This window comes from Bacillus sp. DE0042 (assembly GCF_007680225.1).
GTDB classification, from domain to species: domain Bacteria; phylum Bacillota; class Bacilli; order Bacillales; family Bacillaceae_G; genus Bacillus_A; species Bacillus_A wiedmannii.
Genome location: NZ_VEJP01000005.1, coordinates 94,886 through 152,556, shown reverse-complemented (window position 1 = coordinate 152,556; position 57,671 = coordinate 94,886). Strand labels below are relative to the sequence as shown.

Genomic DNA, 57,671 nt, shown 5'->3' with positions numbered 1-57,671 from the left:
GTCCAATTTTATGTGCTAAGCTGTGATTAATACCTAAGAAAGCATTTGCAAATGCCATCCCAGCGATTGCAGAAGCGTTATGCATTTTTTCTCGCGCTTCTTCGTCATTTCCATCTTTAAATGCTCTTGGTAAATATTTAAATACGAGATCAATGGCCTTTAATGCTAATCCATCTGTATAGTCATTTGCTAGAACAGACACATACGCCTCGATTGCATGCGTTAATACGTCCATCCCAGTGTCTGCTGTTACATGTGGTGGTACTGTCATTACAAACTGTGGATCAACAATTGCTACATCTGGTGTTAATTCATAATCCGCGAGCGGATACTTTATATTATTTTTCTTATCTGTAATAACCGCAAATGGTGTCACTTCTGATCCTGTTCCTGATGTTGTTGGAATGGCAACAAACTGCGCCTTACTTCCTAATTCCGGATATTTACATGTACGTTTTCTTATATCTAAAAACTTCTGTTTAATTCCATAGAATGTTGTTTCTGGGTGCTCATAGAAAAGCCACATCCCTTTCGCTGCATCCATAGCTGAACCACCACCAAGTGCGATAATTACATCTGGCTTAAAACTTCTCATCATTTCCGCACCTTTAAACACAGTTTCATCTGATGGATCTGGCTCGACCTCAAAGAAAACTTCGACTTTTACATCATTTGCATGTTTACGTAAATAATGCGTAACCGTATCTACATATCCGTGCTCAACCATTCCTGGATCCGTTACAATAAATGCACGTGAAATGTTAGGCATATTTGCTAAATATGCTGTCGCATGTTTTTCAAAATAAATTTTTGGTGGTAATTTGAACCACTGCATATTCTTTTTTCTATTTGCCAACCTTTTTATATTTAATAAATGCGTCGCTGTTACGTTTTGAGAAACTGAGTTTTTCCCATACGAGCCGCAACCAAGCGTAAGTGATGGAATAAATCCATTATATATGTCACCGATTCCACCTTGTGATGAAGGGGCGTTTACAATAAGACGGCAAGCTTTCATACGTAATCCAAATTGTTTTTGTACTTCTTTATTTGTAGAATGAATGACTGCTGAATGTCCTAAACCACCAAGGTTTAACATTTCTTCGCAATATGTAAATCCTTCTTCTAATGAATTTGCTTTTACACACGCTAATACTGGACTCAGTTTCTCACGAGATAGTGGATATGCTGCTCCGATACCTTGTATTTCAGCTACAAGCATTTTTGTATTTTCAGGCACAGTAATTCCAACTAATGCGGCAATGTACTGCGCTGATTTCCCTACAATATCACTATTTACTGCACATGTATTTTCATTAATAACTAGCTTTTCTAATTTTCTTCTCTCTTTTTCTGCTACAAAGTAACAATTGTTTGCAATCATTTCTGTTTTCACATCATCATAAATTTCCTTGTCTATAATGATTGCTTGTTCTGATGCACAAATCATACCGTTATCAAATGTTTTTGATAAAATTAAATCATTAACAGCTCGTTTTATATGCGCTGATTTCTCTATATAGCATGGTACATTACCAGGACCTACACCTAGCGCTGGTTTTCCAGTAGAATAAGCTGATTTCACCATACCTGCTCCTCCAGTTGCCAAAACAAGCGCAACACCTTCATGGTTCATTAATTGTTTTGTTGCTTCGACAGAAGGTTTTTCAATCCACTGAATACAATGTTTTGGTGCCCCCGCCTTCACCGCTGCATCATATACTGTTTTCGCCGCTGCAATGGAACAGTTTTGTGCTGAAGGATGAAATGCGAAAATAATTGGATTTCTCGTTTTTATCGCGATTAATGCTTTAAACATTGTTGTCGACGTTGGATTCGTTACTGGCGTTACCCCAGCTACTACACCGACAGGTTCTGCAATTTCTATTATTTCTTCATGAGGATCTTCGTGAATAATCCCTACTGTTTTATCTTTTTTTATGCTATGCCAAATATATTCAGTAGCAAAAATATTTTTAATACATTTATCTTCATATACACCACGACCCGTTTCTTCAACAGCCAACTTCGCAAGCGGCATATGTTGATCCACACCTGCTAATGCCATTTCGTGAACAATGTTGTCAATTTGCTCTTGTGTAAAACCTTCTAATGCTTGTAAAGCCTTTCGACCGTTATTCACTAACGTATCAATCATCTCTTTTACTTCCTGCATTTCATTTACAACTTTCTCTTTGACTACCATGTAAATTCCTCCTATTCTGCTATCGTGGACTAAATGAGACCCTATAGGTCATAATAAGTCCCGATTAGCGTAAAAAAAATAGAGTTGCTTTCCTACATGAACCTCATTGTTTGTGAAACATTTCACAAGATTGTTCGTGAGTAACATTTCATGAACTTAATATACATGAAATAATTTCATTTGTGTATGTCTTTTTTGTGAAATATTTCACAAAATGATGTGATAAAAATGCACTGCCTTATATTAGCAGTGCATTTTTATTATGCTAACGCTTGTGCTAGATCTTCAATTAAATCTTCACCGTCTTCAATACCGACAGAAATACGAATTAATGTATCTGTAATTCCTAATTCTTTGCGGCGATCTGCTGGGATTGATGCATGTGTCATTTGAGATGGGATAGAAATTAAACTTTCTACTGCCCCTAAACTTTCAGCAAGTGTAAAGTATTGTAATTTCTCAAGTACTTTATTTAATGTTTCTTCGCTATCTACATCAAATGAGATAATAGCACCAAATCCATTTGCTTGTTCTGTTGCAAGTTCATGGTTTTGATGTGACTCAAGACCTGGGTAATATACTTTATTTACTTTTGGATGATTATTTAAAAACTCGGCAATTGCGCGTGAATTCGTTTCATGCTCTTCCATTCGAATTCCTAATGTTTTTAAGCCACGAAGTAGTAAGAAGCTATCTTGTGGGCCAAGAATGCCTCCTGTTGAGTTTTGTACAAAGTGAAGGTCTTCTGCTAATTGCGGGCTATTTACAACTACTAGGCCTGCAACTACGTCACTATGACCTCCTAAATATTTCGTTGCACTATGAAGTACAATGTCTGCTCCTAAAGTAATCGGCGACTGCCAATATGGCGTCATGAATGTGTTATCGATAATTGTTAATAAATCTTTCTCTTTAGCAAGAGTAGATATTTTCTTAATATCAGTAATTTTCAATAATGGGTTCGTTGGTGTTTCCACATAAATCGCTTTCGTGTTTGGACGAATTGCTTCTACAACTTCCTCTAAGTTGGTTGTATCTACAAAGGTATGCTCAATACCGAAGCGATTTAATACTTTCGTGATAACGCGGTACGTTCCACCATACACATCATCTGTTAAAATAACGTGGTCACCTTTTGAGAACAACATAATTGTAGCTGTAATAGCTGCCATTCCTGAACCAAATGCAAAACCAGCATGACCGTTTTCTAATACTGCAATCATTTCTTCTAAAGCTGCACGTGTTGGGTTGCCTGTACGTGAATATTCATATCCTTGATGCTTACCAACTGCTTCTTGTTTGTACGTACTTGTTTGATAAATCGGTACATTTACAGATCCAGTTGAAGGTTCTCCTATGCGAATACCATGAATTAACTTTGTCTTTGCTCTCATTTTTTATTCCCATCCTTTGTATATGTCTTTACTTAAATAACGCTCACTACTATCAGGAAAAATCGTTACAATATTTGTACCTGGCGCCGCTTGCTCTGCTTCAAGTAAACTTGCATGAAATGCCGCTCCTGAAGAGCTCCCAACAAGCAGTCCTTCTTTTCGCGCTAATTCCTTTACTCGTAAAAATGCATTTCGATCAGAAATTGTATGAATTTCATCAAAATAAGATGTTTTCAAAAATGGCGGGATGAATTCAAGGCCGATCCCTTCTGTTTCATGCGAACCAGCTTTACCACCATTTAAAATGGATCCTTCTGGTTCCACAATAACCGTTTTTATATCTACATTTTTTTCTTTCAAATAAGATGCAGTCCCCATGAATGTACCACCAGTTCCTGCTCCTGCAACAAATATGTTAATCTCTCCGTTCAGTGCATCCCAAAGTTCAGGACCTAGTGTTTTGAAATAAGCACGCGGGTTTGCTTCATTCGCAAACTGACTTGGAGAGTATGAATTCGGTATTTCATTTACTAATTCTTTTGCTTTTGCAATTGCACCGGTCATTCCTTGCTCAGTTGGTGTATGCACGACCGTTGCGCCTAGCGCTTTCATTAATTCTTGTTTTTCAATACTAAATTTCTCTGGTACACAAACAATAACGCGTAAATCATGTTGTAACGCTGCAAGTGCCAGTCCAATACCAGTATTTCCAGCGGTCGGTTCAATAATTGTTCCACCCTGGGTAACAAGCCCTTTTTCTAGCGCATCTTCGATTAATTCTCTTCCTAAACGGTCCTTAACGCTTCCACCTGGGTTATAAAATTCAAGCTTTGCAAATAAACGGACCCCTTCTGGAAGTGAAAAACGAGTAATTTCTACAACTGGCGTATGACCAATCAACTCATGAACTCCACGATATACATTCATCGTGTTCTCCCCCTTATTTGCCAATAAAGAAAAGGCAACTGTATGTATTTTCTTTATATGAGACAGTTGCCTTTTTGTTACATTACTTTAACTCTTCTAGTACTTTTACGATAAAGTTTGTAGAATGAAGAGCTGCTTGATCTAAAAATTGATCAAATGAAACATTTGATTCTTTACCAGCAATATCAGAAAGTGCACGAATAATAACAAACGGAACTTCATATTGGTGGCATACTTGTGCAACAGCTGCTGCTTCCATTTCTACTGCATAAAGGTCTTCAAATTTATCACGAATTGCTGCAACGCGGTTCGGATCACTCATAAATGAATCACCTGTTGCAATCATACCTTTTACAACTTGAATATTTTCTTCTGCCTGCATACATTTCTCAGCTAATGCAACTAATGCTTCATCAGCCTTGAATCCAGGAGGCATTCCTGGTACTTGACCATACTCATAGTTAAATGCTGTTACATCTACGTCATGATGACGAACTTCTGTTGAAATAACTACATCTCCAACGTTTAGAGAATGATGGAAGCCACCAGCTGAACCAGTATTAATTACTTTTTCAGGCTTATATCTTTCTAATAAAATTGTCGTTGACATCGCTGCATTTACTTTACCAATACCAGACTTTAACAAGATTACTTCATGTCCTGCTAATTGTCCTTTCGTAAATTCACAACCCGCAACCGTTTCTGTTTCTGCTTGTTCTAATTTGTCACGTAAAATACGTACTTCTTCTTCCATTGCTCCAATTACAGCAATTCTCAATCTAATCCCTCTTTCTATTGCTTAGTTGCCTCCATTACCCAAACGAAATGATTTAATCTCGTAAACGTTACATGGAAGCCATTGTTTTCAAAAATAGACTGCATGATTGGAATACGTGTATAATATTCCGTTTGCAAATCGTTCGCTAACTGATGGAAACCTCTTTGTTTTGCTGTTTCAACAGTTTTATCATATGCATCTTGATCTGCAAATATCGTATCAGCAAACACTATTTTACCACCTTTGTTTAGCAATTGACTATAGTTCGCAATCGCTACATTTTTTTCATCATCTGTTAAATGATGAAATGCATAGGTGCTTACAATGGTATCAATTGAATTTGGAACTTCAAACGAAAGAAAATCACCTTCTGTAATCGAAAACTCTTGCGGCAATTTCTCTTTTGCAATCATGCGCATTTCACGTGACGGTTCTATACCGTAAACTGTGTGGCCAGCAAGTAATAATTTATTTGTTAAATTTCCAGTACCAACACCAAATTCTAATACATTACCAAATGACTTGTTAACTACATCCTCTAGAATATCCTCATAACGAGCGAAAACTTCTTTATATTGTATATCTTCGCCTTGTACGAATGAGTCGTACGTATGAGCCCACTCATCAAATAAACCATTAAATTCTGTCCCCATAAAAATTCCCCTTTTTCTTATCGGTTTTATCAGTATGATATGCCCTCTTGCTAAAAATGTCAATTGAAATGTACATGGTATTTCATTCTTTTCTTTGTTACACTATAGTTGATTACATAGGAGAGGGGTCGTCTTCGTGTCATTTACCTTTGAAATGTTAGAAGATAAAGTAGAGTTTTTCGAAGCAGGAGACTTAGCTTCTTTGGAACGAAAAATTAGCGAACAAATCGATAATAATAAAGCACTTATGCTTGAAGTTCATCACATCTCGCATCAAATGGTTATGGATCCCGAAAGCAAAAGACCATATTATAGCGCGGTTGTTCATTTTAAATTAAAGAAATTACGCTAACTAAAAAAGAGAAGCTCCTAAGGAGCTTCTCTTTTTTAGTTTAGAGTTTGAACAAGTACTGGTTTCCAGCCCTCATTTTCTACCCAATCAATATTCACATAATATTTTTTACCTGATTGTTTATCTTGTACGTTACCGTAAGCTTTATTCTTACCGTTATTTCCAATTCTATGGATAACTAATTGATTTACTGGAACGTCAATTGCAGCTGAAATCGCTTGATTCATCTCATTCCAATCTGCTGTACCTTTTTTAAACGTCATCGCAGGTGTTGCACCTTGCTCTGTACCTACTGGCTTCCAAGAAGATTTCGTATAAGCATCTGTTGCCTGTGACTGTGTTTTTTCAGCTGGTGCTTTCTCGTTAGCTTTCGCTTCTTCTTCAGCTTTTTTCTGTTCTTCCTCAGCCTTTTGCTTCTCTTCTTCTTCCTGCTTCTTAGCCTCTGTCTTATCTTGCTCGTTCTTCTTCGTCTCTTCTTTGCCTTTAGCTTTCTCAGCTTTATTCTCTTTCGTTGTTTGCTGAGCTACTTTTTTATCACTAGAAGACGCTTGCTCTTTTCTTTCAGGAACAAACAATTGATATGATACAATAGCTACTAATATTAATACAATTGCAATTGCAATATTTAAAACACCGTTTTGACGACGTTTTTGTTGTTTCTGTTGGAATCTAGATCCTCCTGCCATTCTTCAAACCTCCATGCAGTTTTTCATACTTGCTATTGTAACATTAAATCTAGAAAGGTTGAACATTTACAATAATATTTTCACGAAATGAAAACATTTCAATATGAATTGCAAGATTACTTTTCATTCTCTAATCGATAGATTGATTCTACGATAGCTTTGAAAATAGGTGTAACTTCATTTACATTACTATTCGTTTCTATATCCACGACAACTAAAGCATATCTTGGATTTTCATATGGAAAATAACCTGCAAACCAACGATTCACTTTCGTCCCTTTTCCTGTTTGCGCTGTCCCAGATTTTCCGGCGACACTTAGTGGTAACGACCTGAATGCTGCTCCTGTTCCTTTCTCCGTTGTTACAACGCCCCTTAATAACTCTTGTAATGTTTTCACTGTTTCATACGAAAGCTGTTTCCCGCCTATTGTATGGTCTTCAAATGTATAAAAGTCCGTTCCATTTTTATACATTATCTTTTCAACAGCTTTCACTTCCATCTTTTCTCCATCCCTAGCAATCGTCGCCATTATATTTGCAATCGCTAGAGGTGACATGCGGACATCTTTCTGTCCAATTGCTGTTTGCGCTACCGCCTTTTTATTATTCTTATTTCCTTCACTTTCCCAAATCGTAACACTCTTCTCCTCTGGCATTTGCTCAAAATGAGTTGTATGAAATACAGAACCTTTCCATCCAACCTTACCAGCGCCTCCTAAAGCTGCTACGTAAGTTTCTAATACCATCTTATCCTTTTGTATTAGCTCATTACCTAACTCTGAAAATGTCCTGTTACAGCTTCTAGCAAAGCTCTCTTTAAAACTAAGTGTACCCATCATAACTTGTGGGTGTTCTTCACCATATAAATCTTGATTACAATTAAATATACGATTAAACACATTTTCATTTTGATCAATCACTGCCGCTGCAACTATTGTTTTAAAAACAGAACCGGGAAAATGTGGTGTTAACATTTGATTTTCAAGTGTAGTTGTATATAAACGCTTATCCTTCACCTGTACAGATGGTTTACTGACCATCGCTAAAATTTCATTTTTCTTTACATCAAGTAATACTAATCCCCCCTTCTTTATTCCGCTTGCTTCAACCACTTCTTCTACTTTTTGCTGTATCCCATTATGTAAAGTAGTTTGAATCGTCACTGGATAAAACGGATTGCCAGGCGCAGTATATTTCGCTTGTTTTCCAAAAATCGGTTCTCCTTGTCGGTCCACTTGATACAATACTTTTGCCTCTCCATCGGTCAAAAGAAATTCATCAAATGATTGCTGCAATCCTGAAATGCCAATTGGCGTTTGCCTTGAAATTTTTCTTACTTCTCCGTATCGTTTTTGAAATTCTCGTTCATTCTCCCCCACATCGCCAATTAAATGATTCATCGCGCCAGTTTGCCGTAAACGAACTTCAGCTGCTACAATACCTAATACATTTAATTGATTTACCTTCTCCATCTGCTCTCGTGCCAAGCGAAATGGACCATTTCCCCTTTGCATGATAAATGCACTTTTCTTGTCTTTCATTTGACTTTCAATCTCTTGTCTCGACACACCAATGATATGCGCAATTTTCTCTAACATGTCATTTTTTATTTGTAGAAATGGAAAAACAATTAAAACAGGATACTTTTTCTCACCTATTCCATTACCGTTCCGATCTATAAAATGGCCTCGCCCATCATCTACCGTAATGGACTGCGTCCGTTGTGTAACACTTTTTTCAATTAAATTTATCTTACGATCTGTAAATGATTCTGTATCTATAATTTGTATTTGAATTAAACGACAAAGTAAAATAAACATAATACATATAAAACAAATTAAAATAATTGTAATTCTCCGTTTTATTTTCATAAAAAAACACCTCGTCTATTATAGTTTGGACGGAGTGTTTCATCTTTTATACAAATAAAAAATCACTCGCTTTTACACGAGTGATTTTTTATTATTTTACAGAGATAATCTCTACTTGCATTTCTCCACCTGGAGTTTGGATTGCTACCTTCTCACCAATTTGCTTACCTAATAAGCTTTTTGCAATTGGAGAATCGTTAGAAATTCTTCCTTCAAATGGATCTGCTTCTGCGCTACCTACGATTGTGTAAGATTCTTCATCTCCACCTGGTAACTCTTTAAATGTTACTGTTTTACCTAATGTAACAACTGTAGATTCTTCGCCGTTATCTGTGATGATAACTGCGTTACGAATCATGTTTTCTAATTGTGTAATACGTCCTTCTACGAACGCTTGCTCATCTTTTGCTGCATCGTACTCAGAGTTCTCAGAAAGATCTCCGAAGCTACGTGCAATCTTAATTCGCTCTACAACCTCTTTACGTTTTACCGTTTTTAAATCTTCAAGTTCGTTCTCTAGCTTTTGCTTACCCTCTTGCGTCATAGGGTATGTTTTTTCTGTTGCCATATTTTCCACTCCTTTTATATACCAATCCCCCGAAAAAAAAGAGGAGTTCCATATGAAAACTCCCCCACTTATATGTATAGCGGAGGTTTCTAGCACGCCTGTACTAGCGGAGTTGTCACATACAACCCCGTATTCCCAATTCTTCTTTATATAAAGAAGATATGTATGGAAAGTTGATATAAATATGCCCTCACCTATATATAGATGAGGTTGCATGTTTCATTGTATTCGATAGGAAGGGAAAAAATCCCTTCCTATCGTATATCTTTTACTATGCTATTACAAATTTACTTTTTGTTCAAGAATTGTTGCAATTTTTGTCACCATAATATCAATTGCAACATGATTTTGTCCACCTTCAGGGATAATAATATCCGCAAATTTCTTAGAAGGCTCAATAAATTGATTGTGCATTGGACGTACAACACTTACGTATTGATCAACTACTGAATCCATCGTACGACCGCGCTCTTTAATATCACGCTGCATGCGGCGTAAAATACGAAGATCTGCATCTGTATCAACGAATAGCTTAATGTCCATTAACTCACAAAGACGTGGGTCTTCTAAAATAAGAATTCCTTCTAAAATGATTACATCTTTCGGCTCAACTGGAATAACTTCTTCTGAACGCGTATGCAATGTATAGTCATATACAGGCTTATCAATTTGCTCATATGCAAGCAACTGCTGCAAATGTTCAATTAACAGATCATTATCAAACGCAAGCGGATGATCATAATTTGTTTTTAAACGCTCTTCCATTGGTAAATGGCTTTGATCTTTGTAATAATAATCTTGCTCTAAGATTAAAATAGAATGACCTTTAAAATGGTCAAAAATCGCTTTCGTTACACTCGTTTTACCTGATCCCGAACCACCAGCAATTCCAATTACAACAGGCTTATTCGTCCCCATTCGACTATCACTCTTTCTTATTGAAGTATGCTTTTGCGCATCATATTATTCACATACACTGGTTGATCCACTTTGAATTTCACGATTTGCAACGGATGTCTCGCTGCATCTAATTCGTTTCCATCCTCATCCCAAATTTTCTCCACCGTCTGCGTAAAGTTTTCTATTTCTGGTCCAAAGAACTCGACTTCATGTCCTGGTTTGAAATGATTACGTTGCTCAATCGTTACAATGCCCGTTTCTTCATTATAATCTAACACTAAACCAGCGAAATCATACGTTGTTTTCTTACTATGATTTCCAAACATTTGCTCTTGATGTCCTGGAACCCCTTCAAAGAATGCGGGAGCTGTATCACGATTTGCACATTTATCAAGCTCATCTAACCATTCTTGTTTAAACTCAAAATTATCCGGATCCGCACAATACGCATCAATTACTTTACGGTATACCGTTGCTACAGTCGCTACGTAATGAATTGATTTCATACGTCCTTCAACTTTTAAGCTATCAATTCCAATTTCAATCATTTTCGGAATTGATAAAATTAAATTTAAGTCTTTTGGACTCATTGCAAAGTGAGCATCTTCTTCTTGGAATAGAGGAAGCTCTTTTGCATCTTTATGTTGTGATACTGTTTGAACTAAATCATAGTCCCAACGGCAAGATTGACAACAACCACCACGGTTAGAGTCACGTGCTGTCATATGGTTACTTAACGTACATCTGCCTGAATATGCGATACACATTGCACCATGGACGAATGCTTCAATTTCAATATCCACTTTTTCTTTAATTTCTTTCATTTCTTCATAGCTTGCTTCACGAGCTAATACAAGACGATGTAAACCTTCTTCTTTCCAATACTGTGCTGCTTTCCAGTTGGATAGTGATTGTTGTGTACTTAAATGCACTTCAACAGAAGGCGCTACACGTTTACAAGTCTCAATAATAAGCGGATCAGCAACGATAATTCCCGTTACGCCAGCTTTTTCAATCCCTTTTAAATATTCCTCTAGCCCGTCCATATTTTCATTATGTGCAAAGATATTTGTTGTTACATATATTTTTGCTCCATATTTCTTTGCAAATTCAACACCTTCTGCCATTTCTTCCAGTGTAAAGTTACCTGCATTCGAACGAAGACCAAATTCTTGTCCACCTAAATATACAGCATCTGCCCCATAATGGATAGCTACTTTTAATTTTTCTAAGTTACCCGCAGGGATTAACAGTTCAGGTTTCTTCACAATAACGCGTTTGCCATCGATTACTCGTGAAATTTCTTGTACAGTCATTTCCTACACCCTCCTCGTTTAGTAAACCGTCTCTTTAAAGAAGAATCCTGTATCTAACGGACGATTTACTGGTTGCATTTCTTCTATCTCTTTATATAAATCGTCTTTCACGTCATAATACGCATCACGATCTTCTACACATAAATCAATTGCTTTACGATATTTCTTCGTTACCTCAATAATGTATGCAGAGCTTTTTAGTACACCATCAACTTTTAAGCTAGCGACTTCAGCGTCAATTAGTTCTTCTAACTCATCGATGAAACAAATATCGTTTGGACTCATAATGTGAGTACCATTTTCATCTTCATAAATTGGATATTTATTGTTACGCTCTGGGTCATATAAGAACATATTCTCTTCATATTTTTTCTTTTCAATGTCAAGATTACGTCCTTGATACTCAAAGTAGTTTCCTACTAAGGAACGCTTCGATTGGAACATACAAGTCATACCGTGAATTTGTACTTCAAGTTCCACTTCAGCATTTTCTTTTAATTCAACAATTTCATCTAAGCTAAGCTCACGAGCTAATACAGCTCGTTTTGCTCCTCTTTGTCCCCAGTAGTTACAAGTAAACCAGTTTGTTGCTGTTGTTTCTGTATTCCAGTGCAATTGCATATTTGGCGCTACTTCTCGGACCGCCATTAATACTGCTGGGTCTCCGAAAACAATTGCATCTACACTTACTTCGTTTAAAAATGCAACATAATCTGTTAATTCGTCTACTTTATCATTGTGGAACATAGCATTCATTGCTACGTATACTTTTACACCATTTTCATGTGCAATCTTCACAGCTTGTTTCACATCTTCACGTGAAAATTCCCCTGCTAAACGTAAACCGAACTTTTGCTCACCGATCATTACCGCATCTGCTCCTGCTTTCGCAAGAGGTTCGATATCCACTACTGCTTTTGGCGTTACTAACAATTCAGGTTTCTTCATACCTTGGTCACCCTCTCTTTTTACTAACAGCTACTCCATCACCAATTGGGAAAATCGTTGTATCATATCCTTCATGGTTCATAAGCCATTCATTGTACGTCTTAATACGACGAATTAAACCACGTGTACGTCTGTTTTCAATTTTCTCTTTTGTCGTTACAAGGCCATGGTACATAACATTATCTGAAATAATTACACCACCAGGGTTTAATAACGGTTCATACAAGTCAAAAAAGCGACGATATTGTCCTTTTGCTGCATCAATAAAAATAACGTCAAACGTTCCATGTTTTTCTACTTGCTCGCCTGTTTCTAACGCATCACCGTAAATAACGGAAATACGCTCTTTAACTGGTGAACATTCTATATATTCAAGTGCTTTTTCATATCGCTCGCGATTGCGTTCAACTGTCACAATGTGAGAATTTGGAATAGCTTGCATCATACGAATACTAGAATAACCAATTGCTGTACCAAGCTCTAAAATGCTTTTTGGTCCAATTAAACGTAAAAATTGCAACATAAATTCCATTCCAAGTCGATCCATAATCGGCACATGATTTTCTTTCGCATAATCTTCCATTTCAAGAATTAATTTATCTTTTGGATCAATAAATGATAATAGGTACTCGTTAACTGCATCCTCCATAATGGTCCTCCTTATTTACATGGAGAAGTGCCTCTATGACGTCTTTTCACACATAGAATGCAATAAAAATACAAGCCAGTTTCACCCTTAGCTTGTACGTCCCGTTTTGATATTAAAAACGATTCTTCTGCCAGTTTTTAACCCGATATATTTTACCACAAAAAAGAGGGATGTGCGACCTTTTTCGCTATCCCTCCCCATTTCACTGTTTTTTCGTAATATATTTTTGCTTTAATGCATTATGCTCTTCCAATGTTTTCGCATAGTACACTTCACCAGTTGGTGCAGCTAAGAAATAATAATAATCTGTTTGCGCAGGCTCTAACGCCGCTTCCACTGAATGTTTACCAGAGTTTGCAATCGGACCAACCGGCAATCCTTTCACAACATACGTATTGTACGGTGAGTTTATCTTTAAATCTTCGTATAATACACGTTGTTTATGCTTTCCAAGTGCATATAATACCGTTGGATCAGTTTGCAGGGGCATACCTTTTTCCAAACGATTATAAAAGACACTAGAGATTTTTTGACGATCTGTAAAGCCTGTTGCCTCTTCTTCAATAAGTGAAGACAATGTTAAAAGCTGATGAACATCCCAGTTTTTCGCTTTCATTTTTGCCTCGTTTTGAACAATGATTGCATTCGTTTTCTCAAGCATTGGAATTACAATTTCTTCTAACGTCGTATCTTTTTTATAGAAAGAGTACGTCGCAGGATATAAATAACCTTCTAATGGGTATTTAATATTGCTATCAAAGATTTTATCCGTTAACAACTTCGGATACTTTTGCTGCATTTTTTGAATAAATGCTTTATCGTTTAATTGACGTACGACATCATCTTTATTCCACTTTAATTCGTTTGCAACCGTTTCTGCAATTTCAGTTACTTGTGCACCTTCTTTTATCGTCACTTTATAAAGAGCTGGACGATGTACATTACCAGATGACATTTGTTCAATAACATCTGAGGCACTCATTGAAGGATTTAATAAATATGTACCCGCTTGTAAATTTTTCGATTTAGCCTTTGTATAAAAACTAAAAACTGTACCGTTTTTCACAGCACCTTTTTCTTCTAAAATCTCACCAATTTTACTAGTAGATGATCCTTTTGGAATTTCTACTTCAATCTCTTTTTTATTCCCGCTATCAACTGGCCCTAATGCGGATGAAATATACGCATAGACTGAACCACAAACTAAAAGCAGTGCAATAATTGAAAATAAAAAAAGACGTCTACGCTTTTTTTTCACTTGATTCTCTATCAACACTCTTCCTCCTTAATTAAATTGTAGACCGTATGTATATCTTTCTATACAACACGATATAAAAACACAATAAATTTATTTATCTTTTTTAGATAGACACTTTATTTTTCTACAATCCGTCTCATTATACTACAAAGGTTTACACAGTTTCGACAAAAAATCTTTCATTTTACATATAAAAAAAGATGGACTATATGTCGTCCATCTTTTCAGTACTTATTATTCAGCTTCTTGCTCATCAGCTAGAGTGTTGAACATTTCTTGTACCATTTCCCACTCTTCTTCAGATTCGATTGGAAGTAAACTTCCGCCCTCTTCTTCATTTTGCTCATAAGCCATTGCATCATAAATTGGGTCTCCATCTTCGTCTACTTCACCGATTGGAGAGAAGACTACGTATGATTTTTTGCCAAATTTTTCAGCATCAAAAGTGAAAATAATTTCACATAAATGTTCGTTACCTTTTTCGTCTACAATTGTAATTTGATTTTCTTCCATTTTGGTCACCTCTTATTTACTATCTAAAAATCCTTGTAAGATTACGACTGCAGCCATCTTATCGATTACCTGTTTTCGCTTCTTACGGCTTACATCAGCTGAAATGAGCAGACGTTCCGCTGCCATCGTTGACAAACGCTCGTCCCACATTACAACTTCTAATTGTAACAGATTTCGCAGGTTTTCTGCAAATTGCTGGCACGCTTCACCACGTGGGCCAATTGTACCATTCATATTTTTAGGTAAACCTACTACTATTTTGTCCACATTGTACTGCTTTACTAACTCAGAAATACGGTCAAAACCAAAGTAGCCTCGTTCTTCGTTAATCCTGATTGTTTCCAGCCCTTGCGCTGTCCAACCCATTTCGTCGCTCATTGCAACTCCGACTGTTTTTGTACCTACATCTAAACCTAATATCCGCATAAACTACTCCTCACGATGATGTTTCAAGTACGACTTCACAAGCTCTTCAATTAACTCATCACGTTCAAGCTTGCGAATGATGCTTCGTGCATCTTTATGGCGAGGTATGTATGCTGGGTCTCCACTTAATAAATAACCGACGATTTGGTTAATCGGATTATAGCCTTTTTCTTGAAGTGCATCATACACAGTTAAAAGTACATCATTTACATGGACACTCTGTTTTTCATCTTGAATGCTAAACTTCATTGTTTTATCAAAACCGTCCATTTCAAGCACCTCACTTATATAGTAAGTATAGGGAGAAGAACTTCTCCTCTCCCTACCATTGTACACTACTATCTCTTTATTTTGAAACAGATTTAACGTACTCTTGTACAAATGCTAAAGCTTCCTCAACTTGCGCTGGGTTTTTACCACCTGCTTGAGCCATGTCAGGACGGCCACCACCGCCGCCGCCACAACGAGAAGCTACTTCTTTCACAAGTTTACCAGCATGGTAACCTTGGCTAATTAAATCTTTCGTTACGCCAGCTAAGATGTTTACTTTATCATCATTTACAGACGCTAATACGACAACTGCAGACTCTAATTTATTTTTCAGGTCATCCATCATCGTACGTAAGTTGTTCATATCTGCAACGTTTACTTTCGCTGCTAATACGTTTACGCCATCAACTGTCATTACTGAATCAGTTAAGTTTCCAGCTTCAATATTGCTTAATTTTGCAGCAAGAGATTCGTTTTCTTTTTGAAGTTGTTTTACTTCAGCAAATAAACCATCCACTCTTGTTAAAATATCTTTCGGATTTGTTTTCATTTTTCCTGCTGCTTCTTTTAATAAACCTACTTGATCGTTCATTAATTCGTATGCAGATTTACCAGTTACTGCTTCAATACGACGCGTTCCTGCACCGATACCAGACTCAGCAACGATTTTGAAAATACCAATTGAAGCTGTGTTATCAACGTGACAACCACCGCAAAGCTCTAAGCTATAATCGCCTACTTGTACAACGCGTACAACATCACCGTATTTTTCACCGAATAATGCCATTGCGCCCATTTCTTTCGCTTCTTCAATTGCTTTTTGAGAAATCTCAACATCAATACTTTCCCAAATTTTCTCGTTTACCATACGCTCAATTTTTTCTAATTCGTCAGCTTGTACTTGACCGAAGTGAGAGAAATCAAAGCGTAAACGTTCAGAAGTTACAAGAGAACCTGCTTGGTTAACATGCGTTCCAAGTACGTCTTTTAATGCTTGGTGTAGTAAGTGAGTTGCTGTATGGTTTTTCACAACGCTACTACGGTTTTTCGTGTCGATAATAGCTTTCACAGCCGCATCTTTCGTTAATGTACCTTCTTCAACAACAACTTTGTGTAAGTTTTGACCATTTGGTGCTTTTTGTACGTCTTTTACAAGCACTTTCACGCCGTCAGCAAGAAGGTAACCACGGTCTGCAATTTGTCCACCGCTCTCAGCATAGAATGGTGTTACATCAAGCATTAATTGCCCTTCTTCACCAGCTTGTAAGCTATCTGTGTATTCGCCGTTTTTCACAAGTGCAACAACGTTACTTTCTGTTGCAACTGTACCGTAACCAACGAACTCGCTCGCTACTTTCACTTCTCCAAGGACACCGCCTTGAACTTGCATAGAATCAACGTCTTGACGAGCAGCACGTGCGCGCTCACGTTGTTTTTCCATTTCACTTTCAAAGCCTTCCTGATCAACTGTCATACCAGCTTCTTCTGCATATTCTTCTGTTAATTCAATCGGGAAACCATATGTGTCATATAGACGGAACGCATCTACTCCAGAAATAACAGTTGTTTTTTCTTCTTTTGCTTTTGTGATAACTTCAGCTAAAATTGCTTCCCCATCATGAAGTGTTTCATGGAAACGCTCTTCTTCGTTTTTCACAACTTTTGCTATGAAATCTTTCTTTTCAAGTACTTCTGGGTAGAAGTCTTTCATTACTTCTCCAACAACCGGCACTAATTCAAACATGAATGGACGGTTGATGTTTAATTTCTTCGAATAACGAACCGCGCGGCGTAATAAACGACGTAATACATAACCACGGCCTTCGTTAGATGGAAGAGCACCGTCACCTACAGCAAATGTTACTGTACGGATATGGTCAGCAATTACTTTAAACGCCATATCTTTTTCTAAGTCACCATTACGATACTTCTCACCAGAAATTGATTCTGTTGCACCAATCATCGGCATGAATAAGTCTGTGTCAAAGTTTGTAGGTACATCTTGAACGATAGATGTCATACGCTCTAGACCCATCCCTGTATCGATGTTTTTCTTAGGAAGCGGTGTATATGAACCGTCTGGATTATGGTTAAATTGAGAGAATACAAGGTTCCATACTTCTAAGTAACGCTCGTTTTCTCCGCCTGGATATAATTCTGGGTCACTAAAGTCATTACCATAAGCTTCTCCGCGGTCATAGAAAATCTCTGTATTCGGTCCGCTTGGTCCTTCACCGATATCCCAGAAGTTTTCTTCTAAACGGATGATGCGCTCTTTTGGAACACCCATTTTTTCATTCCAAATTGTGAATGCTTCTTCATCTTCCGGATGGATTGTAACTGATAGTAATTCTTTATCGAATCCGATCCATTTGTCGCTCGTTAAGAATTCCCAAGCCCAAGTAATTGCTTCTTCTTTAAAGTAATCACCGATTGAGAAGTTTCCTAACATTTCAAAGAATGTATGGTGACGAGCTGTTTTCCCTACGTTTTCAATATCGTTTGTACGAATTGATTTTTGAGCATTTGTAATACGTGGATTTTGCGGGATTACACGTCCATCAAAATATTTTTTTAATGTCGCTACACCACTGTTAATCCATAACAGAGATGGATCTTCATTCGGAACTAGTGATGCACTAGGTTCTACTGCATGTCCTTTTTCTTGGAAAAAGTCTAAAAACATTTGACGAATTTGTGCGCCTGTTAGTTGTTTCATTGTATTTTCCTCCTTAAATATAAAAAACTCCCGCCCCTATAAAAGGGACGAGAGTTAACTCGCGATACCACCCTAATTATGAATTGATTATTATAACAATCAATTCATCACCTCATGGTGCCTTAACGTGGCAAGACGGCAGTGATTAGCTGCTCTCAGGATTAGCTTTCTGTTACCCTTCATTTAAAGCTTCTTTCAGCCATATGGAAGCTTCTCTCTATAAATGGACTGTAACGTACTTTTTCCGTCATTGATTTAATGTATTATATGACTAAATATAATAGAATTCTCTTAAGTTTGTCAATGTAGATAATCATTTATATTGCATTAACCATAGTTATTCTACTATTCATTCTTAACAGCCTTTCAATATATTATGCATTTATTAATAAATTGTACTATCTCTATATTTTTCAGAATATTATATTTTTGTTATGATTAAATTATCAATAATAAAGGGGCGATTACAATGACAACCTTATTAAGCAAAGCTAAAAACATATTAATGACTGACGAAACAATATTGTTTTATGTAGCATGTTCATTAAATATATTTATTTATCGTTCCGTTACAAGACCAGGACTGTTAATTTTAACAAACAAACGGCTCTTCTTTTATGGACCAGATGTAAGTAAGAACCTAATATTTGAAGAGTACTCTTTTGTAAACATTTCTAATCTAAAAGAGCAAAAGCGTCTTTTCAGCAATCAAATTATATTTATGTACGATAATGAATGGAAAAAAATAAAACATATTCAAACAAATGATGTAAGCTCTCTCGTTCAACAAATACACGAGCAACTCTCTAAATAATGATAGCCCTCTACTTTTATAAGTAGAGGGCTATCATATTACACATCTTCTTTTTTCCAAAGAGGCCTTACATGAACGATCACCGTACGAATGACCGCTAAAACAGGAACTGATATTAATAACCCTACAATTCCTGCCACTTCTCCCCCAACTAGTAATGCGAGCATAATAATAACAGGATGCATACGAAGTGACTTACCAACGATGTAAGGTGATAAAATGTTACTTTCCAAAAATTGCAAAATAGCAATCGTAATTCCCGCCTTAATGAGTAAACTCGTTGATACCGTTGCCGCAATCATCAATGTCGGAATCGCCCCTAAAATAGGACCGAAGTACGGGATTATATCCGTTACCCCAATAATAATGCCGAGTAATAATGGATATTTCATACCGATAAACCAAAAAGAAAGAACAGATACGCCCCCTAATACTAAGCAAACAAATAACTGTCCTCGAATATAACTTCCGAGTGACTTATCAATTTCTTTCGCCAGCATTTGCCCTGTACTACGCCACTTACTCGGGACTAGTTTCCAAAAGATATGATAAAACTCACCGTAATCTTTTAATATGTAAAATACAATGAACGGTATTAAGAAAATAATAAGCAACGAGTCCAATACGCCACGGGCTGTGCTCATCACTTTATTTAAAAGTGATTGTATCTTCGTTTCTACTCCACCAAAAATTTGTTTCACCTTTTCATGAATAAAGGACGGGAAGTTCGCTGTTTGTTCCGTAACGCCATCCATCCAAGAATCATACATTTTTGTAAACTGCGGAAATTGCTCATTAATCTCTTGTAATTGCTTAATAACAATTGGCGTTCCTTTATAAATCCCATAACCAATTCCGCCAAAGAAAAGGATGTAAATGAGCAAAATAGCAAGTGTACGTGGCATCCCTTCTTTATGAATTTTTTCAATTAAAGGATGCAATAAATACGCAATAAAACACGCAATAAGAAACGGTGTAATTGCCACTTTAAATACAAAAATAATCGGTGCCCATAGCGGCTTAATTTTTAAAAAGACGAGCAAACAAAGAAATACAAGTAACAATAACCCTAAACGATATATCCAAATGATTTTAAGATTCTTCACATGAAAAACCTCCTCCACCTTTATTTTGAAAATAAATAGGGTAGGTTATGTGCGAAAGTTTTAAAATCTTTTCGTGCAGACCATACTGTTTTGTAAAGACGTACATATACATAACATAATAAGGACAACCACCCCTGAGAATGCAGCATGAAACAATATAATCAGGAGGGCTCATAATGATTTTATTTATGCTCGTATTATCAGCACTTTTTATGATTCTTGAATGGGTTTGTATCGGGTTTGGTATTTGGAAAGGTTTCTTTATTCGTTCCTCACGAAAAGAAAGAGCGAAGCAATTATTTCATTACGGAATGCTTGGCGTTGGATGTTACGGCCTATCGTATCTCTTCTCTGAAATTGGACTTTTATATTTACATACAAGTACATAAAAAAACTCCCTTGATGAAGGGAGTTTTTTGCGCTTATAAATAAGATTTAATCATCTTACGTGCTTTTTTCATATTGCGTTTTGAAAATACATCTTGCTTGCGAGCATATTGATATGCTGCCGCTCCAACACCTAATGCGATTAATGAATTGCGTAGATTCAAAGTAAATCCCCCTTTTCGTTATCCGATCGTTCTTTCGTTCTCATCAAATAAATCATCAAGAGAGCTTAATGAACCATCTTCCTCTACTTGATGCGTATGGATTTTCCCCTTTGAAACCGATAATTCGATATAACAATTCCAGCAATAAAATTGGTTGACACCTATTTTTCCAATGTCTTTCCCTTTGCAATTTGGACAAATGAACATATGGCTTTCATCTCCTTACAGTCTCCCAGATTCTATTCGCCATTATGTCCAAACCGCATTCATTTATACATTGCTGGAGCCTTTCAACGTTATACGTTTGAAAGTTTCATTATATAATTTCACCTTGTTACATGAAATCATACGGTGAAATGTTTTCCACGTCCATTTCTTCGCCATTAACTGTTACCATCTGTACTTCTCCTTGTGATTCTTGCAATCGACTCGCTAAAGTCGTTTGACGCATTGCATCATCAAGGCGATTTACACCAGACTGGAAAGCGGCTTCCTCTCCGCAAATAATAAGGAACTTCTTACTTCTTGTAATACCAGTATAAATTAAATTACGACGTAACATCCGATTGTAACTTTTTACTATCGGCATAATTACGATTGGGAACTCACTACCTTGCGACTTATGAATCGAACAGCAATAGGCATGTGTAATTTGATTTAAGTCTGGCTTTGTATACGTTACTTCAATTCCATCAAATGAAACGATAATCATATCTTGTTGTTCAACATTTTCTTTCGCATAAAACACCGAAACAATTTCTCCGATATCACCATTAAACACTTGGCTCTCCGGCTGATTAACGAGTTGTAGTACTTTATCGCCTCGTCGGTATACAACATCACCGTAAACAATTTCTTTACTCTTTTCCCTTTTTGGGTTAAACACTTCTTGCAACGCTTCGTTTAGCACATTAATACCGGCAGGTCCGCGGTACATCGGGGCCAGTACTTGTACATCCCTTGCGCTAAACCCTTTTGTCTTAGCATTTTCACAAACCTTCTTAACAACCTCAACAATTTGAGCTCCTGTACAGCCGATAAATGAACGATCTTTTTGATTTTGCGCTAAATCTGGTGGGAGCGTTCCATTTTTTATAGCATGGGCGAGTTGAATAACAGATGAGCCTTCCGCTTGACGATAAATTTCAGTAAGCTTTACTGTTGGAACTGCACCTGCATTCAATAAATCTTTCAACACTTGCCCAGGTCCTACAGATGGTAATTGATCTTCATCGCCTACAACGATAACTTGAATGTTAGTCGGCAATGACTTAAACAGCTGATTTGCAAGCCAAATATCAACCATTGAAAACTCATCAATAATGAGCAATTTTCCTTGTACTGGATCCGTTTCATTACGCTGGAAAGACCCTTCTGGCGTCCAGCCAAGTAAACGGTGAATTGTACAAGCTGGAAGCCCTGTTGATTCACTCATTCGCTTCGCTGCTCTTCCTGTTGGGGCCGTTAATAATATCGGAAATGGATTATCATCACTGTATTCATTCGGATTTAACGATAATCCGTGCAGTGATGCATACATTTCAACAATTCCTTTAATAACTGTTGTCTTCCCTGTTCCTGGTCCACCTGTCAATAACATCATCGGCTTATGAAGTGCCGTTTGAACTGCTTCTTGCTGAAGCGGTGCATACTGTACCTTTAGCTGTTCTTCAATTTCCCCTAACGTTTTTAACACTTCTGCTTCAGGGAATGCAGGGGTTTCTTCTTGGTTCATAAGACGACGAATTGACTTTACAACGCCTTTTTCAGAGTAGAATAACGAAGCTAAATACACTCGCTCTTCTTCTATGATAACTTTCCCTTCACTTTGCATCATTTCAACGCAAGCTACAATGTCTTCCTCGGTCACTCTTCCTTCTTGATTATTTAAAAGTGACATCGTTTCTCTTACAAGTTGATTTTTCCCCATATAAACATGACCAAGTTGCAATGAAACATTCTCTAACGTATAAAAACAACCCGCACGTACACGGTCATCATGATTACCCGATATCCCTAACGCCCGTCCGATATCATCCGCTCTTCCAAATCCAATCCCGTCCACTTCTTCAATAAGCTTATATGGATTATTACGAATCACTTCTAATGTCATCTCTTTATATTGCTGGTAAATCTTAATAGAAAGCTTCGTTCCAAAACCGTAACCATTTAAAAAACTCATTACTTTCTCTAATCCTTGATGTTCAACAATTGTCTCATATATTTCTTGCGCTTTTTGCTTATTGACAACACCATTTAACGCATCCGGATCATCCATAATTTTAGAAATGGCATGTTCCCCAAGATGATCCACAATTTTTTCAGCTGTACGCTTTCCTATCCCTTTAAATAAATCACTCGCTAAATATTGCACCATACCTGCTTTTGTTTGCGGCAATTCTTTCTTAAACGTTTCAACTAAATATTGTTTCCCATACTTCGGATGGTCTTTAAAATGCCCTGTCAATGTAAACACTTCATCTTCATGCATGCGGGGAAAATGACCGTTTATCATCACTTTTTTTTCGTCGTACGTTTCATTCGTCTCAATGACTTTCATACTGACAACGGAATAGAGGTTTTCTTCGTTGTGGAAAATGGTATGAAGAACTTGCGCTTTTATAAACTTTTTCTCTTCCTCAAACAAATCCATTGCATGTTGATTTCCCATCTTTCCTCTCCTTTCCGGTTCGTTTCACTTTAATGAGCAGTACATCCCCCACCTATTTAGATGAGGGATAACTACCCATTAAACTATATTTTCATCTTATTCAGCTTCTTGCTCCAATAAACGAACACCATTGCCAGCTAAAAAGTGATCTGGCTGAATTTCAGTTGCTTTCTTAAATAAAGTAAGAGCCTTCTCGTTATTTTCTTCAAATACGTACGCAACACCTAAATTATAATACGCATCTGCATGCTCTTCATCCATTTCTAATACCTTTTCAAAATAAGGTTTCGCCTCTTGAATATGTTCTAAACGTGCAAAGCAAAGTCCGCACTGAAACACAGCTTCTACATCGTTTTCATCTAATTCTGTTGCTCTTTGTAAAAACGGCAGTGCAAGACGATCATTTCCAAGTTGCACATGTGTAATACCTAACATAAATGTTACATCAGCTGATTGTAATCCCGCTTGCATCGCTTGTTCAAATACAGCCTTTGCCTCTGCAAATTGCTCTTGACCGTAATACACATTTCCTAATCCATAATAAGCAGCCGCAGATTTATCATCTAATTCTAATGCACGTTTATAAAATAAAATTGCTCTTTCACTATCACCTAGTGCATCTAATAAGTTCGCAAAATTAATGTATCCAAGCGCATCTTTCGGATTTTCTTCGATTGCTTCTGTGAAATTTTTAGCAGCTTCTTCCCAGTTTCCTTCCTGCATATATTGAATACCTGTTTCAAGTTTGTTTGACATGTCCTTCACCTCTACAACAAATTATAACAAAGAATGTATTTTCCAAGCGAACGAAAATTCGCTTTATGTAAAAGAAACCTCTAACCGCTAATCGGCAGAGGCTTCTCATTTTATCCTAAATAATCCAATTTCTTACCACTACGATATACTTCATCAATTGTAGCACCGCCTAAGCACTCATCTCCATCATAGAAAACAACTGCTTGTCCTGGTGTAATTGCACGAATTGGCTCGTCACAAAGAATACGAACTGTATTTTCATCAACGATTTGAACCGTTACTTTATTGTCTTCTTGACGATAACGGAATTTTGCTGTGCACTTAAATTCTTTTTCTTTCGCTTCATTACTTACCCAGCCGATATTCGTAGCAATAACTTCATCACCATATAGAAGTTCGTTATGGAATCCTTGATCAACATATAAAATGTTTTCTTTCAAGTTTTTCCCAACAGCAAACCATGGATCACCGTTACCACCAATACCAAGGCCATGACGTTGTCCAATTGTATAGTACATTAAACCGTCATGCTTCCCTTTCACTTCACCAGATAATGTTTGCATCACACCTGGTTGCGCTGGTAAATAGTTGCTTAAGAAATCTTTAAAGTTACGCTCACCGATAAAGCAAATACCAGTACTATCTTTCTTCGCCGCTGTCGCTAAACCAGCTTCTGTCGCCATTTCACGAATTTGCGGTTTCTTTAATTCACCTAACGGGAACATTGTTTTTGATAATTGCTCTTGGCTTAATTGATTCAAGAAATACGTTTGGTCTTTATTGTCATCAACGCCGCGAAGCATTTTATATTCGCCGTCCATATAAGCAACGCGTGCATAATGACCTGTCGCTACATAATCAGCACCAAGCGCAATTGCATGCTCTAAAAATGCTTTAAATTTAATTTCTTTATTACACATTACATCTGGGTTCGGTGTACGACCAGCTCGGTACTCATCTAAGAAGTACGTAAATACTTTATCCCAGTATTGTTTTTCAAAGTTTACTGCATAATATGGAATGCCAATTTGGTTACACACTTCAATTACATCATTGTAATCTTCCGTTGCTGTGCAGACACCATTCTCATCTGTATCATCCCAGTTTTTCATAAAAATTCCGATTACATCATAACCTTGCTCTTTTAATAAAAGAGCTGCTACAGATGAATCGACGCCACCGGACATCCCGATGACAACGCGTGTTTCTTGAGGTAGTTTGTTCATCATGTCACCTCCCATGCTAATTTTGTGTTAATCGCTTCACGATTTTCACTGTTTCGTACGCCGCTTTCTCAATTTGCTCTTTCGTATTTCCAAGCCCGAAACTAAAGCGTACGGATGAACGTATTTGATCGGAGTCTTTTCCGAACATCGCTACTAATACATGTGATGGATCAATCGAACCAGCTGTACACGCCGAGCCACTTGACACTGCAATGCCAGCTATATCTAAGTTCACAAGGAACGGTTCAATGTTCATTCCTGTAAAACTGATATTAAGCACATGTGGTAAGCGATATTCTAAGTTTCCGTTTACCTCGAAAGTAATGTCTTCATTTTTGAAGACAGATACCATTATATCTTTAAACTCTTCATATTGGGCATTTTTTTGCTCACGAGTTTTTTCAGCTAACAAAATTGCATGTTGCAAACCAACGATACTCGGTACATTTTCAGTACCAGCACGGCGTTTTCTTTCTTGCTCCCCGCCTATTAATAACGGTTCAAATTTCACATTTGCACCAGCGTATAGGAACCCTACACCTTTTGGTCCATTAATTTTATGAGCTGAAATCGATAATAAATCAATACCGAACTCTTTCACATCTATTTCTACTAATCCGTAAGCTTGTACCGCATCTGTATGAAAATAAGCTTGATGCTCTTTTAGCAACTTCCCTATTTCCGCGATTGGTTGCATCGTCCCAACTTCATTATTCCCAAACATAACGGATACGAGAATCGTCTCTTCTGTTAATGCATTTTGTATGTCAGAAACTTGAACTCGTCCTGTTTCATCAACAGGTAAATATGTCACTTCAAACCCTTCGCGCTCTAACAATTCACACGTATGCAAAATTGCATGATGTTCAATTCGCGTCGTTATAATATGGTTACCTTTATGACGGTTCGCACGTGCTACACCTATAAGTGCTAAATTATCAGCTTCTGTACCACCGCTCGTAAATATAATTTCATTCGGATTCGCATGAATGCTACGTGCACCCGCCCGTCTTGCCTCATCTACTACATGGCGCGTTTGACGTCCATAAAAGTGAATACTAGACGGGTTCCCAAATGTTTCTGTCATATATGGAATCATCTTTTCGACCACTTCTGGGTGAGTCGGAGATGTCGCAGCATGATCTAAGTAAATGCGTTCCATTAAATCTCCTTCTTTCCAAATCGTTTCACAAGGAATTAAATGTAAAACATATAGCCCCCGTGATTTTCTTCCTCATAACGTACTAAATCTTCTAACGTTGTACTATCTAACACTTCTTGCACCGCATCACGAACACGCATCCATAATTGGCGTTGTGCTGGTTCTTCTTCTTCTATCATTTCTACAACACTAATTGGACCCTCTAATACACGGATTACGTCCCCAGCTGTAATGTTAGCTGGCTGATCTGACAATACATATCCGCCATATGCCCCGCGCGTACTCTTTACTAGACGAGCGTTACGAAGTGGTGAAATTAATTGCTCTAAATAATGTTCCGATAAGTCATGTGCCTGCGCAATTGATTTTAAGGAAATCGGACCTTCACCAAATTTTTTTGCAAGATCGATCATAATTGTTAAGCCGTAGCGGCCTTTCGTTGAAATTTTCATCTATTTTGCACCTCTTTTCAAATTTTCACTTCTATTGGTTATATCTTATTTATAAAAGAACACAATTTAAAATCCTATGAAATTATAGCATAATATAGTATTATAAGAAATTTCAACTTGTGTATCAAAATGATAACATAAAATCACATTGAAAAACTCGGAAATTATTACAATTGAAAGAAAAATGAAAATATTTATATTCATTTTTCCCACAAAACAGCATCCTATTTCAAATTCCACTAAAAAAAATGATACGATAGAAAGAGATTATACATTAAGGGAGACGGTAAAAATGAAACAGCCACTCGCACATCGAATGCGCCCTACAAATATTCAAGAAATTATCGGACAACAACATTTAGTTGGTGAAGGAAAAATTTTATGGCGAATGGTCCAAGCAAATCATTTTCAATCTATGATTTTATACGGCCCTCCAGGCACAGGAAAAACATCCATTGCGAGCGCAATTGCAGGAAGTACTGGAACCCCTTTTCGCCTATTAAACGCTGTTACTCATAATAAAAAAGATATGGAAGTTGTCGTACAAGAAGCAAAGATGCATCGACACCTCGTTTTAATTTTAGATGAAGTACACCGTCTAGATAAAGCAAAACAGGATTTTCTATTACCTCATTTAGAAAGCGGACTCCTTACCTTAATCGGTGCAACAACGAGTAATCCGTTCCATGCTATTAATTCTGCTATTCGAAGTCGTTGTCAAATCTTCGAATTACACGCATTAACAGAAGATGATCTTTTAATCGGCTTAAAACGAGCACTTGAAGATAAAGAAAAAGGTCTCGGGGAATATGATGTAACGGTTACGCCTGAAGCATTACATCACTTTGCAAATGCATCTGGTGGAGACATGCGTTCTGCTTATAATGCACTTGAACTAGCTGTTTTATCTAGCTTTACAACGGACGAAAAAGCTGCGGTAATTACGCTAGAAATTGCAGAAGAATGCTTGCAAAAAAAGAGCTTCGTTCACGACAAAGGCGGTGATGCTCATTATGACGTATTATCGGCATTTCAAAAATCGGTGCGCGGAAGTGATGTAAATGCAGCACTTCATTATTTAGCACGTCTTATTGAAGCTGGTGATTTACAAAGCATCGGTAGACGTCTTCTTATTATGGCATATGAAGATATCGGACTTGCTAGCCCACAAGCCGGACCGCGTACACTAGCAGCTATAGAATCAGCGGAACGAGTTGGATTCCCGGAGGCACGCATACCACTTGCAAATGCTGTTATCGAGCTTTGCTTATCACCAAAATCAAACTCAGCTTACAAAGCACTTGATACTGCATTACACGATTTACGCAACGGTCAAACAGGCGACATTCCAAGTCATTTAAAAGATAGTCATTACAAAGGCGCAGAATCACTCGGAAGAGGCATTGGGTACTTATATCCACACGACCATCCAAATGGATGGGTACAACAACAATACTTACCTGATAAAATAAAAAACAAACAATATTATAAACCGAAAACGACAGGGAAATTTGAGCAAGCACTTTCTACTGTATATGAAAGATTACAAAGTTCGAATAAAACGAAAAATAAAGGGTAACATAAGCGAAAACGTCACCATTATGGAGGCTTCGCTTATGAAAACACGTCAAGATGCATGGACAAAAGAAGACGATCTCCTTTTAGCAGAAACTGTTTTACGACATATTCGCAGCGGTAGCACACAAATAAAAGCATTCGATGAAGTCGGCGATACATTGAACCGCACTTCCGCAGCTTGCGGATTTAGATGGAATGCTGAAGTACGAACGAATTACGAAGATGCGGTTCAACTTGCAAAAAAACAACGTAAAGAATTAAAACGCTCTGAGGCTAAAATAGAAAAAGAGCATTTCACGCAAACGAAACAACTCGTAATTGATGCCGAGTTTTCAGAAGATATTACGCCAAATAAACAAGAACTTACAATGCAAAGTGTCATTTCATTTTTGCAAAACTTAGAGCACAATAGCCCTTCACTCGCAAAGTTACAAACTGAAAATGACGTATTACAAGCTCAGCTCACGTCCCTGCAAAAAACAAACCATGAACTTGAAGCAAAATTAGCGGTCCTCTCAAAAAAACAACAAGCAATCGAAGAAGATTATGCCATGCTTGTTAGAATTATGGACCGTGCTCGAAAACTCGTTTCAGTTGAAGAACAAGAAGAACAGATCGCTCCAATTTTCAAGACAGATCAAAATGGTAATTTAGATATTATTTATTCTGCAGAAAACTAAAGAGGATGTCACCTAGTCGGGGTTTCTGACTGTGTGGCATCTTTTTCTCCGGTAAAAATCACATCGCTAAATTAATTTAAATAGATCAACAAACAAAAATTGACAACAATAAACCTCAAGTTCACACAAATAAACATCAGGGAATAATTAGATATTTATTACTTGAATGTTACTATAAAGATATATGTTTGAAAGGAGATGGTTGCTATTTCATTAATAGTCTTCAAAATAACACTCGGTATTCTCGTTCTAACATTAGGTTTTTTTACAATTCAGAGTTTAAAAAAGACTTCCGCCTATAAGTCGGATAAATACGATTATTCTTTATTAGGATTACTTACATTCGAATTATTAGTATTGCAAATATCTGCAATTCTTTAAAACATAATAGAAAAAGCATATATCCTAGACGGATATATGCTTTCCTTTTATTCTTGCCCTACACGCTTCACTTCAACATTTTTAATACGTTCACGTACAACGTGACTTGCCATAATTAGGCCTGCCACAGATGGTACGAATGCATTTGATGAAGGTGGTAATTTCGCTTTACGAATTTTTGCATTTTCGTCTGGTACGATTTCTTTACGTACTTCTTCACGAATTACGATCGGGTTTTCGTCAGAGAAGACAACTTTTACACCTTTTTTAATACCATCTTTACGAAGCTTCGTACGAATTACTTTCGCAATTGGATCTGTATGTGTTTTAGAGATGTCCGCAATACGGAAACGAGTTGGGTCCATTTTATTTGCTGCACCCATGCATGAGATAATTTTAATTTTTCGACGTAAGCACTGTTTAATTAAATGAATTTTGAACGTAATCGTATCAGATGCATCTACTACGAAATCCAATCCATGTTTGAAGAACTCTTCATATGTTTCATCAGTATAAAACATTTCTAGTCCAATTACTTCACAATCTGGATTAATGTCTGCGATACGCTCTTTCATTAATTCTACTTTTGAACGCCCTACAGTAGATACTAACGCGTGAATTTGACGGTTTACGTTTGTAATATCTACAACGTCTTTATCGACTAATACGAGACGTCCTACGCCAGAACGTGCTAACGCCTCTGCCGAAAATGACCCTACGCCGCCAATTCCTAAAATACCGACTGTACTATTTTTTAATATTTCAAGTCCTTCTTTACCGAAGGCTAATTCATTACGTGAAAATTGATGTAACATTCAGCTCTACACTCCTATTACAAAAATGGTCTACCATGTATTCTAGCGTTTTTCCGACTATTTGTATAGAAAAAGTTATAGAATTCCTAAAAATACATATTTCGAGAATAAAAACATAGTGTAAACCGGATTTTATTTCGCCCTAAATACACGTTTAAAAGGGAGGATTCAGAGAACCGAGCAGATCGAGGCACGTATGCTAGGAGGAGCACAGTGTAGGAGTACTACTCGAGCACCGGACTAGCATACATAACGATGAGATGCGACAGTTATCTAAACCGGACTTTTTAAATAACCCTTTCAATATACATTTAAAAAGGAGGATTTAGAGAACCGAGCAGATCGAGGCACGCATGCTAGGAGGAGCACAGTGTAGGAGTACTACTCGAGCACCGGACTAGCATACGTAACGATGAGGTGCGACAGTTATCTAAACCGGACTTTTTAAATAACCCTTTCAATATACATTTAAAAAGGAGGATTTAGAGAACCGAGCAGATCGAGGCACGCATGCTAGGAGGAGCACAGTGTAGGAGTACTACTCGAGCACCGGACTAGCATACGTAACGATGAGGTGCGACAGTTATCTAAACCGGACTTTTTAAATTTCCTCTCAAAAAAAGTCTAGACGGCTATAGTATAACCATCTAGACTTTATTCTTACTTCTCTTCTTTTAAGCTTAATTTTAAGTTTAACTCTTCAAGCTGTGCTTCTGCAACTGGGCTTGGAGCTTCTGTTAATAAGCAGCTTGCGCTTGCTGTTTTCGGGAATGCAATTGTATCACGAAGGTTCGTACGACCTGCAAGTAACATAACAAGACGGTCTAAACCTAATGCGATACCACCGTGTGGTGGAGTACCGTATTCGAATGCTTCTAATAAGAATCCGAATTGCTCTTGTGCTTCTTCTTGTGAGAATCCAAGTGCTTTGAACATTTTTTCTTGTACGTCACGCTCGTAAATACGAAGTGATCCACCACCAAGCTCATAACCATTTAATACAAGGTCATATGCTTGTGCACGTGCTTTTTCTGGTGCTGTTTCTAATAGCTCAACATCTTCACGGAATGGCATTGTGAATGGGTGGTGAGCTGCGAAGTAACGATCTGCATCTTCATCGTACTCAAGAAGTGGCCAATCCGTTACCCATAGGAAGTTAAATTTACTTTCATCGATTAACTCAAGCTCTTTACCTAGACGTAAACGAAGTGCACCTAAGCTATCTGCGACAACGCTCTTCTTATCTGCTACGAATAGTAATAAGTCGCCAGCAGTAGCTTCTAATGTAGCCATTAACGCGTTTGCTTCTTCTTCACCGAAGAATTTCGCAATCGGTCCTTTTAAGCCGTCCTCTTCCACTTTAAGCCAAGCTAGACCTTTTGCACCGTATACTTTTACGAATTCAGTTAATGCATCGATATCTTTACGAGAGTATTTGCTCGCAGCACCTTTTGCATTAATTGCTTTTACTTGTCCGCCACTTTCTACAGCACTTGTAAATACTTTAAAACCACAACCTACTGCAAATTCAGATAGGTCTGTTAGTTCCATTTCAAAGCGTGTATCTGGCTTATCAGAACCGTAACGAGCCATTGCATCAGCATATTTCATACGAGGGAATGGTGCACTCACTTCTACACCTTTTGCATCCTTCATAACTTTCGTCATCATGCGCTCCATCATATCTAAAATTTCATCTTGTGTTAAGAATGAAGCTTCGATATCGATTTGCGTGAATTCTGGTTGACGGTCTGCACGTAAATCTTCGTCACGGAAACAACGTGCTACTTGATAGTAACGCTCAAATCCACCGACCATAAGAAGCTGTTTAAATAATTGCGGAGATTGTGGTAATGCATAGAATTCACCATCATGTACACGACTTGGTACTAAATAGTCACGAGCTCCTTCTGGTGTGCTCTTCGTTAAAATTGGTGTTTCTACTTCTAAGAACTCTTCTGTGTCTAAGAAGTTACGAATTGTTTTCGTTACATCGTGACGCATTTTGAATGTGTTAAACATTGCAGGACGACGTAAGTCTAAATAACGATATTTTAAACGCACATCTTCTGATGCATCTATATCATCAGCAATAATGATTGGCGTTGTTTTTGCTGCATTTAATACGTTTACTTTCGTTGCTTGTACTTCAATACGACCAGTTGCCATATTGTCATTAATTGCGCCTTCACCACGCTCAACAACTGTACCTTCTACGTGCAATACGTATTCACTACGAATAGTTTCTGCTATTTCTAACGCTTCTTTTGATGTTTCTGGGTTAAATACAACTTGCACGATACCTGTACGGTCACGTAAGTCGATAAAGATTAATCCACCTAAATCACGGCGTTTTTGTACCCAACCTTTTAATTGAACTGTTTGTCCAACTGCTTCTACTGTTACTTTTCCACATGCATGTGTTCTTTCAGCCACTGTAAGTTCCCCCTATATTAATTTCTCTGCTACGTATGAAGCAAATACATCTAATGCTACTTCTTCTTGTTCGCCTGTTGCCATATCTTTTAAGTTAATGATGCCTTTATCTAGCTCATCTTCCCCTAATACAGCTACAAATTTCGCCTTTAGACGATCTGCTGATTTAAATTGTGCTTTCATTTTACGGTCTAAATAATCTTTTTCAACTGATAATCCAGCTTTACGAAGATCAAACGCAACTTTCGCAGCACGGTCTTTCGCTTTTTCACCAAGCGCTACAACATAACAATCAATACTATGTTCAATTGGTAATTCGATGTTTTCAGCTTTTAGCGCCATAATTAAACGTTCGATACTCATCGCAAAACCGATACCTGGCATTTCCGGTCCACCGATTTCTTGTACAAGTCCGTTGTAACGGCCACCACCGCTTAATGTAGTGATAGCACCGAAACCTTCTGCCTCACTCATGATTTCAAAAACAGTGTGTTGATAGTAGTCTAAACCACGTACTAAGTTCGGATCTTTTTCAAACGGAACATCCATCATCGTTAATAGTTCTTGAACTTTGTCGTAGTATACTGCTGAATCTTCGTTTAAGTATTCTGTAATAGATGGTGCTGTTCCCATTAATTCATGGTTACGGTCCTTCTTACAATCTAAAATACGAAGAGGGTTCTTTTCTAGACGAGATTGACAGTCAGAACAGAACTCGCCGATACGTGGCTCAAAGTGTGCGATTAACGCATCGCGGTGCGCTTGACGGCTCGCCGCATCACCTAAACTGTTTAATACAACTTTAATATTTTTTAAGCCCATGCCTCGGTAAAACTCTACAGCAAGTGCAATTACTTCTGCATCAATCGCAGGATCGTTACTACCGATTGCTTCAATACCAAATTGTACGAATTGACGATAGCGACCTGCTTGTGGTCTTTCGTAACGGAACATTTGACCGATATAGTATAATTTCGTTGGTTGTGTTGCATCACCGAACATTTTGTTTTCAACGTAAGAACGTACAACAGGTGCAGTACCTTCTGGACGTAATGTTAAACTGCGCTCTCCACGATCTTGGAATGAGTACATTTCTTTTTGTACGATATCTGTCGTATCACCAACACCACGTAAAAATAGCTCCGTGTGTTCAAAAATTGGTGTACGAATTTCTTTATAGTTGTAACGACGGCAAATTTCGCGTGCTTGCCCTTCGATATACTGCCATAACTCAACGCTACCTGGAAGAATATCTTGCGTTCCGCGTGGGATTTGAATAGACATATTCAGTTCCTCCTCAAATTGTTTTAATCTTAATAAAAATAAAAAAACTCCCGCCTCTACTGTTTGAACAGTAGGGACGAGAGTATTATACCCGTGGTGCCACCCTAATTGAAGCACGTATGCTTCCACTTTTTTAATAACGCTTAAATGTGCGTTCATCCCTACTAAGCATATATGCCGTTCAAGTTGAAACCTCTAGAGTGTCATTCAATCAGTCATCATGCAGAAATGTTTTCAGCCTAAGACATTTCTTCTCTTTCCATGTGTGTCTCATTTACTCTTCTCTATCAACGGTTATATTCATATGTAAATATAAAATTACTATACGTTTGTTGAGTAGGATTGTCAAGTACTCTAAGAGCGTTCAATCTGCTTCTTTAGACGCTTTACATCTTGAAGAGAAATCCCAAACTCAGAAGCAAGCTCCATTGAAGTATTGTTTTGCTCTTTTGAAATAAAATCATGAAAATTTACGTTAAACAGTTGATTTGCACCATTTGTAACAGAATGCCCTTTTTCATTCATACGCATACGTATATCCCTCACATTCAATATAGATGTTTTACTTTTTATTGTTCCATATTGATGAAAGAGTTATACATAATTGAAACAGCTATTGATTCCAAATAAAGTGTAACTTTAATGAATAGGGGTTTTGTCCATTGCCACTCATTATTAGCCCTCACTAATCAGGCTTTTACGGGCAGTGGATCTCCCACAAATAGCGAGATAAATGAACAAAACATACAACAATGTATAAAAAAGAGAGGATTATATAATCCCCTCTTCTTAAGCAACACTATTTACTATCCACAATTAAGGTCACCGGACCATCATTGATTAAAGAAACATCCATCATTGCTCCGAACTTCCCTGTTTCTACATGCAATCCTTGCTTACGAACTTCCTCATTAAAGAAATCATATAAACACTCTGCATAATCAGGTTTGGCAGCATCCATAAAGTTGGGACGTCTTCCCTTGCGGCAATCTCCGTATAATGTGAATTGCGAAATTGATAGAACTTGTCCTTCTACATCAAGTACAGAATGGTTCATCTTTCCACTCTCATCTTCAAAAATACGTAAGTTCGCAATTTTTTCTGCAATGTAAGTTGCATCTTTTTCTGTATCTTCATGCGTAATGCCAACTAGTAATGTTAAACCGAACGGAATTTGTCCTACGATCTCACCGTCTACTGTGACAGACGCTTCTTTTGATCGCTGTAAAACAACTCTCATCTTTTCTACACTCCCTATTAATGCATCATGCGTCGTACTGCATAAATTTCTGGGACACGTTTAATGCGTTCTACTACTTTTTTCAAGTGCTGTAAGTTACGAATAGAGATTGACATATTAATTGTCGCCATCTTATTACGGTCACTTCTACCAGAAACTGCCGAAATGTACGTTTTCGTCTCTGTAACAGCTTGTAATACTTCATTTAATAAGCCACGGCGATCGTAACCTGAAATTTCAATATCAACGTTATACTCAATTTCTTTTTCAGGACTACCTTCCCACTCTACTTCCAATAAACGTTCTATAGCTTCTTCTGTATGAACATTTACACAATCACGGCGGTGAATCGATACACCTCGGCCTTTCGTAATATACCCAACGATATCATCACCTGGAACCGGGTTACAGCATTTTGATAAACGAATTAATAAATTATCCGCACCACTTACTTTAACACCAGAATCCCATTTTCGAATTTTCATCGGTTTACGAACTTCTTTAACTTCAACGATTTCTTCTTCTTCACGTTGCTTACGGAATTTGTCCGTTAGTCGCGTAACAATTTGCGACGCTGTAATCCCGCTATATCCAACTGCTGCAAACATATCTTCTTCATTTGCAAAGTTGAATTTTTCAGCAACACGTTTTAAATTGTCCGGAGCTAACACTTCTTTCATCTCATACTCTAGGCTACGCACTTCTTTCTCAACAAGTTCACGGCCTTTTTCAATATTTTCATCTCTACGTTGCTTCTTAAAGAATTGACGTATTTTGTTTTTTGCATGAGATGTTTGAGCAAGTTTCACCCAGTCTTGACTTGGCCCATACGAATGTTTCGATGTTAAAATTTCAATGATGTCACCTGTTTTTAATTTATAATCAAGCGTCACCATTTTCCCGTTTACTTTTGCACCAATTGTTTTATTTCCAATCTCCGAATGGACACGATACGAAAAGTCAATCGGAACAGATCCAAGTGGCAATTCCATTACGTCGCCTTTCGGTGTAAAGACGAATACCATGTCAGAGAATAAATCAATTTTTAATGACTCCATAAACTCTTCTGCATTAGAAGCTTCATTTTGCCATTCTAATATTTGACGGAACCATGTAAGTTTCTTCTCTAATGTACCTGTTGTTTCTGCTGTTTTTCCTTCTTTATACGCCCAGTGCGCCGCGATCCCGAATTCTGCAATCTCATGCATTTCTTTCGTACGAATTTGCACTTCAAGCGGATCACCTTTCGGCCCAATTACAGTCGTATGAAGAGATTGATATAGATTTGCTTTCGGCATTGCAATATAATCTTTAAAACGACCTGGCATTGGCTTCCAGCACGTATGAATAATTCCAAGCACCGCATAACAATCTTTAATACTATTTACTACGACACGTACAGCTAGTAAATCGTAAATTTCATTGAACTGTTTATTTTGCAGTGCCATTTTACGATAAATACTGTAAATATGTTTTGGTCTTCCAGAAATCTCAGGTTGAATTGAAACCTCTTTTAATTTCTCACGAATACCAGTCATTACTTCATCTAAATACTCTTCACGCTCTGCACGTTTACGCTTCATTAAATTTACAATACGATAATATTGTTGCGGATTTAAATAGCGAAGTGACGTATCCTCTAACTCCCATTTAATAGTACTAATTCCGAGTCTATGTGCTAAAGGTGCAAAGATTTCTAACGTTTCATTTGCAATGCGACGCTGCTTCTCTTGAGGCAAATGTTTCAATGTACGCATGTTATGAAGACGATCAGCTAGTTTAATTAAAATAACTCGAATATCTTGAGCCATTGCGATAAACATTTTGCGATGGTTTTCTGCTTGTTGTTGCTCATGAGATTTATATTTAATCTTTCCGAGCTTTGTTACACCATCGACAAGCATAGCAATTTCTTTATTAAATTCCCGTTCAATATCTTCTAATGTAATTTCTGTATCTTCCACTACATCATGTAAGAAACCTGCTGATACTGTAGCTGGATCCATGTGTAAATCAACTAAAATACCTGCAACTTGAATTGGATGAATAATGTACGGTTCACCCGATTTTCTGTATTGTTCGCTATGCGCATCACGTGCATATTCATAGGCACGTGCCACTAGCTCAATATCTTCATCTGCTAAATATTGACTTGCTTTCTCGAGTACCTGTTCAGCTGTTAGTACCTGCTCATTTGCCATCGAATCACCTTTTATTGAAAATTGACTTTATCTTAATTAAGTAGAATAAATTATATTCTATCATTATAACCTAATGATTGTGAATTGTGAAAAGGAAAAGATTTTACTGACATTTCACCTTATTTTTTTGTGCAATTATACAAAAGTACCCGCTCCTCTCCAAGAGATTCACGGGTACTTTTTATCACCGTAGTTTTACCTATATAGTGATTAGTATTTTTCTAATACTAATACATCGTAACCATCTAACATTTTACGACCATCTAAGTAAGTAAGCTCTACTAAGAATGCAATTCCTGCTACAACTCCGCCAAGTTCTTCAACTAGCTTAATTGTCGCTTCAATTGTTCCACCTGTAGCTAATAGATCATCTGTAATCAATACGCGTTGACCTGGCTTAATTGCATCTTTATGGATTGTTAAAACATCTTTACCATATTCTTTACCGTAGTCAACTGTAATTACTTCACGTGGTAATTTCCCTAATTTACGAACTGGTGCAAAACCTACTTCTAACGCATAAGAAACTGGGCAACCGATAATAAAGCCACGTGCTTCTGGCCCTACTACAACGTCAATGTCTCTTTTCTTGGCATACTCAACGATTGCATCTGTTGCTGCTTTGTATGCTTTACCGTCGTTCATTAACGGTGTAATGTCTTTAAATACAATACCTTCTTTTGGATAATCCGGTACAATTGCGATATGTTGCTTGAAATCCATATTTCTGAATCCTCCTCAGATCTAAAAGGTTTGTAAATACAAATCCTTTACCCTAACTGTTCTACTTCTTTATGATTACGAATCGTTTCAAACCATGTATATAGTTGCTGATATGTGCTATAAACCAATTCTTTTTCTAATTGTAAGTGGTTCATTTTCTCACGATATGTGTTCGATTCAATTAAATCACGCTTTTGTTTTTTGTCTGCCATAAAAATGACGCCATCTTTTATTGTAACAAATTCTAACTCAAAAAACACCTGTGTCATGAAATTTACTGTATCTTTTGACCAACCTTTATGTCGACATAGTTGTTCTCCATATTGTCTTAAAGAAAATGGTGCTTTTTGGCTCAAGAACGAATAGTACCATTTAAAATGTTCCCTCGTTGGAACAGTACTAAATAAATGATTATTCTCTTGATAAAATAGCGTATAAATTCGCGACGGGAACCCCACTTTAAATAAATCTCGTAATTCCTCTGTTCCTTTTGGCAAATCAAGTAACACGATGTATTGATCGTCTAAATGAGTTACTTCTGATGCATGCATCATATGCTCTTTATAGTCTTCTAGAGAAAACTTATTCAATACCTCTTCAGAAAAATACACCATCGTTATTTTTTCTTTCGGAAGTTCTGCTACATTCGCTTCTACGTTACGCATACTACGCCAATCAAATAATTGCCACGCCTCTACAGCAATATCTTGTACCATTAATTGCGGCTTCTTAAAATTATTCCATTCATTGATAGATGCTTCCCCTATTACAGATACCTTTGCAACTGGAGAAATTTCTTTTGCATACGCACCAAAACCAAATCCGATTGTATCCAGTGTCGCTTGTCCATCGCGAAGAGCCATTTTCAAATGAGAGCCATCTGATCCGATTGCACGAATACTTTCTAGCTCTGCATCTTTCACTGCAATACGTGGTTTTGGATTTCCAACACCAAATGGCGCTAACTTTTGCATGTCTTCAATTGCTGCCAGTGTTACATCCTCCACTTTACAAAAGACATCAACAGCTGTAATTGGAATAAAATCTTCTTCTGTTAAAATTACCTCTGCTTGTTCATTTAAGCGGCGGCGTAATTCATCTACATCATTCATATGTAGCGTCATTCCCGCTGCCATCGGATGCCCTCCGAAGTGTGGCAATAACTCTCTACAATCTGACAAATTTGCAAACAAATCAAATCCTGCAATACTACGTGCTGAACCTTTTGCTGTTTCTTTTACAGGATCAATGCATAATACAATCGTTGGACGATAAAAACGTTCAACTAATTTAGATGCGACAATTCCAATTACACCTGGATTCCAGCCTTCTTTTGCCAGTACTAGTACTTTATTGTCTTCTGGCGGGAAATTATTTTCCACTTCAGCGATAGCTTCTTCTGTAATTTGCTTTACAATATCTTTTCGCAGTTTGTTCAGCTCATCAATTTCTTCAGCCAACTCTTTCGCTTCTTCTGGATCATCTGATAATAAAAGATGTACAGCCGGCGTAGCATCTTCTAAACGTCCAACTGCATTAATACGCGGAGCGAGTGAGAAGCCAATACTCTCTTCTGTAATTTCACTTTGCGAAACGTTAGCAACTTTAAATAGCGCCTTTAGTCCGATATTTTTCGTCATGCGCATATGCTTTAAACCGCGCTTCACTAGTAATCTATTCTCACCATGAAGTGATACTAAATCGGCTACTGTACCAATTACTGCAATTTCTAATAAATGTTCTGGTACACGGCCTAGTAGTGCATGTGCAACTTTAAACGCAACACCTACACCAGCTAAATAGTGAAACGGATATACACCGCCATCTAATTTCGGATGAATAATCGCAAGTGCTTCTGGCAATTCTGGTGGTGGCTCATGGTGATCTGTAATAATAAGATCTATCCCAAGCTCCTTCGCTACCTTCGCTTCATGTACTGCTGCGATACCAGTATCGACAGTAATAATTAGTGAGAATCCTGCGCTATGTGCCCAACGAAATGCTTCTTCGTTTGGTCCATATCCTTCTGTAAAACGGTTTGGAATATAAAATTCTACGTCTGCACCTAATTCTTGCAAGGCAAGATATAACACAGTCGTACTACTTACTCCATCCGCATCGTAGTCACCAAATATTAATATTTGCTCTCCATTTTGAATCGCCTTATTTACACGTTCTACCGTTCTATCCATTCCTTCTAATAAAAATGGATCATGAAATTCTTGATTTTCTGTATTTAAAAAATCTAAAATCTTATCTTCTGTATCTAGTCCTCTACCGAGGAATAACGAAACGACAAGTGGTGATAATTGTAATTTACTTGCTAATTCACTCACTCGCTCATTATTATATTCTTTTTCTTTCCAACGCGTCTTCGGTTGTAACACGAAATCACCCCTTAACCTGTTCATTATACAAGACAGATTAAGGGGTGACAATATAATGCAAACTACGATGCAATATCTATATACTAAAATGTTAATGATATTTAATTTGGGGAATACGGATTTATATGTACAAACACATTTTGTACGTTATCTTGTTCCATAAGCGTTTCTTTCACATGCTTTCCAATGCGGTGCCCTTCTTCTACAGTAATGTATGGATCTACAGAAACTTTAATATCAACAATAACGTAATGACCATGCTCCCTTGCATATAAAGAACCGATTTTTTTCACACCATCTATTTGAAGTACTGCTTCTCTAAGCGGAACAACATCTTCCTCATGAAGAACATGATCAAGCGTTGCATGAATTGCTTCTGCCCCAATACTCCACGCCATTTTTGCAACAAGAAGTGAAACAAATAATCCTGCAATTGGATCGGCATATACAAGCCAATCTAACCCGAACTTACCTCCCATAATCGCTGCACAAATACCGATTAAAGCTGCAATTGAAGAAAACACATCCGAACGATGTTCATATGCATTTGCAATAATTGCATCACTATTTACCCTCTTCCCTAATCGGAATTTATATTGAAACATTCCTTCTTTCACGATAATTGAAAGAACAACAGCAAAAATCGTAATTCCTTTCGGTGGTTCTAGTTCCTGCGAAAAAGCTTTTATAGACGAAATTGCTATCTCGATTCCCACAATAAATAATAATACTGCAACAATAATTGCTGAAATCGATTCCGCTTTACCATGACCATACGGATGATCTTCATCAGGCGGTTGCTTTGCTGCTCGCAATCCAAAAAGTACAGCGAGCGAACCAATTACATCTGATGCAGAATGCACGGCATCCGCTAATAGTGCTTTACTGTTCCCAATATAACCAATTACCGCCTTTACAATCGCTAATATAATATTACCAACGATTCCGACAATAGCACCAAACTCGGCCTGTTTAAAACGTTCATCTTTTTCCATAATTAAAATCCCTTCTTTTCTTAACCTATCTTTTTATTGTAGCAAAAACAGCGATAACACCACCACTTTCTTCCATCTTTCTTTTGTTAAAAAGTTGCTATCTTATTGTATCCACAAACGAAAAAAGAGATGCCCCATAAAGAGACATCATCTTTTTTATACTTGTGGTTCAGATTCTACTTTCTCAACCTTTTTCTTGTTTTTGCCCTTTTTCAAACGACGGTTTTCAAGCATTAACCAAATTTGAGAAGCAACGAAAACAGAAGAGTACGTACCTACAACTAATCCAACAAGTAACGCAAACGAGAAGTTACGTAATGACTCACTACCGAAGATAAGTAACGCAATTACCGGGAATAACACTGTTAATACGGTGTTAATTGAACGACCAAGCGTTTGGCGAATACTTGCATTTACGATTTCTTCTAAGTCTTTTATATCGCGAACTCGTTTTTTCTGTTTGTATAATTCACGGTTTCTATCAAATGTAACAATTGAGTCATTAATAGAATAACCGATGATTGTTAACACTGCAGCGATAAACGTTAAGTCTACCTCTAATTGGAAAATACTAAATATAACAACCATAACGAATGCGTCATGTAATAATGCAAGTACTGCAGATAATGCGTACGTAAATCTGAATCGAATACTTACGTATAAAATGATAACCGCAGAAGCAATTAATACTGCGATAAATGCATTTCGTGCAATTTCTTTACCAATTGTCGGTGAAACTGTACTTACATTTGGATCTGTACCATATTTATCGTGGAAGAATGTTTTTGTTTTCGCAATTTCATCTTTTGATAGAACACCTAATGTACGAACTGCGAATCCTTTATTGTCATCTCCAGTCGGTACAATATTTTCTTCCTTCACGTCAATTTTCAATTCTTTAAAATCTTTATGAACATCAGACACAGTAAGTGCTTGTTTTGATTGCAAGTCGATACGTGTACCACTCGCAAAATCAATACCAAGATTCAATTTGAAAATTGGTAGTATAATTGCACCTGCAATTACAACTACAATCGAGAAAACAAGGAATTTATGACCGATATTTACGAAGTTAATACGATCAAATCTTGTCGGTGGGTGTACTACACCTTTTGTTAATGGAATAATATCCTTTTGTTTCACACCAAAGTATCCTGGCTTTTTATCGAAGTAACGGCTCTTTACAAGTAAACCTAGTAAGAAACGAGTACCGAATACGTTCGTAACGAAACCAACTAAAATACTTACGATTAAACTTGTTGCGAATCCTTTTACAGAGCTATTACCATAAACGAATAATACACCAGCCGCTGCAAGAGTCGTAACGTTTGCATCTAAAATTGTTGCTAATGAACGATGATTACCAGCACGGAATGCTGACATCATTGACTTACCAATTTTCAGCTCTTCTTTCAGTCTCTCGTACGTAATGATATTCGCATCAACTGCGATACCTACCCCGAGCACTAATGCCGCAATACCTGGTAATGTCAGAACCGCATGCATCCAGTTAAATACGAGTAGCGTAACAAAAATGTATAGACCTAACATAATAACCGCTACAATTCCTGGTAAACGGTAGTATACCAGCATAAATAAGAAAATAAGAGCGATACCAATCGCACTAGCGAAAATCGTTTGCTCTAACGCTTGTTGACCAAATTTCGCTCCAACTGATGTTGAATACATTTCTTTTAAATCAACAGGAAGTGCACCTGCATTTAATAAAGATGAAAGTTGTTTCGCACTTTCAACTGTGAAGTTTCCACCTACGATAGATACTTCAGCTTGATTAAACACTTGGCTTACTGTTGCTGCTGATAAGAACTTCGGATTCGGTTTTGCAGACTCTGCTTTATACGAATCTTTTCCTTCTTCAAAGTCAAGCCAAATTACCATTAAATTCGTTGGTGGTGGCATTTTTGAAATTTTTTCAGTTACTTCACGGAATCTATCAGCGCTTTTTAGTGTAAGACCTACGCTCGCACGGCCTTGCTCATCAAATGTTTGTTTCGCTCCGCCGCCTTTTAAATCCGTTCCGTCCATAAGAAGGTTGTCATCTACATCACGGAATGTTAATTTCGCTTGTGTTGATAACATTTCACGTGCTTTTTGCTGGTCTTGTACACCAGCAAGCTGTACGCGAATTCGATCTTGTCCTTCAATTTGAATGTTCGGCTCACTTACACCGAGAACATTGACACGATTTTCAAGAGCACCTACTGTACTTACAAGTGCCTCTCGGTCGATTTTATCACCTTTTTTGGCTGGTTTTACTTCATACAGAATTTCAAAACCACCGCGAAGGTCTAGTCCTAGACTAATTCCTTTTGCTATGTCTTTTCCTGCCGCACCAATTACTCCACCGATTAATAAAACGATGAGGAAAAAGGCGGCAATTCTCGTACCACGCTTTGCCATATGTACCCTCTTTCTGCTACTAACACTTTAAATAAATCTCTTACGATTCACTTTTACACGTATGCATACGCCTAGTTAGTAGACTTCCTTTCTATAATTTTGCTAGTTCATCACTAGCTGTGTCGGTACGTTTTTCACAATACCTACACTTTCATTATTTATTTTTTCTCTTCACTACCCCCTTTATATATAATCTTAGACATAATTATTTCCTCATTATCAATACCTATCATTATACTGCAAAAGGAAGAACAAACCAATTGCAGTCGGTTATTTATTTTCATATTCATCAAATGACCAAAGTGGCGCTTGATATGCTTCAACAGTTAAATAATTCATATATTCATTAGTACTTACTCTTAATACATCATTTACTAATTCATATAATCTAACATCACCGTTTATCTTTTTCCACTTCTTCACTTTAAGAAACTTCCAAATATCATCATCTGTTACTCGGTCATAACCGAACATGTGAAACTCTTCTACTTTGCTTTCTAAAACGACTTGTAACTGTCCGCGGTATGATTCTACCAAAGCCTCTTTTTCTAACATACATAAACATCTCCTTCTTATTTCAGCACGAAAAGTCGCTTTTAATCCCGCTCTAATGGACAGCAATAACTACTTTCAAGAGTACTCTCATACTTCACTCTCTAAAATGCTTGTCATTCTTGTCTCATACGTGCATATAAATTATTGTAAATCATTCCACTGATTTTGAGAAGGTAGGAGAAGACCATGACGAGACAAAGCTTTTTAAAAGGCGCATTTATTTTAATGATAGCCGGCTTTATTACCAAAATCCTTGGATTTATTAACCGGATTGTAATGGCACGTATTTTAGGAGAAGAAGGCGTTGGCCTTTATATGATGGCCGTTCCTACATTCATTCTAGCAATTACATTAACACAAATCGGCCTTCCTGTCGCAATCGCAAAATTTGTAGCAGAAGCGGAAGCTGTGAACGATAAACAAAGGGTTAAAAAAATATTAACAGTATCATTAGCTGTTACATCCGTTATTAGTATCATTTTAACAATCGGAATTATGCTCCTCACACCTATTTTAGCAAAAACATTATTAACTGATGAACGAACGTACTATCCATTAATGGCCATTTTACCTGTCGTTCCTGTTATTGCTGTTTCTTCTGTTTTACGCGGTTATTTCCAAGGGAAACAAAATATGAAACCTAGCGCTTATGCTCAAGTTATAGAACAAGTTGTCCGCATTACAATTATCGCTATATGCATTCAGTTATTTTTACCTTACGGCGTAGAATATGCTGCAGCTGGCGCTATGTTATCAGCCGTTCTCGGTGAAGTTGCATCGTTATTATTTTTACTCACTTTATTCCAGCGCGAAAAACATTTATCTATACGCTCTGGATTTTTCACTACTGTAAAGGAGAGCAAAGGTACATTTTATTCTCTTATGGATATCGCTCTTCCGACTACAGGAAGTCGTTTAATCGGTTCCGTTTCATATTTCTTTGAGCCTATCGTCGTTATGCAAAGCTTAGCGATTGCCGGAGTTGCTGCTTCTGTCGCAACCCAGCAATACGGTATATTAAACGGTTATGCATTCCCACTTCTATCACTGCCAGCCTTTATTACATACGCTCTTTCTACAGCGCTCGTTCCATCTATTAGTGAAGCGATGGCTAAAAGACAGCATAAATTAGTGGAACACCGCCTACAACAAGCTCTTCGAATCTCATTAATTACTGGTGGGTGGTCAGTCGTTATATTATACGTATTCGCTTCTCCTATTTTAACTCTTATGTATGGATCGGATAGTGCAACAGCATTTATCCAGCTTCTTGCACCTTGCTTTTTATTTCATTACTTTCAAAGTCCACTTACCTCTGTTTTACAAGCTTTAAACTTAGCAAGAGCTGCAATGATGAATACATTTATTGGCGCCATCGTGAAATTAATCCTTATTTTTGTACTAGCTTCAAGGCCAGATTTTCAAATGATGGGGGTTGCACTCGCTATCGCTGCAAATATAGTGACGGTAACATTCCTTCATTACGCTACTGTTTTAAAGAAAATTACATTTACCATTTATGCAAAAGACTACATTTTCGGCGGACTTGCTATCGGTATTGCAGGTGCTTTCGGTTTTTACCTTCATAAATATATGATTTTCTCTCATTCACTTGGCGTACAAACATTATGGGAAATCACTTTAACAACAATCATTTATATCGTCCTCCTCTTCACTTTCAAACTCATTCGAAAAGAAGAGTTAAGCCGACTCCCAATCATTCGAAAACTTTCATTTTTGAAGTAAACGGGCTTACTATTTCATATAGTAAGCCTCTAGTTTTCTTTCAAATCAACAAAAAATTGTCCATTTTGAAAGCTGCAGTATAAAATTTGTGTGATATCGTTATAACCTAAGTTTTTTAATTTGCCAATGAGCCATTCGTCTGTATGTTCAATCATTTGTAAATGATTCAATTGAATTTCTCCATCAATAATAAGAGGAAGAGTAAACTGCAATGTATCCTGTTTACCTTTTTGTTTTTGAAAGACAGATAACTTCCCAGATGGTTCTAAAATAGCGTATTCTACATCTCGGATATCTCCAACTCCTTGCTCCCTTAATTGCATCAATAAATCATCTATATTATAACGCTGCTTTCTCATCTTCTTTTCATCAATTTTCCCCGCATTTACAAGAATAGCCGGCTCACCTTCTATTAAATGCCGAAATCGTTGAAACTTTAATGAAATGACTGACAAAATAATCTGTATACACATAAGAAAAGTCATCGGAACTAATTGGTGCCAAAGTGATTTATCGGTATTTTCAATTGCGACTACGGCCATTTCGCCAAGCATAATGAATACGACTAAATCTAATACACTTAACTCTCCAATTTCACGTTTACCCATAAGACGAAAAATAATTAATATGATGATATACAAAAGCATCGTCCGGCCAATGATTGATACCCATTCCATTTCTACATCTCCTTTTTTACGTATAGACTCCCCTATAAAAAATAAACTAGTCTAACTTGGGCAAAAAGAAAATATGCTTGTATTAAAAAGGGGGAATGTATAAATGGATGGAACGAAAAAATTATCAACCGCAATCGGCTTTGGTATCATTACCTTATTAATTCTTGCATCAATTATTAGCATGGTTATAGCTCTTTTATTAAAGTTTACAGCTATGACTGAAGGGACATTAGCCGTTACTATTTTTATACTAGCACTTTTATCTATGCTTATATCCGGATTTACTGCCGGCAAAAAAGCACAAGGGAAAGGTTGGCTAGTAGGTTTCACAACAGGTCTTACATTCGCAATACTTGTTTTTCTAGTTAACTATTTAGGCTTCTCTCAAACTTTATCGAACTCCCAGTTACTTTATCAATTAGCATTAATGGGCGCGAGTACACTCGGTGGTATTTTCGGGGTAAATATGTCAAAACAAAATAACTAAAAAAGGCCCTGCACATTTCATGCAGGGCCTTCCTCATTAGTTTTTCACAACTTCACGAATCGCATTACGATCGAAAGTTAAGTGTGAACCACCAGATTTAATAACGATTTTCGTCTCATCTACTGATTCGATTGTACCGTGTAAACCACCGATTGTTACGATAGCATCACCTTTTGCTAACTCATTTTGCATTTGAGCAACTGCTTTTTGACGCTTTTGTTGCGGGCGAATTAATAAGAAATAGAAAATCGCAAACATCGCAACGATCATAACGATATTCATCATACCTGGATTCATCTTTTGTTCCTCCTTTTAAATTATGTATTAGAAGTTTTTAGCATTCGGTTTATTAAAGCCATACTGTTCAAAGAATTCTTCGCGGAAATCGCCAAGACGGTCTTCACGAATAGCTTGTCTCACCTGCTCCATTAAGTTTAACAGAAAATGAAGGTTGTGATAAGACGTTAAACGAATTCCGAACGTTTCATCACATTTCATTAAGTGACGAATATACGCACGAGAGTAATTTTTACATGTATAGCAATCACAATTTGGATCAAGCGGACCGAAGTCTCTTGCAAATTTCGCATTTTTTACAACTAGACGGCCTTCACTTGTCATACATGTACCATTTCGAGCGATACGAGTTGGGAGTACGCAGTCAAACATATCAATACCACGAATTGCACCATCGATTAATGAGTCAGGAGAACCTACTCCCATTAAGTAACGTGGCTTATTATCTGGAAGAAGTGGCGTTGTAAACTCAAGTACACGGTTCATAATATCTTTCGGCTCACCTACAGATAAACCACCTACAGCGTAACCAGGGAAGTCCATTGAAACAAGGTCTTTTGCACTTTGACGACGAAGCTCTTCGAACTCTCCGCCCTGTACAATACCGAATAAACCTTGATCTTGTGGACGTTCATGCGCTTTTAAACAACGTTCTGCCCAGCGGCTTGTACGTTCTACAGATTTCTTCATATATTCAAAAGTAGCCGGGAAAGGTGGACACTCATCAAATGCCATCATAATATCCGATCCTAATGCATTTTGAATTTCCATCGCTTTTTCTGGTGATAAGAATAATTTATCTCCATTTAAGTGGTTACGGAAGTGAACGCCTTCCTCTTCAATACGACGGAAGTCACTTAAACTGAATACTTGGAAACCACCAGAGTCCGTTAAGATTGCACGATCCCAGTTCATAAATTTATGCAAACCACCTGCTTCACGAATAATTTCGTGACCTGGGCGTAGCCATAAATGATACGTATTACTTAAAATAATGCCAGAATCCATTGCTTTTAATTCTTCTGGTGACATTGTCTTAACTGTTGCAAGTGTACCAACTGGCATAAATGTTGGTGTATCAAATGAACCGTGTGGCGTATGTACACGTCCTAAACGGGCACCTGTTTGTTTACAAGTTTTAATAAATTCATAACGAATTGCTGTCATAATTTACTCCTTTTATTTGTTTCCCATTTTAGCGTGAGATGCAACGAACATTGCATCACCGAAGCTAAAGAAACGATATTTTTCTTTTACTGCTTCATTATAAGCGTGAAGTACATTATCTCTATTTGCAAATGCACTTACAAGCATAATTAATGTTGATTTCGGTAAATGGAAGTTTGTAATTAAACCATCAATTGCTTTAAATTCATAACCTGGGTACATAAAAATGTCTGTCCAGCCAGAAGCAGCACAAAGCTTACCATCATGATCTGTCGCAATTGTTTCTAACGTACGAGTTGAAGTCGTACCTACCGTAATAATACGTCCACCATTCTCTTTCACGCGATTTAATAACGCAGCTGTCTCTTCAGACATATGGTAATATTCTGCGTGCATATGGTGTTCTTCAATCGTATCTGCAGAAACTGGTCTAAATGTTCCAAGTCCTACGTGAAGTGTAATGAAAGCTAACCCAACGCCTTTTTGTTTTAACTTCTCCAATAGCTCTTCTGTAAAGTGAAGTCCCGCAGTCGGCGCTGCTGCTGAACCGATTTCTTTCGCATATACTGTTTGATAGCGATCACGATCTTCTAGCGTCTCTTTAATATATGGAGGAAGTGGCATTTCCCCAAGCTCATCTAAAATTTCATAGAAGATGCCGTCATATGAAAATTCAAGCTGACGTCCACCTTGATCTGCAGTTCCTATACAAGTTGCTTTTAATTTCCCTTCGCCAAAAGAGATAACAGTTCCTTCTTTTACACGTTTCGCTGGCTTAACAAGCGTTTCCCACTTATCGCCTTCTTCTTGTTTTAGAAGAAGTACTTCAATGTGCGCGCCTGTATCTTCTTTCACACCGTGCAAACGAGCAGGCATAACTTTCGTTTCATTTAAAACTAAGCAATCCCCCTCATGTAAGTAAGAAAGAATGTCTGTAAAATGTTTATGCTCAATATCGCCTGTTTCACGATCTAACACCATTAATCTTGATGTTTCACGATCTTCTAATGGGATTTGTGCAATAAGTTCTTCTGGTAAATGAAAATCAAACAGATTAATATCCATAACTATATCCACCTATTTCTTATTTAAATCGATTTATTATATACATAATAAAAGATAATACAATACTTAACACAATACATGTAATGATAGGAAAATAAAAGGTAACGTTACCTTTTTTCACAAAAATATCGCCTGGAAGCCTTCCTATGAACTTCCAAGCTAATCCAACAACAATGAGCAAAATACCAGCTGTAATAAGCAGCTTTGGCATCTCCGTCATGCTTTTGGCATCTCCATTCCGAAATGCTCATATGCAAGCGGCGTTACGATTCGGCCTCTTGGCGTTCGTTGTAAAAAACCAATTTGTAATAAATATGGCTCATATACATCTTCAATCGTATGAGACTCTTCTCCAATCGTTGCCGAAACCGTTTCTAACCCGACTGGGCCACCACGGAATTTCTCAATAATACCAAGCAATAATTTATGATCGATATGATCTAGACCTAGTTTATCTACTTGCAGTAGTTCTAACGCCATTTGTGTAATTTCCATCGTAACAGTTCCGTTACCACGAACTTGTGCGAAATCTCGTACACGTCGTAATAAACGATTCGCAATACGAGGTGTACCACGAGCACGTCTTGCAATTTCTAGTGCGGCTAACGAATCAATTTCAACTTCGAATACTTCTGCTGTACGTTCAACAATCTCAGAAAGCTGATCTACTGTGTAATACTCTAATCTTGAAAGTACACCGAAACGGTCACGAAGCGGCGCTGATAATGCTCCCGCACGTGTCGTTGCTCCAACTAGTGTAAACGGAGGCAAATCTAGACGTACAGATCGTGCTGACGGCCCTTTTCCAATTACAATATCAAGGCAAAAATCTTCCATCGCAGGATATAATACTTCTTCAATTGATCTATGCAAACGATGAATTTCATCAATAAATAGTACATCCCCCGGCTGAAGTGCTGTTAATACAGCTGCTAAATCTCCCGGCCTTTCAATTGCTGGACCTGAAGTCGTTCTAACATTTACGCCCATTTCATTGGCAATAATATTGGCAAGCGTCGTTTTACCAAGTCCTGGTGGTCCATATAAAAGCACATGATCTAACGTTTCTTCACGCATTTTCGCTGCTTCAATAAACACCTCTAAATTATGTTTCGCTTTATCTTGGCCAATATACTGACGGAGCGTCTGTGGCCGTAATGAATATTCTAAATCCGAATCTTCATATGCAGATTCCCCTGAAAGGAGACGTTCGTCCATTATACTCACCTCTTACCATTTAGTAAAAGACTAAGTGCCTTTTTAATATACTGATCCGTCGTTAATGATTCTTTTAATAACTCTGGTACAACGCGAGAAACTTCTCGTTCTGCGTATCCAAGTGCGCGCAGAGCTTCCAGCGCCTCATCAAGCTCAGCTGATGAACCTTTCTTCTCATCAAAACGTTCTGTGTCTGAGAATAAATCAACAAATGCATCTGGCACGACATCAGCTAGTTTTCCTTTTAAATCTAAAATCATTTGGCGTGCTGTTTTCTTTCCGACGCCCGGGAACTTCACTAAAAACTTCTCGTCTTCGTGTTCAATCGCTTGAACGACCTGTCCTGTTTGACCAGACGCTAAAATTGCAAGAGCGCCTTTTGGTCCAATACCAGACACACCTAACAACTTTGTAAATAATAAACGCTCTTCACGTGTTTTAAAACCGTAAAGTGCCATAATATCTTCTCTCACATAATGATATGTATAGACACGGATTTCTTGCTTACTTCTTTGAAATACATACGGATTTGGTGTGAAAATTTGATAACCAATTCCGTTATGGTCAATTACGACATATTCCGGTCCTACATACTCCACGTAACCTGTAACATATTCAAACAAAATACGATCTCTCCCTCTTAAATCATGTATTCCATTTTAACATATTTAATGATAGAAAAGCGAGACTACCCCAACAAATGTTCTCTATTTGAAACTTCTGTTATTTTCCATTGACAGAAAGTATGAAGCACCTTAATATACAGAAGTCGATAATGATTATCAATACTAATTAAAGGGGTTACATCAGGATGAAACAGAAGCTATTTATTTTATTTACTATTATGCTAGTTGTTCTTTCTATCGTTGGCTGTTCTTCTCAAAAAGAAGAATCGAAAGCGAAAGAACAACCGAAAACAAAAGTTGTAAAACACGCTAAAGGGGAGGCTACAATTCCAGTAAATCCAAAGAGAATTGTTGACCTATCTGGATCAACAGAAGAATTATTACTTCTTGGACACAAACCTGTTGGTACAGCAAACACATATAAAGATAAAATCCAAAATCATTTAACTGACAAATTAGATGGCGTAAAAGCAGTAGGTTGGTACTGGGCACCTAAAGTTGATTTAGAAGCTGTTACTGCATTAAAACCAGACTTAATCATTTTAAATAATCGTCAATTGAAGATTTATGATCAATTAGAAAAGGTTGCACCGACAGTTGTTTTAGAAACAAACTTAGAAGACTGGCGCGGTAAGTTTAAAGAAGTAGGTAAACTATTTGACGAAGAAAAGAAAGCAGACAAATGGATTGCAGACTACGATAAAAAAGCAGACTCTTTATCTAAAAAAATTAAAGAAAAAACAAAAGATGAGAACTTTATGTTCGTCGCAGTTACACCACAAAACTTCCGTGTATACGGTAGCTTCGGATACGGTGACATCATCTTTAATGACTTAAAACTTCCAGTAACAAAAGGTACAGATTTAAAACAAACGATGGCACAAGTATCGCTAGAAGGTCTTGTTGCATTCCAACCTGATCAAATGTTTATTGTAAACTTTGGCGGCGAAGCTGATAAAGTTTACGAAGACTACAAAAACAGTGCCGTTTGGAAAGACAATAAAGCAGTTAAAAACAATCACGTATATGAAGTATCAAATGAAATCTTCAATACGAAAGCTTTCAATCCAATCGGAAAAGATATGCTAATTGATGAAATCGCAAAACAAATTTTAGATAAAAACAAGTAAAAAAAAGCAGCTCACCATGAGCTGCTTTTTTTCTTATTTTGCACTGCGTATTGCTTCATTTTTTCAATCGTCTTCACAAAACCTTCTTTTGATTTAATGCGAATACCACGCTTCAATTTTGCGCGCTCATAACTCTCCAGCTTTTTCATATCAATTTGAAAGAAAGAATGGATCGCATTATCACTTTTCGGCACCCCTTTGAAGATTTGTAATATCCCTTCCTCTGACACACCAAAATAACCACTCGTCTTTAATAACGGAGAAATATCATCAACTTTCTTCTGTAATACAATTTGTATATCATCACGATCAACGAGTTGCCATTCTTTATATTGCTGTAAAAACTTTTCTAAATCCGCCACTTTTTCTGTAAATATTTCCTCACTTACTTCTCCATCAACATACATTCGCTCTAATAAAATTGTAACTTCCGGCTCTTTTTCTGTTATTTCTGGTACTGGTCCTTCCGCCTTCACATTCGTTTCATAAACGAAACAAAACATCATAACGAAAGCTTGTACTGCAATCAGTATCCATTTCATTTCCGTTCACCTCTTTTAGGCAAGATCAAACTTTCATTAGTAGCTTTTCCGGAAATGGAGGTTTTATCCCTAATTCATAGATTGTTCTCATTAAGACTTATAGAGTCCAATTATTTCTACCTATTTCGAAACGTATTGATTATGTGAAAGCTTTTTTATATCTTTATTTGATTGTACCGTAGCTATATAAACCCCGATTAGTACTATTATCATTCCGACTACTTGTTGCCATGTAACAACTGCTCCATATACTATAACTGCTATGCCAGTAGCTACGATGGGGGTTAAATTCAAATACATACTCGCTTTACTTGCACCTAACTCTTCTACTCCTTTATTAAACACGATATACCCAATTAACGTCCCGCATATGACCATATACAACATTTCTAGCCATCCTTGTAAAGAAAGCGTTAAAACCTTTCCCCACCCATCTTCATATAGAGAAAATCCTGCTAAAAAAACGGTTCCTAATACCGTCATACTCATTGTAGTTAACAAAGGTGATACACCACTCATAACTTTTTTCCCCGTTAAGCTATATAACACCCCACAGATTAAAGCAGCTATAAATAAAAGATCTCCCTTATTAAATGACAAAGACATAAGTATATTCATTGAACCACTCGTAATAACAACTATTACACCGATAAAGGACAACATTAAACTTATTCCCACTTTTATACTCCAAGACTCTTTAAAAAATAATATTGCTCCCAATGTTACAAAAACGGGCATTGTAGCAATAATAAGCGAGCCATTCAGGCTGGAAGTATAGTTAAGCCCCATAAAGAAAAAAACATTATAACCAAAAATACCTGTTAGCGATACAAATAACAGCCCTTTCCAATTCTTTAATAACAAACTTGTATTCCACTCAGATTTCATAAAAACTATGCCTATTAAAATAATACTAGCTAAACCAAAACGAATTGTTGCTGCAGTAATCGGTGGAATTTCAGTAATAACATGCTCTGCTGTTGCAAAAGATCCACCCCAAAACAAAGGAACAAGTAACATAATTACATACATACGGTTTATTCTGTTCATTTTTATTGCCCCTTTTAAGTAAACGGGTTTAAAAGTTTAAACTTGTTTATTTGTTAGTTAAAAAAAATTAATAATTTGACTCTATTGCTTGAAGTAAATCCTTCACCTGTTTTAAAAATTCTCCTGCTATTATAGAATAAAAAATTTCTTTTCCATTTCGATCCGCTACAATTAATTCTGCTTGTTTTAAAATTTTCAAATGGTGTGAAACAGCCGGTCTAGAAATCCCCATTTTATCTGTTATTTGTGTTACATTCATCTGCTTGTTTTCTAATAGCAACATAATAATTTGCTGACGATTCTCATCTCCTAACGCCTGAAATATAGGTGTTACGACCTGAAATTTCTCTAATACAACTTCTGTATTTCTACATTCAAAATTCTCCATATCCTATTCATCCCAACCTTTTATATCTAAAAAACATGTAATATATTACCATTAAATAGTAACTCTTTCATATACACTTGTAAATAACTTTATTTTCCGACTTTCCTTTCAATAAAAAAGGGAAGATTGGATTCCTCCATTCTTCCCATTACATTCATATAAAATGAAAGACGCCTGCAAAGCAGGCGTCTTGATGCGTTTACGGCGAGAGACCAGGCGACCACATTCGCGTGTTTAGCACTTAAGCATATCTCTCGTCTTACGTAAATTAGCTCATCGCTTTGCTAATATAACATTAATAAAGTATAAGTGCAACATGTTTATAAAAATATTTTATTTCCTCTTTTAGCCAAACAAATTTATGTAAATTATAAATTGATAAATGCAATATATATGTTACAATTAGTGTAACAGCGAAATCATAATAAACAGGAGATGGATATTGTGAAAAAAATAAAGGATGAACGTCTCATTCTGAAAACATTAAAAAACATACGTATTGCCTTTCTTTTTCAATCACTTGGTATAATTGGCATTTTAGGCTATATCGGATTCACTGAAGGAATGGATCAAATTACGAAATCTCCATTATGGTTATTATTTATGCTTACGAGTATTTTAATTGCTTATTTACAGTTAAGCGTTTCAATCGATGTAGAAGAGAGCGAAAAAGATATAAAGTTAACTCCTTATTACAAAATTATTTTACGTTCTCTTATTGTAGGAACTATTATAGCTATTATTTATATCATTTTCAGTCCAGAAAGACCTCTCTTTGAAGCAGTTTTAACAGGTAGTATTTTCTTCATATGCTTTTTAGCGTCTTATTCCGTTAGTTATTTTATTAAAAAACGTCGTGTACAAGAAAATGATGAATAAAGAGGAAGGGCTCCCCCTTCCTCTTTTATTTTGCTATCGCATAGTACCAGTAGTACCAGTTAAACCGTAACGAATGTCTCGGAACATATTCCCTATATCACGATTAAAATCGTTTGTAACTGTACCATTACGTAGGCGTGTACTCATTGCATCGACACGAGTAAACATGTCATTTCTTACAGAAACATATACATTTCTGTTTCCAACTTCATTTACAACGGCTTGACGAACTTCGTTTGCAAGTGCCGTTTCATTCGATACTGGATTACGCGGTTTTACCGCAATCGCCACATCGTTTCCATATACAACTGTAGACACGCGGTCTACGTTATTCATACGCTTTACACGATTTGTTATTTTTTCTGCTGTTTTACCATCATTGTTAATGTATGAATTGTTCATTGTAATATTACGTGTTGGATGCGGGTTAGCAATTTGACCGTTGTAATTTACATCGCGGTAATAATTGTTATATCCTGTATCGTTACGACCATTTCTATATGTTACATAATCTGTATAACGATCATTACGCGTTACATTATCACGGTACTGGTGTGTATCATTATAAGATGTACGCTCGTAATTGTAGTTACGTCCATCCATTGCATTGTTATCTTTTGGTGTACCACATGCAGCTAATGCACTGGTAACTAACAAAGAAGCAGCAATCACTTTTACTTTCGTATTCAATACAAAAACCCCCTCTGTTAGAATGAGCTTCTCTTCTGAAAAGCTCCCTCTTATGATGAGTAACAGAGAAGGTTTTTACACTGTTAATATTTCACTGGGGATTTTCTAACATTTGATGTAAATCTTCCATTTTCAGAACGACTCTACATAAAAAAAAGGCGGGAATAATCCCACCTTTTTTAAACTTCCTCTTCGTCCTCTTCTTCTGAAACTGGATCTCCAAATACATTTGGTGGATCTGGTTGATAATACATCGTTCCTGGCTGTGGCGCATATGCCGATTGAGTTGGTTGATAATATAAAGGATTTGCGTATTGCGGTCCTCCAGGTTGAGGACTATATAACCTACTCTCTCCTCCGCATCCACAATCTTCCTCACCTTGTACGAGCGGCGGCATATTATTATCCATTGGCATCATATTTGGATTCGGCATAGACGTATATTGCGGTCCAAACGGTGCTCCTTGCTGATATGGCATTTGATATGGATTTTGTTGTTGATAATACGGATTAGGCGGCATCATAGGCTGTTGGTATGGCATCATATTCGGTGGTTGATTATTATCCATTATCGGCATCATATTTGGCATTTGATTGTTATCCATTATCGGCATCATATTTGGCATTTGATTATTATCCATTATCGGCATCATATTCGGCATTTGATTGTTATCCATGATTGGCATCATATTTGGCATTTGATTATTATCTATGATTGGCATCATGTTTGGCATTTGGTTGTTATCCATTATCGGCATCATATTTGGCATTTGGTTGTTATCCATTATCGGCATCATATTTGGCATTTGGTTGTTATCCATTATCGGCATCATATTTGGCA

The 57,671-nt window shown here is 37.1% G+C and carries 56 protein-coding genes, 1 pseudogene and 2 other annotated features (1 of these 59 cut by a window edge); of the genes and pseudogenes, 9 read left to right on the top strand and 48 right to left on the bottom strand.

Features of this window, described 5'->3' with window-relative positions; translation table 11 throughout:
• From adhE to FS802_RS19385, 5 genes are all read right to left on the bottom strand, one after another.
• Positions 1-2,206, bottom strand: the 5' portion of a protein-coding gene (adhE, locus tag FS802_RS19405) for a bifunctional acetaldehyde-CoA/alcohol dehydrogenase (protein ID WP_098653241.1). The gene continues 398 nt to the left of window position 1, outside the view; only the first 2,206 of its 2,604 coding nucleotides appear in the window; its start codon is at positions 2,204-2,206; its stop codon lies off the left edge, out of view.
• Between the two features lie 260 nt (positions 2,207-2,466).
• Positions 2,467-3,600 (bottom strand): bifunctional cystathionine gamma-lyase/homocysteine desulfhydrase, encoded by a 1,134-nt coding sequence (locus FS802_RS19400; protein WP_001201925.1) that lies wholly within the window; start codon positions 3,598-3,600, stop codon positions 2,467-2,469.
• A gap of 3 nt (positions 3,601-3,603) precedes the next feature.
• Entirely contained in the window at positions 3,604-4,527 is a 924-nt protein-coding gene (locus tag FS802_RS19395; RefSeq protein ID WP_088107373.1) for an O-acetylserine dependent cystathionine beta-synthase, read from the bottom strand.
• Between the two features lie 82 nt (positions 4,528-4,609).
• Entirely contained in the window at positions 4,610-5,305 is a 696-nt protein-coding gene (gene mtnN, locus FS802_RS19390) for a 5'-methylthioadenosine/S-adenosylhomocysteine nucleosidase (protein ID WP_001217038.1), read from the bottom strand.
• Between the two features lie 14 nt (positions 5,306-5,319).
• On the bottom strand, positions 5,320-5,958 hold the full coding sequence (locus tag FS802_RS19385) for a class I SAM-dependent DNA methyltransferase (protein WP_088082370.1): 639 nt from the start codon (positions 5,956-5,958) through the stop codon (positions 5,320-5,322).
• Positions 5,959-6,094: 136 nt separating this feature from the next.
• Here FS802_RS19385 and FS802_RS19380 point away from each other — a divergent pair, with 136 nt between their 5' ends.
• The gene (locus tag FS802_RS19380; protein ID WP_000010984.1) at positions 6,095-6,310 is read left to right on the top strand and encodes a YrzA family protein; all 216 of its coding nucleotides are present in this window, start codon (positions 6,095-6,097) and stop codon (positions 6,308-6,310) included.
• A 35-nt stretch (positions 6,311-6,345) separates the two neighbouring features.
• Here the strand turns inward: FS802_RS19380 and FS802_RS19375 are convergent, their stop codons facing one another.
• The 12 genes from FS802_RS19375 to alaS all read right to left on the bottom strand — a co-directional run bounded on the left by FS802_RS19375 (position 6,346) and on the right by alaS (position 18,434).
• Positions 6,346-6,996 carry a YrrS family protein gene (locus FS802_RS19375; protein ID WP_000897090.1) on the bottom strand — a complete coding sequence of 217 codons (651 nt, stop codon included), beginning with the start codon at positions 6,994-6,996 and terminating at the stop codon, positions 6,346-6,348.
• A 116-nt stretch (positions 6,997-7,112) separates the two neighbouring features.
• Entirely contained in the window at positions 7,113-8,867 is a 1,755-nt protein-coding gene (locus FS802_RS19370) for a peptidoglycan D,D-transpeptidase FtsI family protein (protein ID WP_098653240.1), read from the bottom strand.
• Positions 8,868-8,958: 91 nt separating this feature from the next.
• Entirely contained in the window at positions 8,959-9,435 is a 477-nt protein-coding gene (greA, locus tag FS802_RS19365) for a transcription elongation factor GreA (RefSeq protein ID WP_000179964.1), read from the bottom strand.
• Positions 9,436-9,714: 279 nt separating this feature from the next.
• Positions 9,715-10,353: a uridine kinase gene (gene udk / locus FS802_RS19360; RefSeq protein WP_000537083.1), complete on the bottom strand. Its 639-nt coding sequence runs from the start codon at positions 10,351-10,353 to the stop codon at positions 9,715-9,717.
• Positions 10,354-10,370: 17 nt separating this feature from the next.
• Positions 10,371-11,651 carry a peptidase U32 family protein gene (locus tag FS802_RS19355; RefSeq protein WP_000217969.1) on the bottom strand — a complete coding sequence of 427 codons (1,281 nt, stop codon included), beginning with the start codon at positions 11,649-11,651 and terminating at the stop codon, positions 10,371-10,373.
• 18 nt (positions 11,652-11,669) lie between these two features.
• A complete protein-coding gene (locus FS802_RS19350) occupies positions 11,670-12,599 on the bottom strand; it encodes a peptidase U32 family protein (RefSeq protein ID WP_000742789.1) in 930 nt (309 codons plus the stop codon).
• A gap of 7 nt (positions 12,600-12,606) precedes the next feature.
• Positions 12,607-13,248 carry an O-methyltransferase gene (locus FS802_RS19345; RefSeq protein WP_000389088.1) on the bottom strand — a complete coding sequence of 214 codons (642 nt, stop codon included), beginning with the start codon at positions 13,246-13,248 and terminating at the stop codon, positions 12,607-12,609.
• Positions 13,249-13,450: 202 nt separating this feature from the next.
• The gene (gene mltG / locus FS802_RS19340) at positions 13,451-14,521 is read right to left on the bottom strand and encodes an endolytic transglycosylase MltG (RefSeq protein ID WP_097860387.1); all 1,071 of its coding nucleotides are present in this window, start codon (positions 14,519-14,521) and stop codon (positions 13,451-13,453) included.
• A 219-nt stretch (positions 14,522-14,740) separates the two neighbouring features.
• Complete coding sequence (locus FS802_RS19335; protein ID WP_000392245.1) at positions 14,741-15,019, bottom strand: DUF1292 domain-containing protein; 279 nt, start codon at positions 15,017-15,019, stop codon at positions 14,741-14,743.
• Positions 15,020-15,031: 12 nt separating this feature from the next.
• Positions 15,032-15,445: a Holliday junction resolvase RuvX gene (ruvX, locus tag FS802_RS19330; protein ID WP_001221205.1), complete on the bottom strand. Its 414-nt coding sequence runs from the start codon at positions 15,443-15,445 to the stop codon at positions 15,032-15,034.
• A 3-nt stretch (positions 15,446-15,448) separates the two neighbouring features.
• Positions 15,449-15,715 carry an IreB family regulatory phosphoprotein gene (locus FS802_RS19325; protein WP_000348590.1) on the bottom strand — a complete coding sequence of 89 codons (267 nt, stop codon included), beginning with the start codon at positions 15,713-15,715 and terminating at the stop codon, positions 15,449-15,451.
• A 76-nt stretch (positions 15,716-15,791) separates the two neighbouring features.
• Positions 15,792-18,434 (bottom strand): alanine--tRNA ligase, encoded by a 2,643-nt coding sequence (gene alaS, locus FS802_RS19320; protein WP_098653239.1) that lies wholly within the window; start codon positions 18,432-18,434, stop codon positions 15,792-15,794.
• Between the two features lie 40 nt (positions 18,435-18,474).
• Positions 18,475-18,694 (bottom strand) — a binding site (T-box leader).
• 209 nt (positions 18,695-18,903) lie between these two features.
• On the opposite strand from alaS, the gene FS802_RS19315 reads away from it, so the two are divergent.
• A complete protein-coding gene (locus FS802_RS19315; protein ID WP_144525388.1) occupies positions 18,904-19,248 on the top strand; it encodes a PH domain-containing protein in 345 nt (114 codons plus the stop codon).
• Positions 19,249-19,286: 38 nt separating this feature from the next.
• On the opposite strand, the gene FS802_RS19310 is transcribed toward FS802_RS19315, so the two are convergent.
• Entirely contained in the window at positions 19,287-20,354 is a 1,068-nt protein-coding gene (locus FS802_RS19310) for an AI-2E family transporter (RefSeq protein WP_048562241.1), read from the bottom strand.
• 176 nt (positions 20,355-20,530) lie between these two features.
• Between FS802_RS19310 and FS802_RS19305 the strand changes: the two genes are divergently transcribed.
• Positions 20,531-20,743: a hypothetical protein gene (locus tag FS802_RS19305; protein ID WP_098653237.1), complete on the top strand. Its 213-nt coding sequence runs from the start codon at positions 20,531-20,533 to the stop codon at positions 20,741-20,743.
• Positions 20,744-20,776: 33 nt separating this feature from the next.
• On the opposite strand, the gene FS802_RS19300 is transcribed toward FS802_RS19305, so the two are convergent.
• From FS802_RS19300 to cymR, 7 genes are all read right to left on the bottom strand, one after another.
• On the bottom strand, positions 20,777-20,905 hold the full coding sequence (locus FS802_RS19300; RefSeq protein ID WP_001053553.1) for a YrzQ family protein: 129 nt from the start codon (positions 20,903-20,905) through the stop codon (positions 20,777-20,779).
• A gap of 18 nt (positions 20,906-20,923) precedes the next feature.
• Complete coding sequence (locus FS802_RS19295; protein WP_000469281.1) at positions 20,924-21,112, bottom strand: hypothetical protein; 189 nt, start codon at positions 21,110-21,112, stop codon at positions 20,924-20,926.
• A 127-nt stretch (positions 21,113-21,239) separates the two neighbouring features.
• Complete coding sequence (gene recD2 / locus FS802_RS19290; protein ID WP_098707552.1) at positions 21,240-23,576, bottom strand: SF1B family DNA helicase RecD2; 2,337 nt, start codon at positions 23,574-23,576, stop codon at positions 21,240-21,242.
• Positions 23,577-23,672: 96 nt separating this feature from the next.
• Positions 23,673-24,332, bottom strand: a complete 660-nt coding sequence (locus FS802_RS19285) for a tetratricopeptide repeat protein (RefSeq protein WP_000066386.1) — start codon at positions 24,330-24,332, stop codon at positions 23,673-23,675.
• Between the two features lie 110 nt (positions 24,333-24,442).
• Positions 24,443-25,558: a tRNA 2-thiouridine(34) synthase MnmA gene (gene mnmA, locus FS802_RS19280; protein ID WP_001038022.1), complete on the bottom strand. Its 1,116-nt coding sequence runs from the start codon at positions 25,556-25,558 to the stop codon at positions 24,443-24,445.
• A 16-nt stretch (positions 25,559-25,574) separates the two neighbouring features.
• Positions 25,575-26,720 carry a cysteine desulfurase family protein gene (locus FS802_RS19275; RefSeq protein WP_098653235.1) on the bottom strand — a complete coding sequence of 382 codons (1,146 nt, stop codon included), beginning with the start codon at positions 26,718-26,720 and terminating at the stop codon, positions 25,575-25,577.
• Positions 26,721-26,755: 35 nt separating this feature from the next.
• Complete coding sequence (cymR, locus tag FS802_RS19270) at positions 26,756-27,172, bottom strand: cysteine metabolism transcriptional regulator CymR (protein WP_000704116.1); 417 nt, start codon at positions 27,170-27,172, stop codon at positions 26,756-26,758.
• A gap of 292 nt (positions 27,173-27,464) precedes the next feature.
• Here cymR and FS802_RS19265 point away from each other — a divergent pair, with 292 nt between their 5' ends.
• Both FS802_RS19265 and FS802_RS19260 read left to right on the top strand, forming a co-directional pair.
• Positions 27,465-28,751, top strand: a complete 1,287-nt coding sequence (locus tag FS802_RS19265) for a replication-associated recombination protein A (protein ID WP_000812941.1) — start codon at positions 27,465-27,467, stop codon at positions 28,749-28,751.
• A gap of 37 nt (positions 28,752-28,788) precedes the next feature.
• A complete protein-coding gene (locus tag FS802_RS19260) occupies positions 28,789-29,430 on the top strand; it encodes an RsfA family transcriptional regulator (RefSeq protein ID WP_098653234.1) in 642 nt (213 codons plus the stop codon).
• Positions 29,431-29,858: 428 nt separating this feature from the next.
• On the opposite strand, the gene FS802_RS19250 is transcribed toward FS802_RS19260, so the two are convergent.
• The 11 genes from FS802_RS19250 to FS802_RS19205 form a co-directional block, all read right to left on the bottom strand.
• On the bottom strand, positions 29,859-30,626 hold the full coding sequence (locus tag FS802_RS19250; protein ID WP_000903180.1) for a tRNA threonylcarbamoyladenosine dehydratase: 768 nt from the start codon (positions 30,624-30,626) through the stop codon (positions 29,859-29,861).
• 660 nt (positions 30,627-31,286) lie between these two features.
• Positions 31,287-33,062 carry an aspartate--tRNA ligase gene (aspS, locus tag FS802_RS19245; RefSeq protein ID WP_144525386.1) on the bottom strand — a complete coding sequence of 592 codons (1,776 nt, stop codon included), beginning with the start codon at positions 33,060-33,062 and terminating at the stop codon, positions 31,287-31,289.
• Between the two features lie 12 nt (positions 33,063-33,074).
• Positions 33,075-34,346 carry a histidine--tRNA ligase gene (gene hisS / locus FS802_RS19240; RefSeq protein WP_098653414.1) on the bottom strand — a complete coding sequence of 424 codons (1,272 nt, stop codon included), beginning with the start codon at positions 34,344-34,346 and terminating at the stop codon, positions 33,075-33,077.
• 69 nt (positions 34,347-34,415) lie between these two features.
• Positions 34,416-34,646 (bottom strand) — a binding site (T-box leader).
• A 54-nt stretch (positions 34,647-34,700) separates the two neighbouring features.
• A complete protein-coding gene (locus FS802_RS31205) occupies positions 34,701-34,877 on the bottom strand; it encodes a hypothetical protein (protein ID WP_001242605.1) in 177 nt (58 codons plus the stop codon).
• Between the two features lie 268 nt (positions 34,878-35,145).
• Positions 35,146-35,586: a D-tyrosyl-tRNA(Tyr) deacylase gene (locus tag FS802_RS19235; RefSeq protein ID WP_001266952.1), complete on the bottom strand. Its 441-nt coding sequence runs from the start codon at positions 35,584-35,586 to the stop codon at positions 35,146-35,148.
• Positions 35,587-35,603: 17 nt separating this feature from the next.
• The gene (gene relA, locus FS802_RS19230) at positions 35,604-37,787 is read right to left on the bottom strand and encodes a GTP diphosphokinase (protein ID WP_001262801.1); all 2,184 of its coding nucleotides are present in this window, start codon (positions 37,785-37,787) and stop codon (positions 35,604-35,606) included.
• Positions 37,788-37,997: 210 nt separating this feature from the next.
• Positions 37,998-38,510: an adenine phosphoribosyltransferase gene (locus FS802_RS19225; RefSeq protein WP_000346221.1), complete on the bottom strand. Its 513-nt coding sequence runs from the start codon at positions 38,508-38,510 to the stop codon at positions 37,998-38,000.
• 47 nt (positions 38,511-38,557) lie between these two features.
• Entirely contained in the window at positions 38,558-40,897 is a 2,340-nt protein-coding gene (gene recJ / locus FS802_RS19220; protein ID WP_098653233.1) for a single-stranded-DNA-specific exonuclease RecJ, read from the bottom strand.
• Positions 40,898-40,998: 101 nt separating this feature from the next.
• Positions 40,999-41,892: a cation diffusion facilitator family transporter gene (locus FS802_RS19215; protein WP_000409734.1), complete on the bottom strand. Its 894-nt coding sequence runs from the start codon at positions 41,890-41,892 to the stop codon at positions 40,999-41,001.
• Positions 41,893-42,048: 156 nt separating this feature from the next.
• Complete coding sequence (secDF, locus tag FS802_RS19210; protein WP_001119085.1) at positions 42,049-44,313, bottom strand: protein translocase subunit SecDF; 2,265 nt, start codon at positions 44,311-44,313, stop codon at positions 42,049-42,051.
• A 270-nt stretch (positions 44,314-44,583) separates the two neighbouring features.
• Positions 44,584-44,868 carry a post-transcriptional regulator gene (locus tag FS802_RS19205; RefSeq protein ID WP_000890214.1) on the bottom strand — a complete coding sequence of 95 codons (285 nt, stop codon included), beginning with the start codon at positions 44,866-44,868 and terminating at the stop codon, positions 44,584-44,586.
• A gap of 186 nt (positions 44,869-45,054) precedes the next feature.
• Here FS802_RS19205 and spoVB point away from each other — a divergent pair, with 186 nt between their 5' ends.
• Positions 45,055-46,614, top strand: coding sequence for a stage V sporulation protein B (gene spoVB, locus FS802_RS19200; RefSeq protein WP_098653231.1), 1,560 nt, complete (start codon positions 45,055-45,057; stop codon positions 46,612-46,614).
• 29 nt (positions 46,615-46,643) lie between these two features.
• Here the strand turns inward: spoVB and FS802_RS19195 are convergent, their stop codons facing one another.
• On the bottom strand, positions 46,644-47,291 hold the full coding sequence (locus tag FS802_RS19195) for a DUF421 domain-containing protein (RefSeq protein WP_000455380.1): 648 nt from the start codon (positions 47,289-47,291) through the stop codon (positions 46,644-46,646).
• Between the two features lie 103 nt (positions 47,292-47,394).
• Here FS802_RS19195 and FS802_RS19190 point away from each other — a divergent pair, with 103 nt between their 5' ends.
• Entirely contained in the window at positions 47,395-47,778 is a 384-nt protein-coding gene (locus FS802_RS19190) for a TIGR04086 family membrane protein (RefSeq protein WP_000349130.1), read from the top strand.
• 36 nt (positions 47,779-47,814) lie between these two features.
• Here FS802_RS19190 and yajC read toward each other — a convergent pair whose 3' ends face one another.
• Genes yajC through ruvA form a run of 6 tightly spaced genes read right to left on the bottom strand, consistent with a single transcriptional unit; the run spans position 47,815 to position 52,148 of the window.
• Positions 47,815-48,075, bottom strand: coding sequence for a preprotein translocase subunit YajC (gene yajC, locus FS802_RS19185; RefSeq protein WP_001068064.1), 261 nt, complete (start codon positions 48,073-48,075; stop codon positions 47,815-47,817).
• Positions 48,076-48,102: 27 nt separating this feature from the next.
• Complete coding sequence (gene tgt, locus FS802_RS19180) at positions 48,103-49,242, bottom strand: tRNA guanosine(34) transglycosylase Tgt (RefSeq protein WP_000125362.1); 1,140 nt, start codon at positions 49,240-49,242, stop codon at positions 48,103-48,105.
• A 12-nt stretch (positions 49,243-49,254) separates the two neighbouring features.
• Positions 49,255-50,307: a tRNA preQ1(34) S-adenosylmethionine ribosyltransferase-isomerase QueA gene (gene queA / locus FS802_RS19175; protein WP_000354006.1), complete on the bottom strand. Its 1,053-nt coding sequence runs from the start codon at positions 50,305-50,307 to the stop codon at positions 49,255-49,257.
• Positions 50,308-50,326: 19 nt separating this feature from the next.
• Positions 50,327-50,527 (bottom strand): DUF2905 domain-containing protein, encoded by a 201-nt coding sequence (locus FS802_RS19170; protein WP_000138162.1) that lies wholly within the window; start codon positions 50,525-50,527, stop codon positions 50,327-50,329.
• On the bottom strand, positions 50,524-51,525 hold the full coding sequence (gene ruvB, locus FS802_RS19165; protein WP_000344466.1) for a Holliday junction branch migration DNA helicase RuvB: 1,002 nt from the start codon (positions 51,523-51,525) through the stop codon (positions 50,524-50,526). Before ruvB ends, FS802_RS19170 begins: the two co-directional genes overlap by 4 nt.
• A gap of 5 nt (positions 51,526-51,530) precedes the next feature.
• Positions 51,531-52,148 carry a Holliday junction DNA helicase RuvA gene (gene ruvA / locus FS802_RS19160; RefSeq protein WP_000464511.1) on the bottom strand — a complete coding sequence of 206 codons (618 nt, stop codon included), beginning with the start codon at positions 52,146-52,148 and terminating at the stop codon, positions 51,531-51,533.
• A 188-nt stretch (positions 52,149-52,336) separates the two neighbouring features.
• On the opposite strand from ruvA, the gene FS802_RS19155 reads away from it, so the two are divergent.
• On the top strand, positions 52,337-53,281 hold the full coding sequence (locus FS802_RS19155) for an iron-hydroxamate ABC transporter substrate-binding protein (protein ID WP_078182770.1): 945 nt from the start codon (positions 52,337-52,339) through the stop codon (positions 53,279-53,281).
• 11 nt (positions 53,282-53,292) lie between these two features.
• Here the strand turns inward: FS802_RS19155 and FS802_RS19150 are convergent, their stop codons facing one another.
• From FS802_RS19150 to FS802_RS19140, 3 genes are all read right to left on the bottom strand, one after another.
• Complete coding sequence (locus FS802_RS19150; protein WP_098653230.1) at positions 53,293-53,823, bottom strand: BofC C-terminal domain-containing protein; 531 nt, start codon at positions 53,821-53,823, stop codon at positions 53,293-53,295.
• 120 nt (positions 53,824-53,943) lie between these two features.
• Entirely contained in the window at positions 53,944-54,873 is a 930-nt protein-coding gene (locus tag FS802_RS19145) for a DMT family transporter (RefSeq protein WP_098653229.1), read from the bottom strand.
• A gap of 67 nt (positions 54,874-54,940) precedes the next feature.
• Positions 54,941-55,261 carry an ArsR/SmtB family transcription factor gene (locus tag FS802_RS19140; RefSeq protein WP_000426919.1) on the bottom strand — a complete coding sequence of 107 codons (321 nt, stop codon included), beginning with the start codon at positions 55,259-55,261 and terminating at the stop codon, positions 54,941-54,943.
• Between the two features lie 435 nt (positions 55,262-55,696).
• Here FS802_RS19140 and FS802_RS19135 point away from each other — a divergent pair, with 435 nt between their 5' ends.
• Positions 55,697-56,140 carry a branched-chain amino acid ABC transporter substrate-binding protein gene (locus FS802_RS19135; protein WP_098653228.1) on the top strand — a complete coding sequence of 148 codons (444 nt, stop codon included), beginning with the start codon at positions 55,697-55,699 and terminating at the stop codon, positions 56,138-56,140.
• A gap of 33 nt (positions 56,141-56,173) precedes the next feature.
• Here FS802_RS19135 and FS802_RS19130 read toward each other — a convergent pair whose 3' ends face one another.
• Positions 56,174-56,830, bottom strand: coding sequence for a YhcN/YlaJ family sporulation lipoprotein (locus tag FS802_RS19130; protein WP_001093529.1), 657 nt, complete (start codon positions 56,828-56,830; stop codon positions 56,174-56,176).
• 179 nt (positions 56,831-57,009) lie between these two features.
• Positions 57,010-57,671, bottom strand: a pseudogene (gene exsA / locus FS802_RS19125) (spore coat assembly protein ExsA); the annotation flags it as partial.

Bases quoted from the DNA above. Each gene is read 5' to 3' on its own strand.
- FS802_RS19400 (WP_001201925.1), bottom strand. From the start codon at position 3,600: ATGAGAGCAAAGACAAAGTTAATTCATGGTATTCGCATAGGAGAACCT.
- FS802_RS19395 (WP_088107373.1), bottom strand. From the start codon at position 4,527: ATGAATGTATATCGTGGAGTTCATGAGTTGATTGGTCATACGCCAGTT.
- FS802_RS19385 (WP_088082370.1), bottom strand. From the start codon at position 5,958: ATGGGGACAGAATTTAATGGTTTATTTGATGAGTGGGCTCATACGTAC.
- FS802_RS19375 (WP_000897090.1), bottom strand. From the start codon at position 6,996: ATGGCAGGAGGATCTAGATTCCAACAGAAACAACAAAAACGTCGTCAA.
- FS802_RS19370 (WP_098653240.1), bottom strand. From the start codon at position 8,867: ATGAAAATAAAACGGAGAATTACAATTATTTTAATTTGTTTTATATGT.
- greA (WP_000179964.1), bottom strand. From the start codon at position 9,435: ATGGCAACAGAAAAAACATACCCTATGACGCAAGAGGGTAAGCAAAAG.
- udk (WP_000537083.1), bottom strand. From the start codon at position 10,353: ATGGGGACGAATAAGCCTGTTGTAATTGGAATTGCTGGTGGTTCGGGA.
- FS802_RS19355 (WP_000217969.1), bottom strand. From the start codon at position 11,651: ATGACTGTACAAGAAATTTCACGAGTAATCGATGGCAAACGCGTTATT.
- FS802_RS19350 (WP_000742789.1), bottom strand. From the start codon at position 12,599: ATGAAGAAACCTGAATTGTTAGTAACGCCAAAAGCAGTAGTGGATATC.
- FS802_RS19345 (WP_000389088.1), bottom strand. From the start codon at position 13,248: ATGGAGGATGCAGTTAACGAGTACCTATTATCATTTATTGATCCAAAA.
- FS802_RS19335 (WP_000392245.1), bottom strand. From the start codon at position 15,019: ATGGAAGAAAATCAAATTACAATTGTAGACGAAAAAGGTAACGAACAT.
- ruvX (WP_001221205.1), bottom strand. From the start codon at position 15,445: ATGCGGATATTAGGTTTAGATGTAGGTACAAAAACAGTCGGAGTTGCA.
- FS802_RS19325 (WP_000348590.1), bottom strand. From the start codon at position 15,715: ATGGACGGTTTTGATAAAACAATGAAGTTTAGCATTCAAGATGAAAAA.
- alaS (WP_098653239.1), bottom strand. From the start codon at position 18,434: ATGAAACAACTAACAGGCGCACAAATTCGTCAAATGTTTTTAGACTTT.
- FS802_RS19315 (WP_144525388.1), top strand. From the start codon at position 18,904: ATGACAACCTTATTAAGCAAAGCTAAAAACATATTAATGACTGACGAA.
- FS802_RS19305 (WP_098653237.1), top strand. From the start codon at position 20,531: ATGATTTTATTTATGCTCGTATTATCAGCACTTTTTATGATTCTTGAA.
- FS802_RS19295 (WP_000469281.1), bottom strand. From the start codon at position 21,112: ATGTTCATTTGTCCAAATTGCAAAGGGAAAGACATTGGAAAAATAGGT.
- recD2 (WP_098707552.1), bottom strand. From the start codon at position 23,576: ATGGGAAATCAACATGCAATGGATTTGTTTGAGGAAGAGAAAAAGTTT.
- FS802_RS19285 (WP_000066386.1), bottom strand. From the start codon at position 24,332: ATGTCAAACAAACTTGAAACAGGTATTCAATATATGCAGGAAGGAAAC.
- mnmA (WP_001038022.1), bottom strand. From the start codon at position 25,558: ATGAACAAACTACCTCAAGAAACACGCGTTGTCATCGGGATGTCCGGT.
- FS802_RS19275 (WP_098653235.1), bottom strand. From the start codon at position 26,720: ATGGAACGCATTTACTTAGATCATGCTGCGACATCTCCGACTCACCCA.
- cymR (WP_000704116.1), bottom strand. From the start codon at position 27,172: ATGAAAATTTCAACGAAAGGCCGCTACGGCTTAACAATTATGATCGAT.
- FS802_RS19265 (WP_000812941.1), top strand. From the start codon at position 27,465: ATGAAACAGCCACTCGCACATCGAATGCGCCCTACAAATATTCAAGAA.
- FS802_RS19260 (WP_098653234.1), top strand. From the start codon at position 28,789: ATGAAAACACGTCAAGATGCATGGACAAAAGAAGACGATCTCCTTTTA.
- FS802_RS19250 (WP_000903180.1), bottom strand. From the start codon at position 30,626: ATGTTACATCAATTTTCACGTAATGAATTAGCCTTCGGTAAAGAAGGA.
- hisS (WP_098653414.1), bottom strand. From the start codon at position 34,346: ATGTCTATTCAAATCCCACGCGGAACGCAAGATATTCTTCCAGGTAGC.
- FS802_RS31205 (WP_001242605.1), bottom strand. From the start codon at position 34,877: ATGCGTATGAATGAAAAAGGGCATTCTGTTACAAATGGTGCAAATCAA.
- FS802_RS19235 (WP_001266952.1), bottom strand. From the start codon at position 35,586: ATGAGAGTTGTTTTACAGCGATCAAAAGAAGCGTCTGTCACAGTAGAC.
- relA (WP_001262801.1), bottom strand. From the start codon at position 37,787: ATGGCAAATGAGCAGGTACTAACAGCTGAACAGGTACTCGAGAAAGCA.
- FS802_RS19225 (WP_000346221.1), bottom strand. From the start codon at position 38,510: ATGGATTTCAAGCAACATATCGCAATTGTACCGGATTATCCAAAAGAA.
- FS802_RS19215 (WP_000409734.1), bottom strand. From the start codon at position 41,892: ATGGAAAAAGATGAACGTTTTAAACAGGCCGAGTTTGGTGCTATTGTC.
- secDF (WP_001119085.1), bottom strand. From the start codon at position 44,313: ATGGCAAAGCGTGGTACGAGAATTGCCGCCTTTTTCCTCATCGTTTTA.
- FS802_RS19205 (WP_000890214.1), bottom strand. From the start codon at position 44,868: ATGTTAGAAAAAGAGGCTTTGGTAGAATCATACCGCGGACAGTTACAA.
- spoVB (WP_098653231.1), top strand. From the start codon at position 45,055: ATGACGAGACAAAGCTTTTTAAAAGGCGCATTTATTTTAATGATAGCC.
- FS802_RS19195 (WP_000455380.1), bottom strand. From the start codon at position 47,291: ATGGAATGGGTATCAATCATTGGCCGGACGATGCTTTTGTATATCATC.
- FS802_RS19190 (WP_000349130.1), top strand. From the start codon at position 47,395: ATGGATGGAACGAAAAAATTATCAACCGCAATCGGCTTTGGTATCATT.
- yajC (WP_001068064.1), bottom strand. From the start codon at position 48,075: ATGAATCCAGGTATGATGAATATCGTTATGATCGTTGCGATGTTTGCG.
- tgt (WP_000125362.1), bottom strand. From the start codon at position 49,242: ATGACAGCAATTCGTTATGAATTTATTAAAACTTGTAAACAAACAGGT.
- queA (WP_000354006.1), bottom strand. From the start codon at position 50,307: ATGGATATTAATCTGTTTGATTTTCATTTACCAGAAGAACTTATTGCA.
- FS802_RS19170 (WP_000138162.1), bottom strand. From the start codon at position 50,527: ATGACGGAGATGCCAAAGCTGCTTATTACAGCTGGTATTTTGCTCATT.
- ruvB (WP_000344466.1), bottom strand. From the start codon at position 51,525: ATGGACGAACGTCTCCTTTCAGGGGAATCTGCATATGAAGATTCGGAT.
- FS802_RS19155 (WP_078182770.1), top strand. From the start codon at position 52,337: ATGAAACAGAAGCTATTTATTTTATTTACTATTATGCTAGTTGTTCTT.
- FS802_RS19150 (WP_098653230.1), bottom strand. From the start codon at position 53,823: ATGAAATGGATACTGATTGCAGTACAAGCTTTCGTTATGATGTTTTGT.
- FS802_RS19145 (WP_098653229.1), bottom strand. From the start codon at position 54,873: ATGAACAGAATAAACCGTATGTATGTAATTATGTTACTTGTTCCTTTG.
- FS802_RS19140 (WP_000426919.1), bottom strand. From the start codon at position 55,261: ATGGAGAATTTTGAATGTAGAAATACAGAAGTTGTATTAGAGAAATTT.
- FS802_RS19135 (WP_098653228.1), top strand. From the start codon at position 55,697: ATGGATATTGTGAAAAAAATAAAGGATGAACGTCTCATTCTGAAAACA.